This is a genomic window from Qipengyuania sp. NPDC077563, assembly GCF_044901345.1.
GTDB classification, from domain to species: domain Bacteria; phylum Pseudomonadota; class Alphaproteobacteria; order Sphingomonadales; family Sphingomonadaceae; genus Qipengyuania; species Qipengyuania aestuarii.
Genome location: NZ_JBJDPC010000002.1, coordinates 228,060 through 285,536 on the forward strand (window position 1 = coordinate 228,060; position 57,477 = coordinate 285,536).

Genomic DNA, 57,477 nt, shown 5'->3' on the forward strand with positions numbered 1-57,477 from the left:
GAAGCTGCTCACCGACGAACTCAACCACCGGGTGCGCAACATGCTCTCGGTGATCAAGTCGATCGTGCGCCTCTCTTCTCGCAAGGCCGCGGACCTGCCGAGCTTCGCTGCGGCTCTGGAAGGCCGCGTCAGCGCCCTGGCGCGCAGTCACCAGATATTGGTCGGCGATGGTTCGGCATCGCTCACTCCGAGCGCGATCTTGGACGCGGAACTGGCGGTGCTCCCCGATCTCGATGCCCGGATCGAAGTGACGGTTAAGGACGAAGTGCCACTGACCGGCTCGATAGGCCAGGGTCTGGCCCTGATCTTTCACGAACTCACTACGAATGCGCTCAAATATGGGGCGCTCTCCAACGATTGCGGGCGAATCTCCGTCGATATCGTGCGCGAAGAAGACACACTTTTCATCGAGTGGCGCGAGCGGGCCGGACCGCCGGTCAGGGCAAGCAGCGCCCATGGCTTCGGGACAATTCTCATCGCCGATGCCATCGGCTCGGCAGGCATGATCGACCTGCGTTATCCGCCCGAAGGCGTCGAGTGCGATATCAAGGTCAAAATCGCCTGAGGCCCCTTTCCCGCTGAACCGTCCGTGCTGGACGAATGCCGTTCGGCAGCATAGGGCAAGCCGCGATGGCCCTCCTTCCCCGCAGACCTCGCTTCCTTGATGGCAAGATGCCGCAGGAACTGGTCAGTGCGGACGATTGGAAACGGCGCATCGCGATGCTGGTTTCGGCCGTGCTCATCGGACTGGCAGCGCTGCTGTTTGCCGAACTGGGCGATCATGCCCAGGCGCTCTTTTCCTCCGTCCGTAGCGAGCATGTCTGGCTGCCGCTCGTTCTCACTCCGGCCACCTTCCTTATCGTCGCCGCGCTAACCCGCCGCTTCGCCAGCGAGGCGGGCGGTTCGGGCATTCCGCAGGTCATGGCAGCCAGCCGCGATCCGATGGGCCCGGCGGCGCGCGCCATTATGTCGCTGCGCGCGGCATGTGCCAAGATTGTGCTCACGGTGGTGGCGCTATGCGGCGGTGCATCCGTGGGCCGTGAAGGCCCGACCGTGCAGCTCGCCGGATCGATCATGGTCCAGGTCCACCGGCTCTTTCGCCTGCGCGTTACGCCGGGCGTGATCATTGCAGGCGGGGCCGCGGGTGTGGCTGCCGCCTTCAACACGCCGCTGGCAGGCATCGCCTTCGCCATTGAGGAACTGGCGACCGCGTATGAGCAGCGCGTCGCCGTCCTCGTCATGGGCGCGGTGATGATCGCCGGTCTCACTGCGCAGGGGCTTGCCGGAGATTACATCTACTTCGGTTTGCTACAGGGCAGCCTGCCGCTGACCACAGTCCTCATCGCCGCCCCGCTGGCCGGTCTGTTCGGCGGCGTTCTGGGCGGGCTGTTCTCGCGCCTGTTCCTCATGCTCCGGGGCCCCGAGGGGCGCTGGTCCGCGGTCCTCGGCAAACGACCTTTACTGACCGCCGCGCTCTGCGGCGCCGTCGTTGGCCTCCTCGTATTCCTGACCGATGGCGATGCAGCAGGTACGGGCTACGAACCGACCAGGGCGCTGCTCGAAGGCGAACAGGGCGATTACTGGTTTGGTCCCGCCAAATTCCTCGCCGCGTTGGCAACCAGCGTCAGCGGCATTCCTGGCGGCATCTTCGCCCCCTCGCTCGCCGCCGGGGCGGGGTTCGGTCAGATCCTGACGCCGCTCTTTCCGGCCGAACAGGCGGGTCTGATTGTCCTGCTCGGCATGGCGGGCTATTTCACCGGCGTCGTTCGCGCGCCGCTGACGGCTGTGATCATTCTGGGCGAAGCGACGGGCAGCAGCCATGTCATCCTGCCGCTGTTCGCAACGGCCCTGATCGGAGACTGGGCGGGGAGCTTGGTCTGCCGCGAGAAGCTCTATCTCGCACTGGCACGGGGCTTCATGCCGAAGGACCCCGCCGGGCCTGCCAGAGAGAGCTAGTGACGCGCCGCGGTGGGGCGCATTGCATTTTCTGGCCGGGACCATGTTCCATCCTGCCGGCAATCGGCTAGGACAGCCCGGCAATGACTGATCGCATCTACATCCGCCCCATCGGCCTCGTGCCCGGTCCGCAAAGCGAACACGGCAATGCCATCCGGCTGGCCGGCGGCATGGTCTATGCCAGCCGTTTCGCCGTGATCCTGCGCCGCGACGGGGCAGTGGCGGAACGCTGGCTCGCCGCGCCCGACACCATCGCCGATGTGATGGGCGCCTTGCCCGATAGCGTCGCGGATGATGCGGAACGCCAGTGGGCCAATCTCACCCTGGCGCATCCCCCGTTCAAACTGGGCAGCCGCACGATCCGGCTCGACCAGCCGCAGATCATGGGCATTCTCAATGTCACTCCCGACAGTTTCAGCGATGCCGGAGCTTTCATGAACAATCTCGATGCTCAGCGCGAGCAGGCCTCGTCGATGATCGAAGCCGGGGCCGCGATCATCGATGTGGGCGGTGAGAGCACCCGGCCGGGCGCGAAAGCGGTGTGGGAAGGCGACGAGATCAAGCGCGTGGTGCCCGCCATAGAAATGTGCGCAGGGATGGGCGCTGCGGTCAGCGTCGACACGCGCAAGGCCGCGGTCATGGAAGCGGCGCTGGCTGCCGGTGCCACATTGATCAACGATGTCTCCGGCCTCACCCATGATCCGCGAAGCGCCGAAGTGGTAGCGGGAGCGCAGTGCGCGGTGGTGCTGATGCACGCACCGGGTACGGGGCAGGACCTCCACGAAGGCGGCGACTATGCCAGCGTGGTGTTCGATGTTTTCGACGAATTACGCGCGCGCCGCGATGCCGCGCTGGAAGCCGGTGTGGCAGGAGAGCGCATCATGCTCGATCCCGGTATCGGGTTCGGCAAATCGCTGTCGGACAATCTCGCGCTGATGAACGCCTTGCCGCTGTTCCACGCCCTGGGGCACCCGGTCCTACTCGGCGCGAGCCGCAAGCGCATGATCGGGGCGCTGTCCAACGAAGCCGGCGCCGACCATCGCCTTGGCGGCAGCGTGGCGCTGGCGCTCAAAGGTATGGATGCGGGCGTGCAGCTGCACCGCGTCCACGATGTCGCGGAAACGGTGCAGGCGCGCAATGTCTGGCGCGGTCTGCGCGATGCGGCGCTAACCGATTTCGGCGATCTGCCGGGCTAACCTGGCGAGGCGGCGCTCCCTGCGAGCAGACCGCCATCCAGCGTCAGTTCGGTGCCGGTCATATAGGCGCTGTCCGCTGAGGCCAGATAGACGCAAAGCGCAGCGACCTCTTCAGGTCTGCCGAACCGCTTGAGCGGAGTGTCTGCTACAAGAGCGGCCATGGTGGCTTCGCGCTCTTCGCCCTGGCCCAGCATCGGCTCCCACATGGGGGTGAGCACGGCGGCGGGATGGACCGAATTGCAGCGGATGCGCCAGCTCTGCTGCGCGGCGTAAAGCGCCACCGATTTGGTGTGGTTGCGGATCGCCGCCTTGCTCGCGGCATAGGCTGCCGCGCCCGGGATGCCCACCATGCCGGATCGCGAGGAGATGTTGATGATCGAGCCATCGCCGCCTTCCTTCATCGCCCGCAAGGCGTAGCGGCAGCCGAGAAAACATCCGTCGGTATTGACCGCGTGAACGCGCCGCCAGTCGGCCAGACTGGCCGTTTCGGGATCGTGCGGCGCTGTGCCGGTTTCGAAGCCGGTGATGCCCGCATTGTTGACGAGCACATTGATGGCGGAATGCTCACTTTCTAGGGCAGCCCAGGCCGGTTCGCTGGCCACGTCCAGTTGGCGGAATTCGCAGTCGAGCCGCGCGGCCGTGGCCGATCCAGCCGTTTCGTCGATGTCGGTCAGGATAACGCGCGCGCCTTCGGCGATGAAGGCGGCGCAGACGGCCTCGCCGATCCCGCGCGCACCGCCGGTGACCACGCAGAGCATGTCGTTCAATTTTTGCATGAGGTTTCTTTCGAAAAGTAATCAGGTCTGGCGGTCCGGCCATCGCGGGCCGGAAATGTATGAGATCCGCCGTGGCGGTCGCCTTAGTTCACCTGACTTGCTCCTCTTTTCGAGCGGGCATCATGGCCGTTTCAGCCCGGATTGTCGATCCCCAGCTCCTGAAGCTTGCGGTAGAGTGTCGAGCGGCCGATACCCAAGCGGCGGGCGACTTCGCTCATCTTGCCGTCGTACTGCCCGATGGCGATGCGGATCACGTCCGCCTCGATCTCTGCCAGCGTGCGCAGATTGCCGTCTTCCTTGTAGAGCAGCACGCCGAGGCCCCGTGCGCGGCTTTCCCCGCGGTCGGTATCGCCCAGCAATGCACTGAGATGCGGGAAGCTGTGGTCGGTCAGCGCCTCGCGCTGCTCGTTGATGCAGGCGCGGAACAGCACGTTCTGCAGCTGCCGGACGTTGCCCGGCCAGTCGAAAGCCTCGAGCAGGGAGAGGCCGCTATCGGCGATGGAATGGTGCTTCATTCCCTCAACCTCGGCAAAGGCGGCAAGGAAGAAGCGGGTGAGGGCGGGAATGTCGCCGGACCGGTCACGCAGGGCCGGCATCACGATGCGGGTGAGCGACAATTTCTCGTAGAGCGAAGCGGAGAACAGGCCTTCCTCCACCATGTCTTCGAGCGGGACCCGCGACGAGGCAAGGATACGCACGTCGATTTTGAAGCCATGGGCGGCTCCAACCGGACGCACGATGCCGGTTTCCAGCGCAGCGTCCAGGCTATCCTGCAATTCGCGGGGCAGGGCATCGATCGAGCCGATCATCACGGTTCCCCCGTCGCAGCGGGCAAGCACGCCTTCCTGCCGTTCCAGATCGTGCGGCGTGCCGGCGCTCTCGCGACCGAAAATCAGCCCTTCCAGCATGTCGTGCCGCTGCACCGCGCATTCGAGCATTTCCGTCGGCCCCTTGGCGCGCGCCGAGGTATGCTGGATGGCCTTCATCAGCGTGGCCTTACCCGTGCCGCTTTCGCCTTCGACCAGCACATGCCCGTTGCCGCGCGACGCGGCGGCGGCCTTGGCAAGAGCGATCCTGAACTGCGCCTCGGAACCAACCATGCCGCCGAATTCGAGGATCGAGACCAGCTTTTCGGAAAGGGGAAGGAGCTCGTCGCGGGGTAGGGCGACGAGGCTGGAATTGCGGAGGGCCGTGGTCAGGCGTCCGGACCTGATCGGTTTCACCAGATAATCGTTGGCACCGCCCTTCATGGCATTGAAGACGATTTCCGGGGCGTTTCTGGTGCCGATCACCAGGATCGTGCAGTCGGGCTGGAGTTCGTGGACCTGCTGGATAAAGCGGCCAGCATTGTCCGCGGCAACTTCGCCGTCGAACAGCAGGATGTCGACCTCCGGCCCATCTTCCGCGCCCAGCATTTCCAGCGCTGCCGCATAGGTTTTCGCCGTGAGGATCTCGAACCCTTCATGGGCCGCGACAGGAGAGATGGCGCTGATCTGAGGAGCATCCTCGTCGATCAGCATGAGCAGTCTGGTGTCCGACCCTGCCATTGTGTGTGCTCCCCAATTCATTTTCTGCCCCGGGCGTCCCTCCCGCTCCGTCAACTAACCTAGACGCTAGAAGGGACCGGTAAAGAGCGTATTAACTCTCATGCCCGGCGAACGGCGCAGGACAGGGCGCGGTTGCCCAACGCCCTTGTCGAGCGGAGCACTCCATTCTAAACCTCTGCCGGAAACACCAACATCGAATAAGGGTACAAGACATGGAAACCGCCAACGACCGCAAGGCTCATGAGAAAACCTACGGTTCCTTCATTGGCATGCTCAAATGGGCAGTCCCGCTGATCGTGGCAATCGCTGCCTTCGTCGTCCTGATGATCGCCAGCTAAGCCCGCGAGGCGCATGCGGATCGCGGCACTGAAGGAGCGGGCGCCCGGTGAAAACCGGGTCGCCATCACGCCCGAAACGGTGAAGAAATTCATCGCCCTGGGTGCCACGATCGCGGTAGAGGAGGGGGCGGGGCTCGCCGCCTCCGTCACCGACGAAGCCTATCGCGAAGCCGGGGCCGAAGTCGTCCCGGCCGCCAAGGCTGTAGAGGGTGCGGACATCGTTCTGGGCGTTCAGGCGCCCGACGTGATGGCGCTGGCCGGCGCGAAGCCGGGGGCCTGGGTCGCGGCGACCTTCGATCCCTTCCGCAATGGCGAGACGGTCGAAGCCTATGCCAAGGGCGGTTTCGAGGCGCTGGCGATGGAATTCATGCCGCGCATCACGCGTGCGCAGAGCATGGACGTTTTGTCCAGCCAGTCCAATCTGGCAGGCTACAAGGCGGTGCTCACCGCCGCCAACACTTATGGCCGCGCCTTCCCGATGATGATGACCGCCGCCGGTACGGTGCAGGCGGCCAAGGTTTTCGTGATGGGCGTCGGCGTGGCTGGCCTGCAGGCGATCGCCACCGCCAAGCGGCTCGGCGCGCAGGTATCGGCCACCGATGTACGCTCCGCCACCAAGGAACAGATCCAGTCGCTCGGAGCGAAACCGGTGTTTGTCGAGGACGTCGCGGGCATCGAGGGCGAAGGCTCGGGCGGCTATGCCACCGAGATGAGCGAGGAATACCAGAAGGCGCAAGCCGAGCTGGTCAGCGCGCACATCGCCAAGCAGGACATCGTTATCACCACCGCGCTGATCCCCGGCAGGCCCGCGCCGAAACTGATTTCGGACGCGCAGATCGCCAGTATGAAGCCGGGCAGCGTGATCTTCGACCTCGCCGTGGCGCAGGGCGGAAATGTGGCAGGCTCGCAGCCCGATCAGACCGTCGAGAAACACGGCGTGAAAATCGTCGGCTATTCTAACACCGCCGGGCATCTGGCGGCGGATGCATCGGCTCTCTTCGCGCGCAATCTCTACAATTTCCTCTCGGCCTTCTGGGACACGGAGTCCGGCAGGCCCGTGCTGGACGAGGAAATCGGCGACGCCGTGCGGCTCACGCAGGGCGGCAAGGTGGTGAACGAAAGATTGGCCGGATAGGCTTTCGCGCGCTGGCTATCGGCGGCAATTCGCTCCCTTGAAAGCGCGCCGCGCGCAGATATCCGCGTGTCTCGGAACATTAGCTTTGGCTAAACCGTAGGGTGACCGGGAGATTGAAAAAGGGACCCTACAATATGAAGAAGGCTTTTTTGATGGGAGTGGGCGCAGCCGCGCTGTCACTCGCAGGATGCGCAACCACTATGGGCGGCTCGATGGATAATGACGTCGCCTATGTCGACGGCGCTGCCATGTACGCCAATCAGAACATCGTGGCGAATGCGGCCAATTCGCCGATCCACACCACGCTGGTGGCAGCGGTCAAGCAGGCACAGCTTGTCGACACGCTTTCGGGTCCGGGACCCTTCACCGTGTTCGCCCCGACCGATGCGGCCTTTGCCCGTGTGCCCGAGGCCACCCGCAACATGCTGATGATGGACGCCAACCGCCCGGCGCTGCAGAAGGTCCTGACCTATCACGTCGTCCCGGGCCGCATAACGGCAGCCGATCTGATGGATCGCATTCGTGCAGGGAATGGCACGGCAACGGTCACGACGGTTCAGGGCGAACCGCTGACCTTCCACATGCAGGGCGGCAATGTGATGATCATGGGCAAGAACGGCAGTTCAGCCTATGTGACGCAGGCCGACGTCATGCAGTCAAACGGCGTGATCCACGTGGTCAACGGCGTGCTGACTCCCAGCATGTAAGCCTGCTTCACCGCAAAAGATCGGGGCTGCGAGTGCATTGCGCATTCGCGGCCCCGTTCGTTTCGGCGCTCGACTTTGATCCGATCCTCTTGCACAAGGTTTGCAGGTTCTTTGGGAAGGGGCGGACAGTTGGACTTCATTTCGATCCTGTCGATCTTCGTGCTGGCGTGTTTCGTCGGCTATTACGTGGTCTGGTCGGTCACGCCCGCGCTGCACACGCCGCTGATGGCGGTGACCAATGCGATTTCCAGTGTGATCATAGTCGGCGCGCTGATCGCGGCGGCGGCTGCCGATGTGCCGGGGGCGAAGTGGCTGGGGCTGCTCGGCATCGTGCTAGCATCCGTGAACATGTTCGGCGGGTTCGCGGTGACAGCGCGGATGCTGGCGATGTACAAGAAGAAGGAGAAGAAGTGATGATGCGCTTCCTCTCCACCCCGTCATTGCGAGGCGACGCAGTCGCCGCGGCAATCCATCGCCCTCGCGCGAAGCTTGGCGGCCGGTCGATGGATCGCGTCGTCGCTTCGCTTCTCGCGATGACGATGCTTGGTTTTGCCACACCCGCCCGTGCCGCAACCGGCGAGGCGGTGAACCCGTGGGTCGCGCTTGCCTATCTCGTGTCGGGCGTATTCTTTATCCTCGCGCTGCGTGGCCTGTCCTCGCCAGCGACGAGCCGGACGGGCAACCGCTTCGGCATGGTGGGCATGCTGATCGCGGTGGTGACGACGCTGGTGACGCACTTTCCATGGATCACCGAGCAGCAGGCGGCCGATTTGTACGCAGTGCGCCCCGATTGGGCGTCGATGTATGAAATCCTCATCGCCATCGGTATCGGCGCGGTCATCGGCATCACCATAGCGCGCCGCATCGCCATGACCGCCATGCCGGAACTGGTAGCGGCCTTCCACAGTCTCGTCGGTCTCGCCGCAGTGCTCGTGGGCTGGGCGGCCTATCTCAACCCGGGTGCGTTCGGCTTGATGGTGCCGATGGAAACGATCGGCACGGACTACAGTCTGCCGATGCAGATCGGCGCAGTCAGCAAGGTCGAGATGGGCCTGGGCATCGCCATCGGCGCGATCACCTTCTCGGGCTCGGTCATCGCCTTCCTGAAGCTGTCGGGGCGGATGAGCGGATCGCCCATCCTCCTGCCCGCGCGCCACATCATCAATCTCGGTACGCTGGCGGCGATCATCGTGCTCACCGCGCTCTTCGCCATGGCGTCTCCTGCCGAGACCATGCCGCTGATCGTCGCGCTCACCGTGCTCGCCTTCCTTATCGGTTTCCTGCTCATCATCCCCATCGGCGGGGCGGATATGCCGGTCGTGGTGTCGATGCTGAACTCCTATTCGGGCTGGGCCGCGGCGGCGATGGGCTTCACGCTGGGCAATACGGCGATGATCATTACCGGCGCCCTGGTCGGCTCTTCGGGTGCGATCCTGAGCTACATCATGTGCCGCGCGATGAACCGCAGCTTCATCTCGGTGATCGCGGGCGGCTTCGGCGCGGACGACAGCGCAGGAACGGGGGGCGAGGCGAAAGAGCAGCGCCCCTACAAGCAAGGCAGCGCAGCCGATGCCGCCTTCATGCTCGAACAGGCGGAAAAGGTCATCATCATCCCCGGTTACGGCATGGCCGTAGCACAGGCGCAGCACGCCTTGCGCGAAATGGCCGACATCCTCGAAGAAAAGGGCGTGGAGGTGAAATATGCCATCCACCCCGTCGCCGGGCGCATGCCGGGGCATATGAACGTGCTGCTGGCCGAAGCGCAGGTGCCCTACGAAAACGTCTTCGAGCTGGAAGACATCAATTCTGAATTCGCGCAGGCCGACGTTGCCTTCATCATCGGCGCGAACGATGTGGTGAACCCGGCGGCCAAGACCGACAAATCATCGCCCATCTACGGCATGCCCGTGTTCGACGTGGACAAGGCGAAACAGGTCTTCTTCATCAAGCGCTCCATGGGCGGGGTGGGCTATGCAGGCGTGGACAATGACGTCTTCTACATGGACCAGACCATGATGCTGCTGTCCGATGCCAAGAAGATGGTCGAAGAAATCGTGAAGGCGCTCGACTGAATTCATGCGTAAAATCATTATCATCATCGCTCTGCTCGCGATCGGCGGCCTGTTTCTGTGGGGCGCGCTCGGCGGGGTGGAACAGGTCACCTCCGACAGGATCGAAACCACGCTGGTCGACAAGGGCATCCCCCAGCCGGTGGCCGCCTGCATGGGCCAGCGCCTGTCGGAACGCCTTTCGCTCAACCAGCTGCGCAAGCTGGAGAATTTGCAGGCCCGCGAGGGCGAGAGCGAAGTGCCGCTGACCATGGCCGAATTTCTCGAGCGGCTGCGCCGGGTAGACGATCCCGAAGCGATCGAGGTCGTCGGCACCTCTGCGGCGATCTGTTCCTTCGCGGCCCGCTAGACCGGCAACGGCCAAGGGATCGCGAGAACGGCATCGCGCGGGGGCAAAGGCCGTCTCGGCCCTTTCCTACTCGGGACCAATTCGCCTATCCTGGCGCCATGAGGATGACCGAGCCATGCCATGGGGGCGCCCGATGCGCAGTGGGGATTTTATCCCCTGGACTGTGCTCCAGGCGCTCCATCCTTCAGGAATGGATGGCTCAAGCTGAACGGGGAGGGGGTCTATGAAGTGGGTCTGGCGGGGGCTGCTGATTCTCCTCGGGGTGCTGGCGGTGGCCGTGCTGGCCTTCCGCGTACCCGATACCGACCCGGCGGCGATGCGCGCCAAATACGGCGCCGCCCCGTCGCAGTTCATCCCGGTGGGCGATGGCCGGGCGATCCATGTGCGCGATGAAGGCCCGCGCGATGCACCGGTGATCGTGCTGCTTCACGGATCGAACTCCGATCTGCATACGTGGCAGGAATGGGCCGACATGCTGAAGGCGGATTACCGCGTGATCCGGTTCGACCAGCGCGGCCACGGGCTGACCGGCCCCGCGCCCGACGATGACTATAGCCCCGAAGCCTTCGGCGCGGACATCGATGCGGTGACCGCCAAGCTGGGCGTCGATACCTTCACGCTGGCGGGCAATTCGATGGGCGGCGGCATCGCCATGGCCTATGCCATCGCCAAGCCTTGGCGGCTGGATGCACTGGTGCTGGTCGATGCCGCAGGCGCCCCGGTAGAGCGGGAAGGGGGCGGCAATATCGCCTTCACGCTGGCAGGCGTGCCGGTGGTGGGCGACGTGATGAGCCAGCTGCTGCCGCGCAGCTTGGTCGCCAAGAGCCTGCGCCAGAGCGTGTACAATCAGGCCGTCGTCACCGATGCCGCCATAGATCGCTATTGGGAATTGGCGCGATATCCGGGCAATCGCGGCGCGACCCGCAAACGGTTCGGGACGGCCCGCAGCAGCTTCGATCCGCAGGATGTGGCGCGGGTCCGCGTGCCCACGCTGATCATCTGGGGGAAGGAGGATGCGCTGATCCCTTACAAGGCCGCCCTGTGGTACGATGAGCATCTGCCGCGCTCCACGCTGGTGGCCTATGACGGCGTCGGGCACCTGCCGATGGAAGAGGCGGCGGAACGCAGCGCCACCGATCTTGCCATCTGGCTTCCCGAAGCGCTTGTTCCGCCCGATCTGCCAATCACGGAACCGGCAGGTGCCGAGCCCGTTCTAAGCCCTTGAACATGAGGGGCCGCACAGGGGGCGGCAAAACTTAATTGAAGGGAGCGCGGACTTTGCGCACATTGGGTCTCATCGGCGGGATGAGCTGGATTTCCACCCGCGCCTATTACGAACGCATCAACAAGCTGGTCCAGCAACGGGCACAGCCCATGGCCAGCGCGCCCTTGGTCATTGAAAGTCTGGACTATTCGCGGATCGCCGCGGCTAAGAACTCCGATGACTGGGACGGGGTCGCCTCGATCCTGGTCGAAAGCGCCCGCAAGCTGGAAGCGGCGGGTGCCGAAGGGCTCGTGATCGCGGCCAACACCATGCACAAGGTCTATGACCGCGTGGCCGAAGGCATCTCGATCCCGGTGATCCACATCGCCGATGCGGTGGGCGAAGCGATGGCCGAGGCGAATTGCGAAAGCGCCGCGCTGCTGGGCACGCGCTACGTGATGACCGAAAGCTGGTATCGCCAGCGGCTGGTCTCGCACGGCGTTGATCTGCTGCCGCCCGATCCGGGCGATGTCGAACTGGTCGATGGCATCATCTACAAGGAGCTGATGCTCGGCCGGGTGACGCGCGATGCCGAACGCGCGCTCAAGAGCGTGATTACCATGAAGGACAAGCAGGGGGCCGATGCCATCGTGCTGGCCTGCACCGAACTCGAACTGGTCGTCGATACCGATGCCAATGTGCTGCCGGTGTTCGATTCCACCGACATCCACTGCCGCGCCGCGACCGACTGGATCTTCGGCTAGGCCTACGCTTTTGCTCGATCGTGTGAACCTTCCTGCCGAAAAGCGGGAAGGTTCGCTTTTCGTTCACGTTGTCGCGGGGAATCGGGTGACCTAAGCCCCCTCGCACATGCACAAAGCCCCTTACGCCGCCGATCCCGCCTCATCGCGCGGACGCGAATTCGCCGAAGACCGCGATGGCGCGCGCGGACCGCGCAGCGAATTCCAGCGCGATCGCGACCGGATCATCCATTCGATCGCCTTCCGCAGGCTGCGCTCAAAGACCCAGGTGTTCGTCGCTCCGGACGGCGATCACTATCGCACCCGCCTCACCCACAGCATAGAGGTGGCGCAGATCGGGCGGGTCATCGCCCGCGAACTCGGGCTGGACGAGGATCTGACCGAGGCGCTTTGCCTGGCGCATGACATCGGCCATCCGCCATTCGGCCATGCCGGGGAGAAAGCGCTGGAAGAAGCCATGAGCCATGCTGGCGGCTATGATCATAACGCCCACGGCATTCGCACGCTCGCACGTCTGGAAAGCCCCTATCCCGACCGCGTCGGGCTGAACCTGACCTGGGAAATGCTGGAAGGCATGGCAAAGCACAATGGCCCGGTCGCAACGCAGAACTGGGCGCTGGCCGAAGTCGACCGGGCGTTCCCGCTGGAGCTGGGTAAATGGCCTTCGCTCGAGGCGCAGGTTGCAGCGGTTGCCGACGACATTGCCTATGACAACCACGATATCGACGATGGCCTGAGGGCAGGCTTTCTCGATCTCGACGACCTGATGGAGCTCGATTTCCTCGCCGACCAATTCCGCAAGGTCGAGCGGCGCTTCCCGCATGTGACGCGGGACATCCAGCTGCGCGAACTTATCCGAAGCCAGATCGGGCTGATGGTCAACGACGTCATCAACCATACCCGCGCGAATGTGTCGGGGATGGGCGAGATTGCGCAGATCCGTGGCGCGGATCGTCAGCTGGCCGGATTTTCGCCCGATCTGGCTGATGAAGAGCGTCGCCTTAAGAAATTCATGTATGATCGCCTCTATTACCACGCGGAACAGATCGCCACGGCGGAAAAGGCGCGCGACGTCGTCGCACGGCTATTCGTCGCCTATCAGCAGGATCCCAGCACCATGCCCGACGACTGGTTCGAAAGATTACCCACCCGCGAACCGGAGAAAAGTCGCCACATCGCCGATTTTATCGCGGGCATGACCGACCGTTTCGCGATCGACCAGTGCCGCAAGATCTATGGGCGCGCGCCGGAAGGTCTCTCGAATGTCTGACGCCCTGCGGATCTGTCTTGTTGGGGCGACCGGACTGGTTGGCGGCAAGGTTCTCGAAGCCTGTGTGGGCCGGGAAGACGTCCGTATTCAGGCAGTTGCCCGGCGGGAGGCCAATCTCCCGCATGGCATCAGGATCGAATATTTCGTCGCCGATCCGTGCAAGTGGTCTGAAATATTCGAAGCCCTCAGGCCCAAGGCGGTGATCTGCACGCTGGGAACCACGTGGAAAAAGGCGTGCGAAGATGAGGCGGCATTTCGCGCGGTGGATCAGGAACTCGTATTGAATACTGCGAAAGCGGCGCTGGATAACGGAGTGGAACGCTTCGTCCATGTAAGTTCGGTTGGCGCGGACCCTGCCTCGAAGACCTTCTATCTTCGGGTGAAAGGCGAAGTGGAGCGGGACCTCACCCGCCTGCGTTTCAACCGGCTCGATATTCTTCGCCCCGGACTTCTTCTCGGAAGGCGCGACAACGATCGCCGCACAGCTGAGAGGATGGGCATCGCCGTATCTCCGATCGCGAACCTTCTGATGCATGGCAAATATCGCCAGTATCGCGGCATCGATGCCGAATTGGTCGCAAAAGCCGCTGTGTCGCTGGCGAAGCGTGCGGCAAGGGGGCGGTTTGTCCATGACAACGATGCAATCATGCGGGCGGCACACTCGCTCCCCGCGTTGGTCGAGACCTGAGGGGGATCGCTATGTGGGACAGTCTTTTCTCAGCAGCTAATCTGCTCGCATTGATCATGTGGGCTGGCCTGATACTTCTGCCTCGTTGGCCCGCCCTTCTTTCGGCTGCACTTTATCTCGGCGCTGGCCTGCTTAGCTTCGCCTATACTGCCGCCTTGGCGGGCATTCTCAGCGGAGTGCTCCAGACATCCGGCGGAAGCGATTCAGGCATGGATTTCGGTTCGATCGAGGGAGTACGTTCCATCTTCGAAACAGACGCCGGGGTCACGATCGGATGGATACATTACCTGGCGTTCGACCTCTTTGTCGGCATCTGGATAGCCCGCGATGCCGATGCGAAGGCTTTTGGACGCTGGGTGCAGGCCCCCATCCTTCTCGCGACTTTCCTTGCTGGTCCATTCGGCCTTCTTTTGTGGCTGATCATACGTGAACGGCGAGCGAGAAAGGGTGGAGTGAGAAGCAATATTCGGATACCAAGGGGATGACCGCGTGAAGCGTGTTTCTCCCGCTGTCGCTCGTAATTCGCAACCCATTGCGGAAGTTCTGGACAAGGAACTGCCGAAAAGCGGCCTGGTACTCGAAATCGCCAGCGGCACCGGCGAACATGCTGTCTTCATGGCGCATCGTTTCGCTTCGATCCGCTGGCAGCCAACCGATCCCGATCTGGAAGCACTCGCATCTGCCGCGGCATGGGCAAAGGAGGCAGGGCTTCCCAACCTGCTCGAGCCACTGCAACTGGATGCCCGCATGTCCAACTAGCCGGTAAAAGGTGCTGATGCGCTTGTTTGCATCAAAATGCATTCTGACAGTTGTTACAACGGAAAATCAGTAGGTTATCGCAAATATGATGCCTGCGTTTGCATCAATATGATCCACATAAGCGATTGGAAAGCGACTGTCGGGCTGTTCAGAGGATGCTCGAAATACCTTACAGAGGCCGCTCCAATTATACTCTATGGCCCGTACTTGGAAGAAGGTGTGGAAACTGCTCCATCCAACTTGGCGTTCGACCGCTCCTTGAAAGAGCGAAATCCGGCTTGGGGCCTCCGTACATTAGCTCACGTGGACGAGGTGGCTGCTACGTTCGGATTTGAACGCACCATCCGCTACGAGATGCCCGCAAATAACCTCTCTGTGGTCTACCGAAGAGGTTCTGCAAGCGGCCTGTGAGCTAGATTTGTACGGAATTACGGCTTTGCTCATTTTCAACAGAGAAGCGGACAGGCAGCTAGCGACCCCATTGTGGACATTACGAACAAGGCTCAGCTAGGATCGGGCGCGGCCTGACCTGCCATAGAGCAGCCGTCTCTAAGTTGTAGGCCCCGCCCTCCTTTGGCTGCAGGACAATCAGGAAGTCACGGTCATCCCGTATCTGCGCGTGAGAGATCGCTGTTGCCGGAATAACCTGCCGCCGTTCTGACCCTCTCACTATTCGCTTGGCGCGGACTTGAAGGCGCCATTCGCTTCGCCAATTTGGCAAGACCTCATCACGATCATGAAGTGTCGTGCTGCCTACTGTGGCGATGCGACCTATTACGACAAGATCATCGCAGCCGTAAGGGAGCTCGCTGGCAGGTTCGTTAGTCTCAATAGTGGTGCAGCCAGCAACAAGGAGAGACAGAACTATTGAAATGCGAGAGGCCATGCTCCCCACACCTACTGGCCACGATGTCCGCTTTCCACCCCTAATCGGACATTCGATAACAGGAACGACCCGTCCAAAAGCGGACTGGCAGCTTTGCCACGGTTGGCACCGAAAGCTGCCTGTCAGCTAACGACCCATTGCGGACATAACTTGAGTAGCTAAAGTTACTCGGAAGGAGAAGGATTGGTGAGCTTGGCGCGGATCATCACATTTCGGAATTTCGCAGTAGCTGTCGGGCTTTGCTTGACTGCATCTGCTACCTTGGCGCTAGTTCCTCTTGTCAATCCGCGCGCGCCGCTCTTTCCGTTCATTGCTGCCAATTGGGTGCTCTGGATGATCGTAGCGGGTGTTTTTCGTCGCTCTAAAGCGGAATGGGTCACACCAGCGGAAAGCGTTTGGTGGGATAGACTTACATCGATCGCGCTAGTTTCCTTCACCTTAGCGGGCTTCTTTGCATTGTATCACGGTGAAGCCCTCATTCGTGCCGGAGATTTAGCTCAATTACGTTGAGCCAATCGCCTCGGGTGGCGCAACGACCGCTTCACACCGCAAATCGGACGCTCACACTTTCCCGTGCGAGGCCGTAGAGTGGACGTTACAAAGCACTCCTGCGAGACCTCCTGAGAGACACTAGTAAGCACGCGCCTAAACTTATTTTTCACCGGCCAATGGATTGATGTGGTCCATCTGCCTGGGAATTTCTAACCTATTGAAATGACTGGATCGAGGTGCACACCTGTAGTGATGCCTAGTATGAACATGATCCACATCTCTCCCTGGGAAGCAACGCTGGGCTTGTTTCGCGGTGCAGCCGACACCCTCCAGGATGGTGAGCCGCTCATCTTATACGGCCCATTTTTGGAAGAGTATGTGGAAACAGCCCTGTCCAACCTGGCATTTGATGCTGATCTCAAGCGCCGAAATGCGGCATGGGGCATTCGCCAACTTGGTGATGTGGATGTCGTCGCAAAAGCCACCGATTTCGAACGCACTGCGCGATATGAAATGCCGGCCAACAATCTGATGATCGTGTATCGCAAGAACTCAGATCACGAAAACAAAACGCCCGCCGGTTAGGGCGGGCGTTTCCTGACAACCGAAATGTAGCCCTCAGTTGATCGCTTCTTCTCCGGCGCGGCCGACAGACTGGATGTCTTCGCCCAGGCCCTTGACCGTGTTGCAGCCGGCCACCACCACCGACATGGTCAAAGCAGAGATAAGAAGGGTCAGTTTTCTGGTCATTCGGATCGATCCTTAGTCGATCGCGTTTTCACCGGCATTGCCGACCGATTCGATGTCCCTGCCTACGCCTTTTACGGTGTTGCAAGCGGCTGCCGTCAAAGCGATCGAGGTTACGCCAAACGCGAGTAAGAGTTTCTTGATCATCGGTGTTCCTTCCCGAAGAACCTGTTGGTGGCCTTCTGAGGCTTAACAACGCCTTGCCGTGAAACGCGTTCCACCTGGGAAAAAGGCGAAAAGCGGACTTGGCGCGGTATCTCCGCCACACCATATGGCGCGCCGATGCACCAGTTTCTAACCTTCGCCAGCGACGCAGATATTCTCGCCATGTGGGGGGTGGCTTTTCTGGGCCTTGCCGCTTTTACGTTGATCATGGATCGCCGCCGCAATCGGCGGGCGCGCATAGACCGCATTGGCTGGATGCCGTGGACCGGACTGTTCTTGACCTTCGCGGTGATTGGCGGAGGCCTTCTGGCAGTCGCGATCCCGGGAATCCTGCGTGGCTAGTGCTTTACAGGCAAGCTTCTAGATAGGCTTGGTCGAACCCGAACTGGCGTGCTTTTTCCAGAGTGTAGGGGCGCAGACCAGATGACCGGAACTCACCGATGATCTTCCCATCGTCGGTTTCATCGAGATATTCGAACTTGAACAGTTCCTGGGTGACGATGACGTCGCCCTCCATCCCGATGACTTCGGTGATGTTGGTCGTGCGGCGCGAACCGTCGCGAAGACGTTTGACCTGCACGATAAGATCGACCGATTCTGCGATCTGGCGGCTGATGGCTTCCTTGGGAATCTTGATGTCGCCCATCAGGATCATGTTTTCCATACGGCCCAGGCATTCGCGCGGACTGTTGGCGTGAAGCGTACACATCGAACCATCGTGGCCGGTGTTCATGGCGGCGAGGAGGTCGAAACACTCCGCACCGCGAATTTCGCCCAGGATGATGCGGTCGGGGCGCATACGCAGGGCGTTCTTCACGAGGTCGCCGATGGTGATGGCGCCTTGGCCTTCAAGGTTCGGCGGACGCGTTTCGAGGGGCAGCCAGTGGGGCTGTTGCAGACGAAGTTCGGCGGCGTCCTCAATCGTCAGCACGCGTTCGCCCGGGTCAATCATCTTCGATAGGGCGTTGAGCATGGTCGTCTTACCCGAACCCGTACCGCCCGAGATGACGATGTTCATGCGGCAGGCGCCGGCGATCTTGAGAGCCGTACACATCTTCTCGCTCATCGAACCGAAGCCCTGGAGCATGTCGAGCGTGATCGGCTTCTCGGAGAACTTACGGATCGAGATTGCCGTGCCCTTCAGCGAGAGCGGCGGCACGATCACGTTCACACGGCTACCGTCCTTGAGGCGGGCGTCGGCCAACGGCGTTGTCTGATCGACGCGGCGGCCAACCTGGTTCACTATTCGCTGGGCGATCTGGAAAAGATGGGTCTCGTCCCGGAAGCGAATTGGGGCGATGGTCAGCTTGCCCTTCTTTTCGATATAGGTCTGGTCCGGGCCATTGACCATGATATCAGTAACGTCGGGATCGTTCAGCAGTTCTTCCAGCGGACCGAAGCCCAGCAGTTCGTCGACCAGAACCTTTTCCAGCGCGAACTGTTCACGGCGATTGAGAGTGACCTTGAGATCGGCCAGCACTTCCATGATGATCGGCCGGAATTCCTCCGACAGTTCATCTTTTGTAAGAGTCGAGGCGGCTTCAGGATCCACACGTTCGAGGAGGCGGGGAAGAACCTGCTCCTTGATCTTGTGAACCGATGCTTCGAAGCCTCCTACCTCGGATTCGCCCGAATGAACCGTGTTCATCCGCTCGTCGAGGCGCGACATGGCATCGCTGTTCTGGGGTGCCTGCGCCGGAGCACTGGGAGGGGGCGCGTCCTGTGGGAGAGGGGGAAACTGTTCGCCGCCCTTTTCCCGTAGCGGCCCTTTTTCCGCGCTTGCACCGCCGGACATCGGGCGAGCGATGCCGAACTGCGGCCGCGCTGCCGCGCCCATCCCTGCAGGTCCGTTCTTCCGCCCGAATGCACTCATCGCTTAATCCTTAGCGTCGATATTTCCATGCGCCGCGCCCTAGGTCCCCAAGGGCAATAGCGCGTTTGCATCTTTGGTGAATAAATCGGAAACCTTGATTTTTCCCTAACCCTAGGACTTGAACGGAATGGCTTTTACCGCAATGCGGCGAAGTTCTCTTTCCTTCAGAAAAAAGACTTTCGAATTCATGCAGCCTTCCGAACGAAGCGGCATCATCATTGCTCTATGCGGCTTCGCTCTCTTGAGCGTCGGCGACGCCGTCATCAAAACGATGGCGGGTGAGTTTTCGCCGCTTGGTGTCGCGGCGCTGCGCTTCGCTTTGGGAGCGGCTGGGCTATCGGCGTTGTTGTCGATCAAGGAAGGCAGGCATGGTTTTCGTCCCCGCAATCCCCGTTTGCAGGCTGCCCGCGGGTTTTGCCTCGCAGCGGCAACTCTCTGCTTTTTCTCGGCGATCTTCGTTCTGCCGCTCGCCACTGCGATGGCGCTCGCATTCGTTTCTCCCGTCATTGTCGCCCTGCTCAGCGCGCCTCTGCTCGGTGAAAAAGTACGGCCGGCTGTCTGGATGGCTTCGTTTACGGCTTTGGTCGGAGTCGGTCTGATATTGCGGCCTAACCTTGCCGCATGGGGAATCGTTACGCTTCTGCCTTTGCTGTCTGCCACGTTCTTTGCGCTGATGATCATCGCCAATCGAGCCAGCGTAGGGCAGGGCAGCGCCCTGTCGATGCAAGCTTATGTACAGATCGTCGCCATGCCCTTGCTGCTGATCGCGGCCGCGGCCGGACACTTTTCCGGTGTGAACAGTCTAAGCCTCGCAATGCCGGACTGGACAATACTTGCACGCTGCGCGTTCGTGGCTGTCACCGCCAGCAGCGCACATTGGCTGGTCTATATCGGCACCCAGCGGGCAGGGGCGGCGACCATCGCCCCGACTACGTATATCCAGATGCTGGTGGCTACGGTATTGGGCTGGTGGTGGTTCGGCGATGTTCCGGATATTATCACGCTGTGCGGCGCAGCAGTCATCATCGGGGCCGGTCTGCTTCTTTGGTGGACCGCGCCGCAAAAGCGCATCACGCCGCGGACCGATTGATCGGCGAGCAGCAACAGCTATAGCGCGAATTAGAAGTTTGAAGGGTTAGAGAATATGTGCGGAATCATCGGTATCGTGGGCAACAGTTCGGTTGTCGATCGACTTGTCGACGGCCTGCGGCGCATGGAATACCGCGGTTACGACAGCGCCGGCATCTGTACGATCAATGACGGAAAGCTGATCCGCCGCCGCGCAGAGGGCAAGCTGAAAAATCTCGTCGAAGAGTTGGCGAATAACCCCGCGCTCGGCGAGATCGGCATCGCCCACACGCGTTGGGCAACCCATGGCGCACCCACCACCAGCAACGCCCATCCGCACGCAACAGATCACGTGGCACTGGTTCACAACGGGATCATCGAGAATTACAAGGATCTTCGGGCGGAGTTGCGCGACAAGGGTCGCACGCTTGAAAGCGATACTGACAGTGAAGTGGTCGCTCACCTTGTCTCGATCGAAGTCGAGAATGGTGCCTCTCCTGAGAATGCTGTTGCTCAGGTCCTGCCCCGGCTGCGGGGTGCTTTCGCACTGGCAATCGTCTTCAGGTCTCATCCCGACAAGATCATCGGGGCGCGTCGCGGTTCGCCACTCGTCGTGGGCTATGGTTCGGGTGAGATGTATCTTGGCTCAGATGCCCTTGCCCTGGCTCCGCTGACGCAAAAAATCACTTACCTAGAGGAAGGCGACTGGGTGGTCGTCGAGCGTGACGGTGTGATTATTCATGACGAAAGCGGAAATGTGGTCGAGCGGGAAATCCAGACCTCCGGAGCTTCCGCTGCAGCCGTGGAAAAGGGTAACTATCGGCATTTCATGCAGAAGGAGATATTCGAGCAGCCCACTGTCGTTGCACAAACGCTCTCCTCCTATCTGCGTCAGGCTGATAATTCGGTGGCGCTGCCGCAGTTCGATTTCGATATTTCGTCGGTCCGGCGTGTGACAATCGTGGCTTGCGGCACATCCTATTATGCCGGCATGGTCGCGAAGTACTGGTTCGAGCGATTCGCCCGAGTGCCGGTTGATATCGATGTTGCGTCGGAATTCCGCTATCGCGAACCGGTGCTGGAGGAAGGCGGTCTCGCGCTGTTTATCTCCCAGAGCGGTGAGACGGCGGATACGTTGGCAGCCTTGCGGCACTGCAAGGAAAACGGCCAGACCATCGGCGCCGTAGTCAATGTTCCCACCAGTTCCATGGCGCGCGAGGCCGACCTGCTTCTGCCTACACATGCAGGGCCGGAGATCGGAGTAGCGTCAACAAAGGCCTTCACCTGTCAGCTCGCTGTCCTCGCAGCCCTGGCAGCTCATATGGCAGTAAAGAAAGGTCTCATGAGCCGCGAGGAAGAGCAGCAGGTAGTTGCTCATCTGCTTGAAGCGCCCGCCTGCCTCAACAAGGCATTGGATCATGATGAGGACATCGCCAGCATGGCCCATCTCATCGCGCCCGCTCGTGACGTGCTTTACCTCGGGCGCGGACCAGACTTTCCCTTGGCGTTGGAAGGCGCGCTCAAACTGAAGGAAATCAGCTACATTCACGCCGAAGGCTATGCCAGCGGCGAAATGAAGCATGGTCCAATCGCTCTCATTGACGATGCCGTGCCGGTCATTGTTCTCGCTCCCTCCGGGCCGCTCTTCGAAAAAAGTATCTCCAATATGGAGGAGGTCCGTGCACGCGGTGGCCAGGTCGTTCTCATCTCCGATGCGAAGGGACTCGCTGAAGCGGGAGAAGGTTGCATAGCAACCATTGAAATGCCCGAAGTGCATCCACTGATTGCACCCTTGGTATATGCAATCCCCGTACAGCTTCTGGCCTATCACGTGGCATGCGTGAAGGGGACCGACGTCGACCAACCACGCAATTTGGCTAAATCAGTCACGGTCGAATAAGTCCGTCGGCGCAGGCGCGCTTGCGGGTATCTCTTCGCCGACCCTTTTACCGGGAAATAACCTTTCAAGTCTAAGTGGTAGCGCGTGAGCGAAGCGAAAAACTTGTCATCTGCAATCAGGCTGGACCCGACCGTCCGGCAATTGATTGGCTTGGACGATCCGGATCATGCCGATTTCGGGCGCTTTCATAGCAAGCGCTATCAGCTGGTCCCGCAACGATCCTACATGCGCATGCTTGTGCACGCTATCGCTATGGGCGCTGTGGCATGGCTCTGCTGGTCCAGCGTTCCACATCTGCTTTTGGGTGCATGGGTGGCCCTTTTGGGCGGAATACTCGTTGGCGGCTTCGTTTTTGATCGGAAGCTGAAGGATGCCGATGATCGCACGCTCTCCAAACGCGAATTGCGGCAACATGCTTATATCGGTGTTGTAAAGGGAGTGGTCTGGTCTGGCGGACTGGGCGCATTCGCTTTGGTCGGGGCCACCGGCATGGTCGCACATTTGTGGGCGTTTCTCGCGTTCGTAATGATGGTTGGTTCGATCAGCCGTTATTGCGCGCCCCTCACGACTATCGCCTTCACTCTGGCCGGATGCGCGGGAATGCTTATCGCTGCAATTGCGAGCGGAGCTTTCGGAATTGCCGCCATCATTTTGGCGACGGCCTTTTTCACTTGCCTTGGCGTTATCGAACGCGCCCGGGCCGCTTGGGAAATGCACACCACCGAGCTGGAGATGCACGAGAAGAGCGAAACCGTCTCGATGCTGCTGCGAGAGTTCGAGGATGGGCAGGCTGATTGGCTCTGGCAGATCGACACCAATCGCCGCTTACGATCGGTCAGCCCCAGATTGGCCTACGCCATCGGGAGCGATATTTCCGACATCGAGGGCAAATCTCTTCTGCAACTCATCTCGGGAGATGGGTGGAAGTCCGGCGAATTCCACGCCAGCCTGCATGAACTGGCAGAGAAGCTGAAGCGGAAAGAAAGCTTCTCCAATCTGATCGTGAAGGTCACCTCAGGCGAAAAGCTCCGTTGGTGGGAAATGTCGGGCACGCCCATGTTCGATGAGGATGGGCAGTGGACCGGCTTCCGGGGAGTGGGCTCCGACGTCACCATACAACGTGAAAGCAGCGAGAAGATCGAGTATCTCGCTCGCTACGATACGTTGACGCACCTGCCGAACCGTACCCAAGTCAATGAGTTTCTGGCGCAGGCACTCCTGTATGCCGAGAAATGGCGCTCGCGCTGCGCCGTTCTCATGATCGACCTCGATCGGTTTAAGGCGATCAACGACTCTCTCGGCCATCTTGTGGGCGACCGCATGCTGGCGCAGGTGGCCTCGCGCCTCCTTCCGCTGATGCGCGAGGGTGAACTATGCGGCAGGCTCGGAGGGGACGAATTCGCCGTCGTGATCCGTGATGCAAGCGACCGTCATCGTATCGACGCTCTGGCTCACGAGATAATCGCGACTTTGTCGGCGCCGTATCATCTCGACAATCAGGTACTTTATGTTGGTGCGAGCGTGGGTTCATGCATCGGCCCGCGCGACGGCCAAAAGGTGGAAGAACTTCTCCGCAACGCTGATCTTGCCCTCTATCGCGCCAAAGACGAGGGCGGAGGAACGCATTTCGAATTTGAACCGTCCTTGCATCTCGATGCCGAAGAGCGGCGGGTTCTCGAGTTCTCGCTACGCAGCGCGCTGGAGAAAAACGAATTCGTCCTGCATTACCAACCCGTCGTTGATGCGGGTTCGGAAGAGGTGGTCAGTTTCGAAGCCCTCATTCGCTGGAACAGCGCCGATCATGGCTTCGTCAGCCCGGCAAAGTTCATTCCCTTGGCAGAAGATACGCGCCTGATCGTGCCAATCGGTACGTGGGTCATGCGCGAGGCATGCCGCGAAGCCGCATTGAATTGGCCCGAGCACGTCAAGGTCAACATAAATGTTTCGCCCGAGCAGCTGATAGAACCGGATTTCGCTGGCACCGTACTACAGGCACTCTCGCATAGTGGCCTAAATCCCCAGCGCCTCGAAATAGAGGTGACCGAGAGCATTTTCATGCGCGATGCCAATGTCGCACGCAAAGCGCTCGAACAATGCATGGCTCTCGGGTGCTCGGTTGCGCTCGATGACTTCGGGACCGGCTATTCTTCGCTCGGCTATTTGCGGAAATTGCGCTTCACGACGATCAAAGTCGATCGCAGCTTCGTACAGGGAGCAGCGCAGAACAGCCCTGAAAGCCTGGCCATCATCCGCGCCGTCGTGGCTATGGCAGACAGTCTTGGCATGACGACGACGGCGGAAGGCGTTGAAAACGAGGAAGAGGCGGAAATGATCCGCCAGCTCGGCTGCAACAAGATCCAAGGGTACCACTTCGGTCGGCCGATGCCGTCCGAAGACGTTCACAGGATTTTCGATCGCCGGTTGAACGATGCCCGCAAGATAGCCTGACGGTGGACCGTTAGGCTTTGGCGAGAGCCTTCACGACACCTTCGAAAAGGACTGTCCCGTCTGACCCGCCATGCGCGCTATCCACGGCGCGTTCCGGATGAGGCATCATTCCCAGAACATTGCCGGCCTTGTTGAGGACCCCGGCGATGTCCCGCCGCGAGCCGTTACAGTTCTGAACGTAGCGGAAGGCCACCCGGCTTTCAGCTTCCAGTTCGTCCAGAGTAGCTTCGTCCGCGAAATAATTCCCATCGTGATGCGCAACCGGTATCTGAATTTCCTCTCCGGCGGCATACCCTTGGGTGAAGAGCGATTGCGCGTTCTCTACCTTCAGTGACACGGTGCGGCAGATGAAATGCTGGCTTGCATTGCGCATAAGTGCGCCTGGAAGCAGGCGCGCCTCGGTGAGCACCTGGAATCCGTTACAAACGCCCAAGACAGGGACGCCGCGATCCGCCGCCCGGATGATTTCGCGCATGATCGGGCTGTTAGCCGCCATTGCGCCTGAGCGCAGGTAATCGCCGTAGGAAAACCCGCCCGGAAGGGCGATGAAGTCGAGACCATCCGGCAATTGGGCATCGCCATGCCAGATGCGCACCGGAGCAGTTCCCGAAATCCGCTCGAGCGCCACCGCCATATCGCGGTCGCAGTTCGATCCGGGGAAGGTGATGACAGCCGAACGGAACGCCATCAGCCCAGCTTCTCGATCTTGTAGTTTTCAATGACGGTATTCGCGAGCAGCTTCTCGCACATGTCATTCAGCGCCTGATCGCTCGTATCGTCCGCCACATCCAATTCCACCGTACGACCGATGCGGACATCGTCGACACCTTTGAAGCCAAGCCCTTCAAGCGCATGATGCACTGCCCGTCCCTGAGGGTCGAGTACGCCAGGCTTGAGGCTTACGAGAACGCGAATCTTCATGGGCGGCCTTTCGGTTTTACCGTGTGGGCAGGTTGCGCGCGCCTATGCCGTTTACGAGCCGAGAGAGCAAGCTCGGCGACACAATGCGCGGCGAAGACACTCCTTGGGGGGTGTGGGGCAATGACCGATGTTGCTGCAATGCAACAAACACCGAAAACCGCGCACTTCCGCGCTTTCCGGACTGCTTTTTCATGACGTTATCGTTACAGGCGGCAGCGTCAATTCACATTTCCGTCCACCACCCCCGCGCAAACTATCGCCGCCTAGCGGGTCCAAAGGATTACTCCCCCATGATTGACCGCTCCCTTACTCTCCGTTTCCTTTCGGCAAGCACGCTGGCTATCGCCTGTGCGCAGCCGGCCTTGGCACAGGAAAGCATCGACAGCTCCGACATCGAAGCTACCGGCGCAGAACAGGCTGACAATTCGATGCTCGACGTCATTGTCGTGACAGCCAACCGTCGTGAAGAAAATCTGCAGGACGTAGCCGTCTCGGCAGCCACTATTTCGGCGGACACGGTCAAGACCATTTTTGATTCGGGTGCCGATGTCACCGCGCTTGCCGGACGAGTGCCTGGACTGTTCGTGGAGAGCTCAAACGGGCGCGCAGCTCCGCGATTCTATATCCGCGGCCTCGGCAACACCGATTTCGACCTTGCCGCCTCGCAGCCGGTATCTGTGGTGATGGACGATGTGGTCCTCGAAAACGTCTCTCTGAAGAGCTTTCCGATTTTCGACGTCGAGCGCATCGAAGTCCTGCGCGGTCCGCAGGGAACGCTCTTCGGTCGAAACACTCCAGCTGGCATCGTCAAGATCGACACGACCAAGCCGGGCGACGAATTCGCGGTGCAGGGTTCGCTCAGCTACGGTAGCTTCGATACGGTATCGATCGATGGCGGGGTGACCATTCCGCTGGTCCCGGGGCTGGCGTCCGTGCGGCTTTCCGGCCTGTGGCAGCAACGCGACGATTGGGTCGACAATGGCTTCACCGGCGAGAAAAACGCCTATGGTGCCTACAGCGATATCGCCGGGCGCGCGCAGCTGTTGCTGACGCCGACCGACCGCCTCTCCATCCTCGGCAGCTATTCGGTCCGCGATCTCGATGGCACGTCAACGCTGTTTCGCGCGAACATTCTCGGGCCGAACTCCAACGAGCTGAACGAGAATTACGATCGCGACACCGTCTATTACGACGCCGGCGGCGGCAACGAAGCCAAATACAAGGCTGAGATCGCGACCGTCAAAGCTGAATATGAGGCCGATTTCGCCACTCTGACCAGTATCACCAGCTGGGCGGACAGCGAGGGTTCGAGCCGCGGCGATATCGATGGCGGCAATGCAGTGAGCGGGCCGGGCTTCATCCCGTTTCAGTCGGACACCAAGGACGCTCTTTCGCTCGATCAGTTCACGCAGGAAATACGTCTCGCCTCGAATTCCGGCGGTGTCTTCGAATGGCAGGTCGGCGGTTTCTATTTTGACAGCGATTTCGACGTGACCACGGTCGGTTTTGATTTCCCGCCGCCGGTTACGGTAAACCACACCAATGAAAGCTGGGCCGTGTTCGGCCAGGTAACCGGCGAAGTGACGCCGGAACTCAAGCTGACGGGCGGATTGCGCTATACCGAAGACGACAAGGATTTCTTCGTGCGCGATGCGGCCGATCCGCAAGCTCGGTCCGTTTCCGACGAACGCATAAGCTGGGACCTTGCCGCATTCCACGAACTGAGTGGGGACGCGAGCCTTTTTGCCCGCGTGGCGAGTGGCTTCCGTGCACCGACGATCCAGGGGCGCGACGTTGCGTTTTTCAATCCGCCGTCCGTCGCGACCAGCGAGAAGATCATGAGCTACGAAGCCGGCCTCAAGTCGGAATTGCTCAATCGTCGCATTCGCTTCAATCTAGCGGGCTATTATTACACGATCGACGATCCGCAGTTCTCGGCTATCGGTGGCGCTGACAATCTCGTCCAGCTTGTCAATGCGAACAAGGGCCGCGGCTACGGCTTCGAGGTGGATAGCGCGTTTCAGGTCACCCCCGACTTCCTGATCACCGCTGGCACAAGCTGGAACAAGACGGAAATTCAGGACAATCAGTTAGCTGTGGGGACGTGCCTGCAGTGCACGGTCCGCGATCCGCTCGTGAATATCGGTGGTACCGATCGTGCGCTGGTCGACGGCAATCCTTTCCCCAATGCGCCTGAATGGATCGCCGATTTCACCGCGCGTTATGCGGTCCCGATCTCTGCGCAGGGCGAACTCTTCGCCTATACCGACTGGACCTATCAGGGGGCGACCAACTTCTTCCTCTACGAAAGTGCGGAGTTCAATTCGGACGACCAGTTCGAAGGAGGCTTGCGCATTGGTTACGCCAAATTCGACGGTAGTCTCGAAGTGGCTCTGTTTGCCCGCAACATCACTGATGAGGACAACGTCAAGGGCGGGATCGACTTTAACAACAACACCGCTTTCGTGAACGATCCGCGCGTAATCGGCGTCTCCGTTCGCTTCCAGCACTAAGCTTTGCTGACTTACAACAAAGGGCCGCGAGGGATTTCCTCGTGGCCCTTTTCATTTCTGTAAGCCTTTACTCGCCTTCTACCAGCGAGTCATGCACGATACGGATTCGCAAGGCCTGCGCCGGATCGAGATAACGCTGGGCTGCCTGCTGCAGCATCTGCGGCGTCACCGCATTATAACGCTCTTCCTGCGTCCGAATTCGATCGAGCCGCCCAGAATCCAACTGCGCATCGTCCGCTACGCCGAGCCACCACCCATTGTTCTTTCTCGCCTGGGCGATCTGCTCGAGCAGCGGTTTGCGCGCCCGGTCGAGAGTATCGGCATCGACCGGCGCAGAACGAAGCTTGTCAGCCAACTGATCTACGACACCGAAGACCTCATCCGCTTGTGAGGGTTCGACGATCACCGAGGTCGAGAAGGTGCCGTACCCATCGTAGATGTCGGACATCGATGATCCCGCGCTGGGAGAATAGGATGCGCCAAGCTGTTCGCGGATGGTGTCGGTCATTTCCAGGCGCATGACGCGGGCTAGCAGTTCCAGCGTCGCTTCTTCCTGAGCATCGCCGTCATCGGTGGTGGGCCAATAGGTCTGGGCTAGAGCCTGGTCCGTTGCACCGGCGTGAGTCAGTACCCGCTCGCTACGGTCGCTCGTGAAGGCAGCTTTCCGGCGTTCTGCGTGCACTTCGACTTGTGTCGCACGTGGGGGCAAGCTGCCGAAGGTGGAAGCGACGGCGGCGATGGCCTGGTCTACATCGAATTCACCAACCACTGCGATTTCGATGGGCGCAGTCGCGAACTCGTCGGCGATGAGCGCGCGGGCGCGATTTGCGCTGACCGCTTCCAGTTCGGCCTCACTAGGAAAAGCAAAACGTGGATTGTTGCCGCTTACGACCTCGCCTGCCTTGAATTGAGCTACGGCCTGCGGGGTTGAATCGATTTGCGCCATGAAGGGCGGGATCAGGCCGCGCCATTGGCTGACCATTTCCGGACGAAGGCCGGGATCGGTGAGGTAAGCCATGCTCAGCTTCATCTGCGCGGGCAGGTCAGCCATGGTCCCGGCGCCCGTGACGACGAATTTATCTTCGGCGACGTTGAACCCGTAGGTCAAGCTCTGGCCTGCAAATATCTGGCGCAGCTCGTCGAAGCTGTGCTGGCCAAGTCCGCCCTGGGCGCTGAGATTGGACAGCAGAATAGCTTCGGATAGATCCTCGTCCGGGAACGCGAGCTGGCCCGAGCCCACGCGGATCGAATAGCGCAATTTGTCGTCTTCGAAACTGGTCTGTTTGAGGTTCAACAGGACATTGTTCGCAAAACGAATGGTGCGGATGCCCAGATCTTCGACGATCGTATCGGAAACTATTGCCGCACTTTCTCCTGAAGGCGCGTAGGCGAATTCCACGAGCCCGCTGTCTTCAGGCGCTGCGACGGGCACCTCACTCGACCGGTCGTAAGCGGCAAGAATGGTGGCTTCGGCATCCGCGATCGGCTCCTTCGTGGAGACGTGGATCAACGGGTCGCTCAGCCTGTAATGCTGCGCCAGCGCTGCACTGACGGCTTCTGCGGTGAGCCCGGGTTTCAACTGCTCGAACAGGGAATAATACGTGCTCGGCTTGACGAAGAGTTCCTCGGCGCGGGACGTTGCCAGAATGGTGTCCGCGAACTGCTGGTTCGATCGGGTGCCTTCCTGCGCGGCTCCATCGCGAAGTGCCTTTTCCAGATTGGCCAGCTGCTCGGTCAATTCGGCGGAGGTAACTCCATATTGTACCGCCCGCCGCCATTCCTGTTCGGCAGTCCCGAGTGCCTGCTCCCATTCGCCATCCTTCGCCTGTACTTGCATGGAAGCTTGGCGATTGATGTCGAAAAAGTCGCTGGCACTTGTGTTGCCGCTGACGATAGGGGCGTCCTCGCTCGTGGCGATTTTCTGAAGGCGACGGTTGAGGATCATTGTGCCGAGATTTACGAGCAGCTGCTGGCGCAGTTCGGCGACGGTGTCTTCGCGTTTCTGATAAGGCGCGAAGCGATCGATCGTTACGATGTATGGAACATCCGGGTCGACGAAATTTCCTGCCGCTCTGCCGCGACGGATATCGACCAATCCTTTGTCCACCTGGCTGATTGCGGCCGAAGGTGCCTGCCAGCTGGAAAATTTCTCTACGATCTTGGCTTCGATTGTCGCTGGGTCGACATCTCCCACCACGACGAGAGTGGCATTGTCGGGCCGATAATAGCGGCGATAGAGGTCCCGTACGACCGAGCCGGGAGCTGCATCTATATTCTGGACCGTCCCGTCTGCCCGGAACCGCTTTGCATACAGCGTATCCGGCGAGACGAAGTTGAAATAGTCCTTGAACCTGCGGATCTGGAAATTGTTACGGGTGCGTGTTTCCGACTGAATGATACCTCGCTCGCGATCGACCGCTTCATCCGTGATCGTCAGCTCTGACGCGGTTTCGCGCATCAGCATCAGGGCCGTATCGACGAGCTCGTCATCCACGCGGGGCAGATCGAGCTTGTAGATCGTGTCCTCGAAGTTGGTCGTAGCATTGGTATCTGCCCCGAAGGCGAGCCCAAGCCGCTCAAGCAGCTTGATCATTTCGCCCTCGGGCACGTTGGTCGAACCGTTGAAGGCCATATGCTCTACTACATGGGCGAGGCCCAATTCCGCTTCACGCTCGTCAATCCAGCCCACATCGAAACCGAACCGAACGACGGCAGTGTCTTCCGGCGTTTCATTGTGGGCGATCGCATATTTCATGCCGTTGGGCAGCATGCCGAAGCGGACGTCGGCGTCGGCGGTGATGTCGTAAACGGGTATGCCCCAGGCCGTTTGACCCGAAGGTGCGGAGACCACCCTGGTCGCGACCTCTGTCTCTTGGGCAAATAAAGCTGCCGGGACAGCCAGTGCAAGAAGCGGCAGCACTGCCAATGTACGGGTAACATTCTTATGTTTCATGAAAAGATCCCCATCTCTACTGCCAGGTGGCAGCCTCATCCAGAGACCTTGGTAGTACAGTTGGCGATGGGATTGAAAGGGCAAATATCTCCTTTGTTTCCGTACTTTTTCTGCTGCGGAGACCCATTATGTTGGTTGCTCAGGCTGCAATGGCGGCTAGGAGCATTCGGTGACCAAACTGGATCTCGTCTTTAACCCCGTATCCGGCAGCTTCAGCCAATCCATTTGCGACAAGCTGCAGGTCGCGCTCCAGCAGGCAGGGTTTGAAGTTTGTGCCTTGCCCACCACCGCCGATGGCGCGGTCCTGTCTGGAACGGCCGACCTCGTGTGCGTTCACGGCGGAGACGGAACACTGCGCGACACCGTCCAGGCATTGGGTTCAGGCGCGGGGCAGATCCCTCTCGCCATCGCACCGTCCGGCACCATCAATTTGGTGGCACGCGAATTGTCCTATCCGCGCGATCCGCTAGCGTTTGCGAAAAAGTTGGCTGAAGCTTGGGCGCGGGGACCGGAAAGCTGGATCGAAGCTCCGCTCTATCGGCTTGGCGACATGCCGATTGTCTCATGCCTCTCCATCGGTCCCGACAGCCACGCGGTTGCGCGGGTGTCGGGCGCGCTGAAAAAGCGGATCGGGCGCTACGCCTATGTTGCCGCGATGATGCAGCAATTACGCGAATGGCCACGGGCGCCGATGCGCATCCGCGGCACGACGACGAAAGGCGAGCAATTCGAGGACGAGGCGGAAGCGGTTATCGTCTCGAATGCAGCCCTGTACGCGGGTCCATTCCGCCTCAGCCCCGAAGCGGCGCTTCACGCAGATTCGGTTGAACTCATCACCGTTGGCAAAGGCACCCGCCTGCGCATTATGGCCCTCAGCCTTGCAGCCATGATGGGCCTGCCGGTGGAGCGGTTCGCCAAGGCACGCGTCCGCTCCTGCCACCGGATCGAATTCGACCGCTGTGTTGCCCCGGTGCAGGTCGATGGCGACCACATGCCCGACTGCGCCTATGCAATCGCGCCGAGCGGCCTGACCTTGCGATACGTGGTTTAGTTACTTCTTCGCTGGCTTGGCGGGGCTGCGCAGCCGGCCGCGGTGGGCGTTCATGTCGAGAACTTCGCCGGGGCCGTTATCCTCGTTCTGCAGCAGGCCGAGACGCCGGGCGACTTCCTGATAGGCTTCGCTTTCGCCGCCCATGTCCCGGCGGAAACGGTCCTTGTCGAGCTTCTCGCCGGTGTTGATATCCCACAAGCGGCAGCCATCCGGGCTGATCTCGTCGGCCAGAATGGTGCGGCTGTAATCGCCGTCCCAGATCCGCCCGAATTCCAGTTTGAAGTCCACCAGTCTGATGTCGATGGCAGCGAACATGCCACACAGGAAATCGTTGATACGGATGGCCATGGAGGACATGTCCTGCATCTCTTCATGGCTGCACCAGTTGAAGCAGGCAATTTCCTCTTCCGAGACCTTGGGATCGCCCAGAGCATCGTCCTTGAGGCAATATTCGATCAGCGTATGGGGAAGAAGCTCGCCTTCCTCGACGCCGAGCCGCTTGCTGAGCGAACCGGCGGCGACATTGCGGACCACCACTTCAAGCGGGATGATCTCCACCTGGCGGACCAATTGTTCGCGCATGTTGAGGCGGCGAATGAAGTGGGTCGGGATGCCGATGTGCGAAAGGCGGGTGAAGACATATTCGCTGATGCGATTGTTGATCACGCCCTTGCCATTGATCGTGCCTTTCTTTTCGGCATTGAAGGCGGTGGCATCATCCTTGAAATACTGGATGATCGTGCCCGGCTCAGGACCTTCGTAAAGAATCTTGGCCTTGCCTTCGTAGATCTGGCGGCGACGTGCCATGCGTGTGTTCCCTCGCTGGAAAAGCCTTCTCGCAGCTACAGAATCGCCCCTCGCAATCCTGAGCCGTAACGTGGGCGCGGCCATACAGAGCGTGAGCGGCGAAAGCAATTGCAGGCGCGGCATGACAGCGTTAGCGGGACCGCACATGGAAAAGGCAGAAACACTGCGCGATCCCTTTGCACATTTGGCGGGAGATCTGGACGGGTTGCGGGAAAATTCCCGCCTGCGATCGCTTGCTCCGCAAACCGGCATCGATTTCTCTTCGAACGACTATCTGGGGTTGGCGGATAGCGCGCGGTTGAAGGCAGCGGCGGAGAGCGCCATCGCGCGCGGCGTTCCCGTTGGATCCGGCGGGTCACGGCTGTTGCGGGGCAATCATCTGGAGCATGAAAAGCTCGAAGCGGAAGCAGCTGCGTTTTTCGGCTGTGAAAGCACGCTTTTCATGGCCAGCGGATATGCCGCGAATAGTGCGCTTCTTTCGACCCTGCCTCAGCGCGGGGACATCATTTTTTTCGACGAATTGATCCACGCCAGCGCTCATGAAGGCATGCGTTTCGCCAGGGCAGAAACCCGCGCCATCGCGCATAACGACGTCGACGCCTTCGCTGACGCGCTCGCCGGGTGGAGAGGTGACCATGCGCAAGGCACCCCGTGGATCGCGGTCGAGACGCTCTACAGCATGGACGGCGACCGTGCGCCGCTCGAGCATTTGCTGGCGCTCGCCGATCGCTACGACGCGGTCCTTTATGCCGATGATGCGCACGCCACCGGTGTTTGGGGCGACGGGGGCAGGGGACTGGCCTCGATTCTTGATGGCCGCGAAAACACGATCGTGCTGCGGACCTGCGGCAAGGCGCTGGGATGCGAGGGCGCGCTTCTTTCCGGGCCTCGCATCATGCGGGATCATCTGGTCAACCGCGCCCGCAATTTCATTTTTTCAACTGCGCCGTCCCCGCTGATGGCTGCCTGCGTGAGAGAAGCCTTGTCGTCGGTTGCCGACGGGCCGCACCGGCGGGAGGAACTGGCCCGCCTGGTGGACTATGCGGGAAAGCGCCTTGCTCCTTTCGGTGTAGCGTTGACCGGATCGCAGATCATGCCGCTGGTGCTGGGCGGGGAAGCGCGCACGATGACCGTGGCAAAAACCCTACAAGCGCGCGGTTTCGATATTCGTGGCATTCGCCCGCCGACGGTGCCGCACGGTAGCAGCCGCCTGCGCATTTCGCTTACCCTGAATGTCGAGCGGGAAGAGGTCGACGCGCTGGCAGGCGCACTTGAAGAGATAATTTCATGAGCGCTTATGTCGTCACCGGTACCGATACAGAAATCGGCAAGACGGTGTTTTCTGCCGCGCTGACACAGGCGCTGGGCGCGCACTACTGGAAGCCGGTGCAGGCGGGGCTCGATGAGGGCGGTGATCTGTCGCGCGTCGCGGAGCTTGCATCGCTTGAGCCGGAGCGGATCATCGCGGAGGCCTATCGGCTGAAAACACCTTGTTCGCCGCATCTCGCAGCCGAGATTGACGGCGTGACCATAGCGCCAGACCGGCTGACCCTTCCGCCCCAACGCCCCCTCGTCGTGGAAGGGGCGGGGGGCCCACTTGTCCCGCTGGGGGGGGATGTATTGTACGCCGATATCTTCGCTCAGTGGGATCTTCCGGTGATCGTGGTCGCTCGCACGGCTCTTGGAACGATAAACCATTCGCTGCTGACGTTGGAGGCACTGCGAGCCCGCGGTGTGAAAGTGCACGGCATCGCTTTTGTCGGCGACCCGGTGGAGGATAGCGAGGCCACCATTTGCCGCTTGGGCAATGTTCGCCGACTTGGGCGCTTGCCGCTTATCCCGCAACTGGACGCAGCATCTCTCGCAGCCGCTTTCGCCGCTAATTTCGACCTCTCGGATTTCATATGACCCAGTCATCTGTCTGGCATCCCTTCACGCAGCACGGTCTTGGCGACCCTATTCCGCTGATCGAGCGTGCCGACGGTGCCGTGCTCTATACTGCCGACAACCGCCGCATCGTGGATGCCATCTCGAGCTGGTGGGTGACGACGCACGGCCACTGCCATCCCCGTATTGCCGCGGCGATCGCGGAGCAGGCCGGAAAGCTCGATCAGATGATCTTCGCCGGCTGGACGCATGAACCGGCGGAACAGCTGGCGCGCGAATTGCGTAGGATCCTGCCGGACCAAGTCAGCCGCGTGTTCTTCTCCGACAGCGGCTCCACCGCGGTGGAAGTCGCCCTGAAGATGGCGCTGGGCTTCTGGAAGCATCAGGGGGAAGAGCGTAGCCGTATCGTCGTGATGGAGCATTCCTATCATGGCGACACGATCGGCGCGATGTCGGTCGGCGCGCGAGGCGTGTTCAATGCCGCCTATGCCCCCATGCTGTTCGACGTGGGCCGCGTGCCCTTCCCCGGGGACGACCCGCAGCCGACTTACGATGCACTGGAACGGGAATGTGCCGGCGGAGCGGCGGCTTTCATCGTCGAGCCTCTGGTTCTGGGGGCGGGCGGCATGCTTATGTATTCTCCATCCGTCCTCGCCGAGATGCGCCGCATCTGCGCACGGTACGACACTCTCTTCATCGCCGATGAAGTCATGACGGCATGGGGCCGGACGGGTACGCTGACCGCGTGCGAGCAAGCAGATGTCGTGCCCGACATGATGTGTCTTTCAAAGGGTCTGACTGGCGGTTCGATGCCGCTGGCCGTGACCATGGCGAGCGAGCCGATCTGGGCGGCGCATTATTCGACCGACAGGACACGCACTTTCTATCATTCCTCCAGTTATACGGCGAATCCGATCGCCTGCGCCGCCGCGAATGCCAATCTGGCAATCTGGCGCGAAGAGCCGGTTATGAAACGCATTGACGGCCTCTGCGCGCGGCAGGAAGCGCACCTCTCCGCGCTGTCGGGGCATCCGGCGGTTCGCAATGGGCGCCGCTGCGGAACGATCGCTGCACTTGAGCTGGGCGATGCGGCGGGCAGCTATCTTTCCGATCTAGGGCCGCGCCTGCTGCGCCGCTTTCGCGAGGCCGATCTGCTGCTGCGCCCGCTTGGCAACACGGTCTACGTCATGCCCCCCTATTGCATCGACGATGCCGATCTCGACCGGGTGTGGTCGGAAATCGGTGCAGCTGCCGACGATCTTGTGGCAGCCTAATGGATGGACGGGGCGGTGGAGCTTCCATCGCCCTCGACCGCCGGAGCCTTGCCGTCCTTGAGTTTGTCGATGAGCATGCCCAGCGTGGCGCGCTGCACGAGGACGCTGAACAGCACGGCTGCAAAAGTCCCGGCCAGGATGAAGTCGCGCGTCTCCCCGGGAGGTAGCGACAGGGCGAGGGCGACGGAAATGCCCCCGCGCAGTCCGCCCCACCACAGCACGCGGCCAGCGCCCTTGTCCTGCAGCCGGGCGGCAGGAATTGTCTTTGTCGACACGAAGATTCCGATGGCGCGGGCAATCAGCGTCAGCGGGATAGCAATCAGGCCGAACAGCAGGACTTCTCCGGTGATCGTCAGCACGATCATCTCCAGTCCGATAAGCAGGAACAGGACCGAGTTGAGCAATTCGTCCACCAGTTCCCAGAACTTGATCACGTAATCGCGCGTCACATCGCTCATCGCATAGGTCACGCCCTGGTTGCCGATCAGCAAGCCGGCAACCGCCATGGCCAGCGGGCCCGAGATGTGGAGCTGGCTGCACAGGGCATACCCGCCCATGACAATGGCGAGAGTGATCAGCACTTCCAGCGTGTATTCATCCATTCCAGCGAGCGCGCGGTAGCCGAAATAGCCTGCGACGAGGCCGACGAGGATGCCCCCGCCCGCTTCGATCGCGAACAGACGCGCGCCTTCCGAGAGGGAGAATTCGTTGCCGCTGACTGCGGCGCCGAGAAGGATGATGAACACGACGATGCCCACACCGTCGTTGAACAGGCTTTCTCCTGCCACGGCGCTTTGCAGGGACTGCGGGACGTTCTCTTCCCTCAGGACGCCAAGCACCGATACCGGGTCCGTCGGTGCGATGAGCGCGCCGAACACGAAATACCAGATCGGGGCGAAGGAAAGGCCGAGCATGGAGCCAACGCCCCATGTCGCCGCACCGACGAGCACGGTGGAGATCATTACGCCGACCGTGGAAAGCAGCAGCACCGGCAGCCAGGCCGTCTTCAAGCGGTCCAGATCGACGTGCAGCGCCCCGGCGAAGAGCAGGAAGCTGAGCATGCCCTGCAGCAGCGTCTCGGTGAAATTCATCTGCTGAAGAACTTCGGTCACCTGATCGTAGAGCGTTACTCCGGGGATCAGGGCGTCGGCCACCATGAGCCCGATCGCCGCCAGCGCGCCCATCACCGTCAATCCGATGACATGCGGCAGCTTGATGAAATGGTGGTTGAACCATCCCAGCAGCGCGGAAGCCACCACCAGCAAAGCTGCGATATCGAAGGCGGAGAGCATGGTTGCGGTTTCTTCGTGCATCCCTACGGGATAGCGCGGACATCGCGTTACGGGAAGCGCGCCGGTGGACTCTGGCTCGTGCGGTGCTCGATACGATCGCAAAGCAAGGTCCGCATCAAGCGGCGGCGATCAGAATCGACGGTATCGATAATGGCGGGGAAGTGGTGCCCGGGGACGGATTCGAACCGCCGACACTGCGATTTTCAGTCGCATGCTCTACCAACTGAGCTACCCGGGCTTGCCGTCGCTGAGAGCTCTCGAAAGGCTCACCAGCGGTTGGAGTGGGCGCCTATGGCGAAGGCGCGCGTGCTTGGCAAGGGCCTAATTCAATCGTCTTGTGGCTTCACCACTTCCGCAGCGATTTCTTCGGGCAGGGCCGCGCGTCCGGGAAGCGCATAACCGTCGCCGAACCACTGGGCGAGATCGCGGTCGCGGCAGCGGGTGGAGCAGAAGGGCTTGTGCTCTTCCACGCGGGGTTTCTTGCAGATCGGGCAGACTTTATTCATGGCCCACGATCTGGGCAGCCGCCGCTTCGATGGCAAGGCCGGGATCGGTTTCTATCCGCAGCGGCCTGCCGGTGCGCCGTTCCACTTCGCTGAGCCATTCCGGGCGGAGCTTTGCCTTCAGCGCCGGGTGCACGGTGAGCAGGGTCACGCCAGCACCGTCCACCATTTCCGCGCGGCGCAGCGCCATGCGGGCGGCCATGCCCACGCGCGAGGTGGCGAAGCGGTGAAGCAGCGATGGCCCTTCCAGCCGTGCGACCAATTGCACGAAGCCGAAACCGTTCATGGCGGTGCGTTCGTGCGACCAGTCGCCGAGCGCTTCTCCCATTGCGGTGTCCACGGCCTTGCGGTCGGCCTTCGCCTCCAGAGTCGGAAAATCGATCCCGATTGATCCCCCAAGGTCGAATTCGCCCAGCGAGCGCGCCAGCGGTCCGGTTGCAGCAAGGGCCAGCACGCGCGAATCGAGAGCCCCGTCTATGTCGATCAGCGTCATCGCAGGCGTCACGGCAAACAGCAGCGATCCGCCATCGAATGCCACCTCGCCCGAACTCGCGGCCTGCCACACCTCTTCCCACATGCCGGGCGGGAAGCGGTGCACGCGTTTGCCGGTCTCGATCGGATCGGCGACGGGCGTTTGCTGAGAGGCCATGCGGGCCGAGGGCAGTTTGTAGCGTCCGCGTTCGGCGAGCGCGGCGCGGGTCACCACCAGAGCCAGCTCGCTGCCCTCAGACACCTCGCGGGGCAGCCGGTCGACGAGCAGTTCGCGGCCCTCGGCTGTCATGGCAGTCCCGCGGGCACCGCGTTTGCTGACAAGTTTCGCAGTCAGCTCCTGACCCCGATAGAGCTCGCCCGGCCAGCGCAGTTTCGCGGCTAACACCGTGTCCCTGTCGATCAGCAGCGCGCGGGTCTCTCCCACGCCGTCTTCGACGACCCATTCGGGCCTTGTCTCAGGCAATTTCGAATCCGGCCGCCTTCAGCAGCAGGCGCGTTTCGTAAAGCGGCAGGCCCACGACGCCCGAGTGGCTGCCTTGGATGCGGCTGATGAGCCCTTCGGCAATTCCCTGAATGGCATAGCCGCCGGCTTTCCCGTCCCACTCGCCGCTTTCCATATAGGCGTCGATCTCGTCGGTGGAGAGCCGCTTGAACATCACGATGGTTTCGCTCAGCCGTTCGCGCAGCGTGCCATCCGGAGCGCGCAGGGCTATGGCGGAAAGCACCCGGTGCCTGCGCCCTGAAAGAAGCGCCAGACATTCGCGCGCCGTCGCCTCGTCCTCGGCCTTGGGCAGGATACGGCGTCCGGCGCACACGACCGTATCGCCGGCGAGAACGAAGCCATCGCTACTGGCGGCGGCTTCAGCCTTTTCGCGCGCCATGCGTCTGGCATAGACGCGCGGAAGCTCGCCCTTGGCGGGCGTTTCGTCGATATCGGCAGGATTGATGGCATCCGGCACGATGCCGAGCCGCGCGATCAATTCGCGGCGGCGCGGGCTGGCGGATGCAAGAATGAGAGTGGGCTGGCCCAATCTGACTTACTGCAGAATGTTACTGGGGGCCGGGTCCGCCGCGTCCCGGCATGAAGCGGTAGGTGATGCGCGCCTTGGTCAGATCGTAAGGCGTCAGTTCACACAGCACTTCGTCACCCACCAGCACGCGGATGCGGTTCTTGCGCATCTTGCCGGCAGTGTGGCCGAGAACTTCGTGGCCGTTCTCGAGCTCGACGCGGAACATGGCGTTGGGCAACAGTTCCACAACGCGCCCGCGCATTTCGAGAAGTTCTTCTTTGGCCATTCGTGTCCTTAAGTCATGCAGTTGGTCGAGGTGTGTCGCGCGCCCATAGCGGGAGGCGGGATAAAAGGAAAGAGTGTGGCATTCAGCCGCGTGCAAGCCTGCTGCGACGAAATGTTACGCTAACCCATCTTGTGCCGACCCCGACGTTCGTCAATCAGGCGAGGCGAGGGGGCAACGACAAGAAATCGGAAGATCCTGATGATCGAACAATCCCGGAAATCCGCGCTTCTGGCGCTCACTGCCATATGGGTATGGCAGGTGCCTTCTGCAATGGCGCAGGAGGAACAGCCCGCCGAAGAACAGCTTCCGGCTCCTGCTACCGATGAACCGACGGTCGAAGACGGCGATATCGTCGTCTATGGTACGCGCCTGAAGGGACAGCTGATTGTCGATCAGCCCCCGATCGCCGAATATGACGAAGCCGACATCGCGGCTTTTGGCGCCAATTCCATTGCCGATCTGATTGCGGCCATAGAACCGGCGACCGGCAGCGGTGCCCGCGGTGGGCGCGGCGAGGGCCGACCGGTCTTCCTCATCAACGGAATACGCGTATCGAGCTGGCGCGAGTTTCGCAGCTATCCCCCCGAGGCAGTCGCCAAGGTCGAAGTGTTCCCTGAGGAAGTGGCCCAGCGCTTCGGCTATTCTGCCGACCAGCGCGTGGTGAACATCGTGCTCAAGCCCGATTTCCAGAGCCTGACCGCCGAGGTCGAATACGAACAGCCCGGCATCGGCGGATATTCGCGCAACGAACAGGAAGCGACCTGGCTGAGGATCGGTGAGAAGGGCCGGCTCAATGTCAGTCTGGAGGCGGAAGACCGCAGCCTGCTGACCGAAAGCGAACGCGATGTCACACCCGCCCGCTCCGCAGAAGAAGCACCCTTCCGCAGCCTGGTCTCCGATACGTTCGGCTTTCAGGCCGAGGCCAACTATGCCCGCGCCTTTATGGAAAGCGGCACGTCCTTCAATCTCAACGGCACCTTAGGCCATGATGAGACCCTCAGCCTTTCGGGGCTCGCGGTCGATGGCACCACGCCGCTCGAACGACGCGGCAATACCGACAGCTTGTCGGCAGGACTGAGCGTCAACAAGCCGCTGGGCGACTGGACGGCGACCTTCACCAGCGACAACAATTACACGCGCGGACTGACCGAGATCGACCGCAACGATGCCAGCGGTTTCGATGTCGCTCGCAGTCGCACCTACACCACCAGCAACAAGGCCACATTCACCGGCTTTCCGCTCGAATTGCCCGCTGGCGAAGTCAGCACCACGCTCGACCTTGGGGTCGATTGGAAGCGCGTCGAAAGTGAAGACACGCGCGGCGAGGACGATCTTGGCCTCACGCGGCGCAGGTTCAACGCGGGCCTCAATATCTCTGTCCCGATTGCCCGCCGCGGAGAGGGGCTGGCGGCCATCGGCGACATCGGCCTCAACCTCGCCAGCGGGATCGAGGATCTTTCCGATTTCGGCACGCTCGCGAACTGGTCGCTGGGCGTCAATTGGTCGCCGTTCGAGAATTTGAGCCTGAGCGGCACGCGCATCTGGCGTAAAGTCGCACCTTCGCTGACCAATCTCGGCAGTCCGCGCATCGACGAACTCAATTCCACAGTCTTCGATTACCGCACCGGGCAGACGGTGCTGGCGACGGTAATCACGGGGGGCAATCCCGACTTGCAGGCAGAAACCCAGTCAGACTGGAAATTCGGCGCAAATTGGGAATTGCCGTTCTGGGATGGCGCGCGGCTCAATGTCGATTACGGCATCAACCGTTCGCGCGACGTGACCTCTTCGCCGGGCTTCAGCTCCGCTTTCGAGCAGGCTTTCCCAGACCGCGTCAGCCGGAATGCCGCCGGTGAATTGCTGGCCATCGATCGGCGGCCGCTGACGCTTTACCAGACCCGCAGCAGGATCCTGTCCTTCGGCCTGAACACCAATGGACAGATCGGCAAGAAGCCCGAAGCGCCGCCGCGCGGTGACCGCGCAGAGGGCCGACAGGGCGGCGTGACCACGCTCAGCCTCGATCCGGCGCGCATGGAAGCGATACGCAAGGTCTTCTGCGACACTCCCGAAGGCGAAACGCCCGATCTCTCGCAAATTCCCGAGATGTTCCGCGAGCGCCTGCTCGACGAAAACGGCAATCCCGATCCGCAGAAGATCGCTTCTGCCCGTGCAAGCTTTTGCGGTGCAGATGCCGAACAGCGCGGCGAGCGTTTCGCAGCCATTCGCGCGGCGGTCTGCGCCGATCCGCCCAAGCTCGACGATCTGCCTGAACAGATGCTCGCCCAGCTGAAGAATGAAGACGGCGAAATCGATGCCGAAAAGCTCAAGGCCCTGCGCGAACGCATGTGCAGCGCCGAAGGTGGGCAGAACGCGCAAGGTGGCGGACGCCGCGGCGGTGGCGGCGCCATGATGTTCGGCGGGGATCGCGAAGACAAGCGGCCCCGGTATTTCCTCAGCCTCAACCACGATATCACGCTGGAAAACGAAGTCCTGCTGTCCGAGAACGGGCCACTGTTCGACCAGCTCGACGGCTTCGTTTTGGGTGGCGGCGCCTTGCCGCGTCACACTTCACGACTGGAAGGCGGTATTTTCTGGCAGGGCTACGGTTTGCGCCTGTCGGGCCAATATGTCGGCGATGCCGTCCTGCGCGGCGGCGATTTCCCGGGATCGAGCGATCTCTTTTTCTCCGATCTTGCCACTTTCGACCTGCGCCTGTTCGCCAATCTCGGGGAAGTGTTCGAGAAGGAAGACGGCTGGCTCGACGGCCTGCGTGTATCGCTGGTGGCGGACAATGTCTTCGATGCGCGGCGCCGGGTGACCGACGAGAATGGCGATGTGCCTACCGCCTATGAACCCTTCCGGATCGACCCGACCGGGCGTTACCTGGGTATCGATATCCGCAAGGCGTTCTAGGGCAGGATCAGGCCGTGGCGGCGATGGCTTCGCCCGCCGCCACGCCGCTGGCCCAGGCCCATTGGAAATTGTAGCCGCCGAGCCAGCCGGTCACGTCCACCGCCTCGCCAATGGCATAGAGGCCGGGCACGGACTTGGCTTCGAGGGTTTTCGAGGACAGCGCCGAGGTTGAAATGCCGCCGACGGTCACCTCGGCCTTGGCAAAGCCTTCGGTGCCGGACGGACGGAAGCTCCAGCGCGAAAGCCGCTCCTGCGCCGCCCGCAGCGCCCTGTCGCTCGCATTGCCGAGTTCGGTTTCGACCCCCAGCTTTTCGGCAAGGATATCGGCCAGCCGGTCGGGCAGGGCCTCGCGCAGGATCGAGCGCAGCGTGCCGCGGGGCGTTTCCCGTTTCCGGTCGAGCAGCCAGTCGCCGCTGTTATCGGGCAGGAAATCAACCGCCACTTCCTCGCCCGGCTTCCAGTAGGATGAGACCTGCAGGATGGACGGCCCCGACAGTCCGCGATGGGTGAATAGCGCCGCTTCCGGGAAGCGCGCTTTGCCCGCACTGGCCACGACCGGGGCGGAGACGCCCGATATCTCGCGGAACAGCAATTCCTCTCCGCCGAGGGTCAATGGAACGAGGGCGGGGCGCGGCTCGACGACCTTGAGGCCGAACTGCCGCGCCAGATCATACGCAAAGCCAGTCGCGCCCATTTTGGGGATCGAAGGGCCGCCGGTGGCGATGACCAATGCCGGGGCGCGGTAGCTGGCATTCGCGGTCTCTACCGTGAAGTCTTCGTCATGGGAGACCTGCGTTACCTCTTCGCCGCAGCGGATCTCGACCTCGCCTTTCGCGCATTCGTCGAGCAGCATTTCCACGATCTGCTTCGACGATCCATCACAGAACAGCTGGCCCAGCGTCTTCTCGTGCCAGGCGATGCCATAGCTTTCGACGAGGCTAAGGAAATCGCGCGGGGTGTAGCGTGCCAGCGCCGATTTGGCGAAATGCGGATTGGCGGAAAGGTAATTCGCCGGGCCCGCACCCAGATTGGTGAAATTGCACCTGCCGCCGCCAGAGATCAGGATCTTCTTGCCCGGTTTTTCGCCCTTTTCCAGCACCAGCACGCGTTTGCCCAGCTGGCCTGCGCGCCCGGCACACATCAGCCCCGCCGCACCGGCGCCAAGGATTATCGCGTCGTAATCGGCCATTACTGGACGGAAAGCGGTTCGACCGGGCGTTCCTGCCGGGCAATGAAATAGAGCAGCGTCCCGGCGACGACGAGCCCGCCGAAAACGAGCCAGCTCTGTTCATCCGCATGGGTGCCGACCCAGATCGTGCTGATCACGGTCAGTATCGAAACGAAGGCATGAAGCGGATTGATGCCGCCGTCGCGCTTTTCGATCACCGGCAGCGCGAAAGCCGCGACGAGATAGGTCAGCAGCCGCGTCAGCGTCCCTGCCAGCGCCAGCACCATGAAGCCTTCCCACAGGCCGAAGGCGATGCTCGCCGCGCCGTAGAACAGGATCGAATTGACCGGGGTTTCCAGCTTGGGCGAAACCTGCATGAACCACCGCGGCAGCATGCCCCTTTCGGCCATGCCATAGGTCATGCGCGGCAGGCTGATGCCGCCGGCAAAATTGTTCGCCCCGATGCTGAACGCTGCCGCGATCACGATGGCGATCGCACCGACCGATCCCATGGCATCCTGCGCCGCGATCGCCAGCGGGTTCTCCGCATCCGCGCTCGCCGCAGGGGCGATGCCGATATAGGCCCAGATCACCAGCATGTAGAGCAGCGTCACCGCCGCCAGCATCGCGATCAGCGCCAGCGGCACGTCGCGCTTCGGGTTCTTCATCTCACCGGCTGGCAACACGACATATTCGAAGCCGATAAAGGCGTAATAGGTCAGCAGCACCACGCTTTCGGCGTCGGAAAATTCGGGCAGCACGAGGCCCAGCTCGGGCTGGCCGCCGAACAGCCCGGCGGCGATCAGCGCGAACAGCGGCAGGATCTTCACCGCCGTCAGCGCGCTCAGCGTGGTGACCGAACTGCGCAGGCTGAACAGGTTCACGATGGTGATGAAGCCGATGAAACCGGCCACCAGCAGCGGGCGCAGCACCGGCCCGTCGAGCACGGGATAGAGCGTGGCGAGATAGGACACCATAACATGCGTGTTCGCCGCCACGGTCACGATCGCGCTGGCATAGCGGGCCCAGCCTGCCTGAAAGCCAACGAACCGCCCGAAGGCCGCCTCGCCATACAGGATCGGCCCGCCCGAATGATCGAACCGCGCCGCCAGCCAGGCGAAGGTCAGCGTCAGCGGCAGGAACAGCAATCCGCCCAGCAGCATCATCCAGGGCGCGAAGCTGCCCACGGCCAGAAACAGCGTGGCGGGCAGGGCGAAGATCCCGGCGCCGATCATCCCGTTCACCGGGAGCAGGGAAGCGCCGAACAGGCCCATGGTGCGCGGCGGAGCAAGAGTTTTTGCGGTCATTCGCGGCGAGATGGCGGCAATTGCCGATTTGCACAAGCGCCCCTTTGCGCAAGCGGGCATTGCGCACTATCTCCACCGCCATGTCGCGCACGAAAGCCGGTTCTCCCAACGATCCCCGAGGCAAGGAGCGTTTCCACGAGGAACGCGCCACCAAGACCGTGGCCAGCGCGCAGCCAGATCTGGAAACCGGCATCAACGCCATCCGTGAAACGGTGAAGACGCTGAAGCCCCGGCCCGGCGTCTACCGCATGCTCGATACGCGCGGCGATGTGCTCTATGTCGGCAAGGCGCGCAGCCTGAAGGCCCGGGTGGCGAATTACACGCAGGTCAAGGCGCTGACCAACCGGCTCCAGCGCATGGTCAGCCAGTGCCGCGCGATGGAAATCGTGGTCACCAATTCCGAAGCCGAGGCGCTGCTTCTCGAAGCGCAGCTGATCAAGCGCTACCGCCCGCCGTTCAACGTGCTGCTGCGCGACGACAAGAGCTTTCCTTTCATCCTGCTGCGCGCCGACCACGCCTTCCCCCGGATCCAGAAACATCGCGGCGCGCGGCGGGCCAAGGGCAATTATTACGGCCCCTTCGCCAGCGCCGGATCGGTCAACAAGACGCTGAACGCGCTGCAGAAACTGTTCCTGCTGCGGTCCTGCACCGACAGTTTCTTCAACAATCGTGACCGGCCCTGCCTACTCTACCAGATCAAGCGCTGCTCGGCCCCCTGTGTCGGCCGGATCGACGAGGCGGGCTATGACAGCCTCGTGCAGGAAGCGAAGGATTTCCTCTCGGGCAAATCCAGCGCGGTGCAGGCCAATATGGAAAAGCAGATGGCCAAGGCTGCCGAGGACCTCGATTTCGAGACGGCGGCCATCCTGCGCGACCGGCTGCGCGCGGCGACCTTCATCCAGGGCAGCCAGGCCATCAACGCCAGCGGCGTGGGCGATGCCGACGTCTTCGCGCTGGCGGCCAAGGGCGGTCAGATCGGCGTGCAGGCCTTCTTCATCCGCGGCGGGCAGAACTGGGGGCACAAGGCCTTCTTCCCCAAGAACACCGGCGATCTGGAGCATGACGAGGTGCTGTCCGACGTGCTCCTGCAATTCTACGAGGAAGTCCCGCCGCCGCGCACCATCCTGGTCGACCGGGACCTCGCCGAACAGGAGCTGATCGCCGAAGCGCTGGCGGAAAAGGCGGGCCATGCCGTCGCCATCTCGATCCCCCAGCGGGGCGACCGGCGCAAGCTGATGCAGCAGGCGCAGCGCAATGCGGTGGAATCGCTCGAACGGCGGCTGGCCGAAACCGGCACCAAGGCCCAGCGCCTGCGCGAATTGGCGGATTTCCTCGAGCTGGAGGAAGTCCCCCAGCGCATCGAGATCTACGACAACAGCCATATCCAGGGCGACAAGGCGCTGGGCGCCATGGTCGTCGCCAGCCCCGAAGGCTTCGAGAAGGGCCAGTACCGCAAGTTCAACATCAAGTCCGCGCAGACCAACGACGATTTCGGCATGATGCGCGAAGTCATGGAACGCCGCTTCCGCAAGCTGGCCGAAACAGAACGCGCCGACGAGGGCGCGCAAGGCGGCAAGGGCCACGAAGCGATCTGGCCCGACCTCCTGCTGATCGATGGCGGCAAGGGGCAGGTCTCATCGGTCATGCGCGTGCTGCAGGATCTGGGAATTGCCGAAGATGTGCCGGTCATCGGCATCGCCAAGGGCCCGCATCACGGCCGCGAAGGGCGCGAGGTGTTCCACTTCCCTGACGGGCGGGAGAAGACCTTGCCGGTGAATTCCCAGCTCCTGTTCTATCTCCAGACCCTGCGCGACGAAGTGCACCGCTATGCCATCGGCGCGCACCGCGCCAAGCGCAGCCGCGCCATCACCGCCTCGCCGCTCGACGAGATCCCCGGCATCGGCCCCTCACGCAAGCGCGCCCTGCTGCTGCATTTCGGAACGGCAGGAAAAGTGCGGGCGGCCGCGCTGGACGACCTCAAACGCGCCCCCGGCATCAGTGCAGGGGTGGCGCAGCAGATCTACGATTTCTACCACGCCGGGGGATGAATTTCCTCAATCGCGATTCAGTCGGATAACAGGGACCTGATTGCTGCTCCGGCTATTCGCGCGGTTGCAAGTAGTTGGTCGAGGGTGTGCCCGTTTCGGGCCTTGGCAGACAGACCGAACATCGTCGTCGCCACAAAATCCGTCAATTGATCCGCTTCGCTAGGATGACGCTCCGAGATGTAATTGCGGATCACATCTTCTGCAGCAAGATTGTACGTACGCGCGGCTTCTCGCGCCCCGCCGTCAATACATCGGGTCCCTTCAACCACGAGGCATCCGGCAGCGTTCTGCTTAGCCGCGTAGAATCGGGCCGCTTCCGCAAGAACGTCCTCAAGACATTCCGCGACGGAGCGATCTGCTCGCAGCAAGCTATGGAGCGGAATGGCCGCCGTATCTTGATAGCGCTCCAGGACGCGGGCGTAGAGCCCCGCCTTGCTACCGAAAGCGGCATAGAAGCTGGGCGGGCTGATACTCAGCGCTTCGGTGATGTCGCCTACGCTCACCGCATCATATCCACGTGCATGGAATAGCCTCTGGGCCGTCTCGATTGCCTGATCGATTTGGAAGGTACGAGGACGGCCTCGTGCGCGAGATATTTTTGTAGTCAAAGCTATATAAATCCTTGAAGCGGCCGTTCTGGAATTTATGTAGGGCCCCCTACATAATATCTCAAGGACAACATCGTGGGTATATCCAAAGGAAAAACGGTACTGGTGCTCGGCGGAAGTCGGGGCATCGGGGCGGCGATTGTGCGGCGCTTTGCCGCGGAGGGTGCGCAGGTAACCTTTACCTATGTCGGTTCGCAGGAAGCGGCAGAGGCATTAGCGGCAGAAACGGGGAGCACGGCAGTCAAGACCGATAGCGCCGATCGCGATGCACTCATCGCCCGCGTTCGCGAAAGTGGTCCGCTCGACATATTGATTGTGAATTCTGGTTTTGCGATTTTCGGTGATGCATTGGAGCAGGACCCGGACGAAATAGACCGGCTGTTTCGAGTCAATGTGCACGCACCTTATCACGCTTCGGTCGAGGCGGCGCGTAACATGCCTGAAGGCGGAAGAATTATCGTCATCGGATCGGTCAATGGCGACCGCATGCCACTCCCTGGCATGGCGTCTTACGCATTGAGCAAATCGGCGCTGCAGGGAATGGCGCGTGGACTTTCACGCGATTTCGGCCCGCGCGGCATCACGATCAATGTCGTTCAGCCCGGACCGATCGATACCGATGCCAACCCGGCCGATGGACCCATGAAGGATCTGATGCACAGCTTCATGGCTCTCAAGCGCCACGGTCGCCCCGAAGAAGTCGCCAGCATGGTTTCCTGGTTGGCCGGACCGGAAGCGGGCTTTGTCACCGGTTCCATGCACACCATCGATGGTGCGTTCGGCGCATAGTTTCGTTGGCGGGCCGATGGTCCGCCAGCAATTTTCATCGGCCGTTCCCGACGACAATCGATGCTGGCTCAGCGACGCTGAAACCTGGAAAGCAGGGTGCTCCCCCGGCAATTACTCCCCGCGCGCCGCCGCGCTTTCCTCGCGCACGGCCTTGAACTCCGAACCGTCCTTCCATTCCGGCCAGCGTGTGCTGTTCGCCAGTTCGGCGCCCATGTCGCGGAACAGGGCGATGTCCTGCACCGCACCCGCCAGGTTCCATTCGGGGCTCCAAGCGTCGCAGGCGGCGTGGTAGCAGCGGCCGGTATAGTCATCGACCCAGGCCTGGCCCGCTTCCTTGCCGCCCTCGATCAGGTCGGATGCGCCCGCGATGCCCATCATCAGCATCACCGGCACGCCGCGCTTGGCCATGCTGAAATGGTCGGCGCGGAAGAACAGGCCGCGTTCGGGCAGGCTTTCCTCGCTCACCGTGCGGCCTTGCGCCGCGGCAAAGCGGGCGAGGTCGTCTTCCAGCGTGCTCTGCCCCTTGCCGACGAGGATCACGTCCTTCGCAAGGCCCGCCGTCTGCAGGATGTCGAGATCGAAATTCGCGACCGTCTTCTCGATCGGGTAGAGCGGATTGGCGGCGTAAAATTCCGATCCCAGCAAACCGCGTTCCTCTGCCGTCCAGAAGGCGAAGACCACGCTGCGATCGGGTGCGGGAGCGGCCTTGAACGCGCGGGCGATCTCCATCAGCCCGGCCACGCCCAGCGCATCGTCATTCGCTCCGGCGCGGTAGATGCGGCCCAGCTCGTCGGGCTGGCCTTCACCATAGGCATCCCAGTGCGCGCCGTAGACGATGCTCTCCTCGGGCCGCTTGGTGCCGGAAATCTTCGCCAGCACGTTCTGGCTCTCGACCACTTCGCTGGTGACGGGGAAAGATGCGGAAAAGCTGGTGCCGAGATCGATGGGGCGGAAATCGTCCTTGCGCGCGGCCACGCTCAGCTGGGCCAGGTTCAGCCCCGCATCGGCGAAGAGGCTCTTTGCGGTCCCGCCCGAAATCCAGCCCTGCAGCGCGAGGCTGGTCAGGTCTTCGGGCTTGCGGACCACGTCGTAATTCTCGCCGCCGGGGCTTTCGATGACGTTCCAGCCATAGCCCGCACCGGCGGTTTCGTGAACGATCAGCGCGCCCACTGCGCCTTGCCGCGCGGCTTCCTCGAATTTGTAGGTCCAGCGCCCGTAATAGGTCATGGTGCGCCCGCCGAAGGTTCCGGCGACCTCTTCATCCGCCCCGGCGTGGAAATCGGGATCGTTGACGAGGAAGACGGCGACCTTGCCCTTGAGGTCCACACCCTTGAAATCGTCCCACCCGCGCTCGGGCGCGTGGACGCCGTAGCCCACGAAGACCAGCGGCGCGCCGTCGATCTTGGCCGCGGCGTTCGGCTGGAGGGTGGAGAGGTAGATATCCTTGGGGAAGCTCAGCTCGGTCGTGTTGCCATCATGCTGGAAGGCGAGGCGTTCAGGCGTGCCGAGGCGGGTGTGCAGCAGCGGGACCTTCTGCGTCCATGTGCCGTTCTCGCCGCCCGGTTCGAGGCCGAGCGCCTGCAACCGGCCGATGAGATAGCCGATCGTGCGGTCTTCGCCCGCAGTGCCGGGCGCGCGGCCTTCGAACTGGTCGGAGGCCAGCGTGCGCACGGTCTGCACGAGGCGGTCTGCTTCGATCTCGGTGCCTGCCATCTCTTCCGGCTGCGCGGCGGCGGGAAGGGCAAGGATCAGGGCCGTGCTTGCGGCGAGGCTGCGAAGGATCATCGAAATCTCCAGCTAGGGTAGGGGCTTGGCCTAGCTGGTTGGATTATCGTTGAAAACCCCGCACCGTGGGCAGGTCGTCAGGCGGCGGCGAGGCTGCCGTCCTGCTTCAGGCGGCGGGCCTGGAAGGCGAAGCGGGCGGCCTTGCCGACATCGTCCTGGAACGAGGAATTGACCAGCCCGCCGACGACCGAGCCGACCACCGGCACGATCATGCCCGCGCGGCTGCGGAAGCTGGTGAAGGCGATCGCGCGGCTGACGCGTTCGACCGCCTGGTCGACGACCGGGGTGATGTGTTCGTGATCGGCATGGATGAGCTGGCCATTGTCGCCGATCGCGCTTTCCAGCGCGGCGATGCGGGCTTCGCGCTGTTCGGGATCGTCCAGCGCGGAGAGTTCGAGGATCTGCAGGCGGAAGAGCTTTTCCGCCGGACCTTCGCCGTCGAAGCCATAGGCGCGGCCGGTGTCGCGGATGGTGCGCAGCGCGATGGCGATGGTGGCGGGAATGTCGAGGCCCATGGAGATGGCGCCGCCGAGCCCGGCTGCCGCGCCGGTGCTGGCGCTGATCGAGCGGGCTGCGCGGGTGACCTTCTTGGCGGCGCGATTGGCCGCTTCCAGATCGTTCACGTCATGGTCGAAACGCACCAGCTGCGGCATGCCGACAGCCGTATCGAGGCCCTTCAGCACCGCTTCCACAACCGCGTTGGGCACGACGCTGGCGATGGCCTTGCCGAAAGGATGGGTAAGGCGTTCGATCCCCCGGCCGAGGCGGGAGGGTTTCTGGCGGCGAAAGCGCTGCTGCTCTTGTGCGATGTCCATGACAACGCAATGGTCGAGGGGCAGACGCGTTCCGGGGCATGGCGCGTTTCTGCGGAGGAGCAGCTACCTGCGCCTCCGCATCGCTTTGCCGCCCGCGGACGAAAGGCTCAGTCGGCCTTCTTGCCGCCGGGCTTGCCCTTGCCGGCGAACTTCTTGCCGGTCGGCTTGGGGCCCTTCTTGAACGGCTTGCCGCCCGGTTTCCCGCCGGGCTTGCCGCCGCCGAAGCTCTTGCCGCCCTCGCTCTTGCGGGGGCCGCCGGGGCCGCGGTTCGGACCCTTGCCGAAGGGCTTGGGCCGCACGCGCGATCCACCGCCGCCGCCACCTTCGCGGCGGTTTTCGCGGGCCTGGATGCGCGGACCTTCGGGCGCTTCCTCGATCAGGATGGCGTCCTGCTCGTCTTCGGAAGAGGCTGTACGCGCCACCGCTTCGGCGAATTTGGGTGCAACCGCGGTGGGCACCTGGAACCAGCTTTCGAACTGGCCGATGCGGATCGCGCCGATTTCGTTGCGCGTGATATGCCCGCGGCGGCACAGCAGCGGCAGGATCCAGCGCGCCTCGGCGTTCTGGCGGCGGCCGACGCCGATCTTGAACCACGCCACGTCCTCGAAGCCGGGGCGCTGGCGGTCGGCCTTGGCCTTGTCGCGCGCTTCGGGCGTGTTCGCGGCCAGTTCCTCGGGGCTGGGCAGCTTGGCGCGGTGCGCCTGCACCAGCGCGGCGGCAATATCCTCGGGCGAGCGCTTTTCCATCAGCTCCTTGGCCATGGCACGGTCGTGCTCGTCATATTCGGCCTCGGCGGTCAGCGCTTCCATCAGGCGGCTGCGATCCTGCTTATGGATCATCTCGGGCGTGGGCGCATCCATCCACTCCGCCTCGATCTTCGCACCGCGCAGCATGCCTTCGACGCGGCGGCGGCGGTTGTAGGGCACGATGATCGCCGCCGTGCCCTTCTTGCCCGCGCGGCCCGTCCGGCCCGAACGGTGCTGCAGCGTCTCCGCATCGCGCGGAATCTCGACATGGATGACGAGGGTGAGCGTGGGCAGATCGATCCCGCGCGAAGCAACATCGGTGGCCACGCAAACGCGCGCGCGCCGGTCACGCAGCGCCTGCAGCGCCTGGTTGCGCTCGCTCTGCGAATGTTCGCCCGACAGCGCCACCACGCCGAAACCGCGTTCCTGCAGCGTCGCGTGGAAACGGCGCACATTGTCGCGCGTGGCGCAGAACAGGATCGCCGTCTCCGCCTCGTGATAGCGCAGCAGGTTCACCACCGCATTCTCCACCTCGGCGGGGGAGACGGTGATCGCCTGATAGCTGATGTCGCCATGCCCGCGGTCCTGGCCGACGAGGCTGAGGCGCAGCGAATTGCTCTGATAGCGTTCGGCCAGCCGTTCGATCTGGCGCGGCATGGTGGCCGAAAACAGCAGCGTGCGGCGCGTCTCGGGCGTCGCATCGAGGATCTCTTCCAGGTCCTCGCGGAAACCCATGTCCAGCATCTCGTCCGCCTCGTCGAGCACCACGCCCAGCAGGTCCGACAGGTCCAGCGCCCCGCGTTCGAGGTGATCGCGCAGGCGCCCCGGCGTGCCGACCACGATGGCCGGACCCGCCCGCAGCGCGCGGCGTTCCTTGCTCGCATCCATGCCGCCGACACAGGTCGCCATGCGCAGGCCCGCCTGGGCATAGAGCCAGCCCAGTTCGCGGCTGACCTGCAGCGCCAGTTCGCGCGTTGGCGCGATGACCAGCAGCAGCGGCTTTTCGACCAGCGCCAGATTGGCGGTCTCGGCCAGCAGCGCTTCGGCCATGGCGAGGCCGAAGGCGACCGTCTTGCCCGAACCGGTCTGCGCCGAGACGACGAGATCGCGGCCGCGCGCCTCGTCTTCGATCACGGCGGACTGCACGGGGGTAAGGGCGGTATAACCGCGCGCGGCAAGGGCTTCGCCGATCATGGGCGGGAGATTTTCGAAGGACATAAGGCTCACAGGGCTGGCGCCGCGGCGAAAGTGCCGCAGGGCGAAAACGGGGTAGGGTTGAAGCCGCTCATTCCGGCGGCGAGGGGATCGCGGACCGGCAAAACGGCTCCCACGCGACCACGCTTGCCGTGGCCCCTACACGAATACGCGTGCTTTGGCTTGCGTTATTTTCGCCGGCCGGGGTCACCGCTTTGCAGGAGAGTTGCGCGTTGCCGTGGAGTTAGCCGTCAGACACCTTTCGCGAATCGTTTGTTCATGTAATGTTCTTGTCATGAGTTCCAAACGCCTCGAAACTTTGCGCGACTTTGCGCGGCATGGTTACAAGATCAGGATAGATTGCGCCTGCGGCAGGGTGGTCCTGGTGGATCCGCACCAGATGTTGCTCGCTCTGCAGGAGAAAGGCGAAGACCGCATCAGTCTGGAGCGGCTCGCAACCAAGCTGAAATGCTATCGCTGCGGCAGCCGCCCGCGCCGCATAGGGCCGTGATTAGGTTAAGTTTTGGAGAAGCCTAAGCAGGTTGGCTGACCATACCTATCCCAAGGGCGTGTCTAACCGGCTAAAGCCTTGGCTTTCTATGGAGCGGAAAGACCGCGCATTCGGGCACCGCATTATCCTCGTGTGGGGGCGGATAGTAGACCATCAACAGTGTGCACAAGCGACCCCACTATTTTAAGGTATCAGCCGAATAACAGGTTGAAAAAACAGAAGACGTTAATCTTGGTTATCGATCGTGACCTTGCCGCGCGGATCACATGCAGAAGAATCTCCAGCTATTCCGAAGAAGGGTGCCTCCGCTGAAGGCTCACCTTGAGCGAGAAATTGTGAACGCGAGCGCACAATACCCACAATGCAAGAACCTGAAAGTGTACCTGTGTGCCAATCAACCGCCGCATCAAGGGCTTGCTCGGAAAATTCATGAATCGCGCCTTGGTACAGCAGCATGAACGCCCCCATACAACGCGCAAAGGCCGGGTCGGCAAAGCCGATTTGATCATCGGCCATTACAATGAAAAGCGTCCTTAATTCGTGCCCTGATCGCGGGCTAGAGCCGCTGACGAAAATGCAATCCCTCTCATTTGGATCGAGCGCCACAGTTGTAACAGTTTGATCGGTTGCCAACGCGTCCAACGTGCGATCGAGATCTAAACGATTTGAAAACAGGAATATTGGCGCTCCGTAACCCACTCGCCACGTTTCGTCTGCCCCGTTCAGATCGGATCGATATTCGGAAAGCATCTCGACGACAGGCTTGCCGGGCGAAAGGACATGACGACTTTCCCCAGCTTGCAACTCCCTCTCACGAAATGAAGCTGCCTCTTTCATTTTCTCTGTCGGAGGTCGAACGATTCCTTCGATGAAGGTCGACTCCCGGCTAGGGAGATCAAGTCGCCAAGCAGAAAAGAAGTATCGGTCCGAGTCACCAGAGACCAAAAAATAGTCTATCGCCTTCAGATAGCGGGAAGTGATCGAACTATCCGAATTTAGGATGCCGTCGCGCTCTGTATTTTCCTCGGGCACCGCACACGCCGCCGAAGCCATGAAAACCAGACAAATGAAGAAGAGCTTAGTTTTCATTGAATGAGTAACCCGATCTCGCAATACAGTGTTTGAAGGCTTTCTTCGACAAAAGCCCATCGGCAACCATATTCCCGATGGACGCGCCAACCGCGCCCGCTGCAGTCGTAGCAGGAAGGCTGGCCGCTTGCGCGTTCGAGACTGATCTCTTGGATTTTAACGAACATCGCTCTCGCACCGAAATCGGGACGTCGGAATAGTCCGCCGTCGCACACCCCGTCACGCAAATGGACATGCCTAAAAGCAAAGCGAAAATGCGACCCATACACCCCCAAATCCCTCTTGCTGTCTACGCAGCGAAGAAGTTTTGCGTCAACCGAAGAAATTACTCAATTTCAGGGAAATATTCACCATCTTCCGAACTTCCCTGGGCGCACTAAAGAAACCTGTAGGTTTGCAGATTGCTTTTTGCAGATCGCTACTCATCGCTCCCTTCTCACCCTATCCAGCCCTTGGTGAATGGGGGCAAAAGATACTGAATGATCCGCCGCTGTCCGGTCATTATCTCGGCCTTCGCCGCTTTTCATACTGAATCCTAGCGCAGATCGAATGATGTGCGGGAGTTGGTCGCTGCACCCAAAGCGGCTTTTGCGCTCGGTATGTTCGACGCTCTAAGAACTGAACTCAACACTCGCCATTTTCCTACACGCCGCCGATCCGCTAAGGCCGCGTCACCGCTCTTTCCATCGTTCATCTTCCCAGCCTCGCCCAGGGTGACAGATCCGCCCCGCAAAGGGTGACATGTGGCGCGCCGCAAGGTGACATGTCGCGCTTCGCAGGGTGACACTTTCGCTGCGCAAGGTGACATCTGCCCCGCGCCGGGTGACAGTTTTCGCGGCAAGGGTGACACTCGCGCGGCCAGAGTGACGCTTTTGCATCACAGGGTGACACAAATGGGGTTTTTGCTCCTGGACCGTGCTCCATGTGCTCCATCCTGAGGGTCGCGGCACCGGCGGAAACGCGCGCCTTGCGGGCCGCCTTGTGGCGGAATCGCCGATGCGAGTCATGCGGTTGTCACACTGTCACAGCGGCTTCATCCAACGGACACGTTCGAGTCAAATACCGGACCTATGTGCCCCCTCGACAGGAGGACACATGTCTCATACCACACGCAAATCGCTGCATCTTGCAGCCAGTTTCACCGCTCTCGCCGCCGCCGCCACTCTCGCTTCTCCCGCGCTGGCGGGCGAAGTCGTCGGCTCCGTTACCGATGCCAGCCAGACCGTTGCGCTGCGTTCGGCCGAAGTGACCATCGTCGAACTCGGCCGCACCGTGGCGAGCGACCGGGACGGCACCTTCCGCTTCGCCGATGTGCCCGCCGGCAGCTACACGCTGCAGGTCCGCTATGTCGGCGCCGATCCGGTCACCCAGGCGATCGAAGTGCCCGCCACCGGCGCGGTGACCGCCAATCTGCGCCTGTCGGGCATGGGTAGCGATTCCGAGATCCTGGTGATCGGCCAGGCCGCGAACCTCGCCAGCGCGCTGTCGCGCAAGCGCGAGAACGACGTCGTCTCCGACGTGCTCAGCCGCGATGCGATCGGCCAGTTCCCCGACCAGAACGTGGCCGAAAGCCTGCGCCGCCTGCCGGGCATCAACGTGCTCAACGACCAGGGCGAGGGGCGCTTCGTCTCGGTCCGCGGGCTCGACCCGAGCCTCAATGCGACCTCGCTCAACGGCGTGCGCATGCCGTCGCCCGAGAACGACATCCGCGCCGTGGCGCTCGACGTGATCTCCTCGGACATCATCGAATCGATCGAGGTGAAGAAGTCGCTCACGCCCGATATGGATGCCGACACCATCGGCGCCTCGGTCGAGATCGAGACCACCAGCGCCTTCGACCGCAAGAAGGACCTGCTGACGGTCAAGCTGGAGGGCAGCTATAACGAGCTGGCCGACGAGCTTAGCCCCAAGGGCAGCGTCGACTTCTCCTACCGGGCGAGCGACAACTTCGGCGTGACCGGCGGCCTGTCCTACTACAAGCGCGCCTTCGAGACCGACAACATCGAGGCCGACGACTGGGAAGAGGACGATGGCCTGGTCTATGCCGAGGAGTTCCAGTTCCGCGACTATGACGTGGAACGCGAACGCATCAGCGCGACGCTGGGCTTCGACTTCCGGGCCGGGGACTCGACGAGCCTCTACCTGCGCGGCATCTACAGCCAGTTCGACGACCAGGAATACCGCCGCCGCCTGACCTTCGACCTCGGCGATGCGAGCGTTTCGGGCACGAGCGATGCGCTGGTGTTCGAGGACGACGAGGAGATCACTGTCGAGCGCGACGTGAAGGACCGCTTCGAAAGCCAGAAGATCCGCAGCATCGTAGCGGGCGGCGAAAGCGACTGGGGCGATTGGTTCGCCGATTACTCGGCCAGCTGGGCCAAGTCGAGCGAGCGCGAGGACGGCAGCGTCGACCCCGCCGAGTTCCGCCGCAAGTTCGAGGGCGAGGGGCTGCAGATCGGCATCGACCTGTCCGACCCGCGCATACCCGGCTACTCCGTGATCGCCGGCCCGGCGGACTTCGCCAATCCCGAAAGCTATGAGCTGAAGGACATCGAATACGTCGCCCTGTCGGACAGCCAGGACGAAGAGTATTCGGCCAAGTTCGACATCGGCCGCCGCTTCGTATCGGGCATGGGCGAATTCACCGTTCAGGCCGGTGCCAAGGGCCGCTGGCGCGAAAAGAGCTTCAACGGCGATGTCGAGTTCTACGAGCTGGAGGGCTATAATCTGGCCGATGCGCTGGGCGACGGACAGACCTATCGCCTGGGCGACATCGGCCCGCTGCCGGGCTTCACCGAGGCGAGCGACTACTTCCTCGCCAATCGCGACCTGTTCGCGCTCCAGGAACTCGACAGCGCCTTCGACAGCGCAGTGTCGGATTACTCGGTCGACGAAGACATCCTCGCGGGTTACCTGCTCGGCCGCTGGGACAGCTCCACGCTGACCGTGATCGGCGGTGTGCGCTATGAGAACACGTCGAACGTGCTCAGGGGCAACGATGTCCTGCTGGTCGAGGAAGGGGGAACGCTTCCCGACGGCACCGAGGCCGCCGATGATACGCTTCTTGTCGACCAAGTCTCGATCGACAAGGATTACGATCACTGGCTGCCAAGCCTGAACCTGCGCTACGAAGCCTCGCCCAATCTGGTGCTGCGCGCCGCAGGCTATCGCTCGATCGTGC

General features: G+C 61.8%; 51 protein-coding genes, 1 tRNA gene and 1 pseudogene (2 of these 53 running past the window's edge). 31 read left to right on the forward strand and 22 right to left on the reverse strand.

Going from position 1 to position 57,477, the window contains the following annotated elements:
• The 3 genes from ACI2I1_RS06900 to folP form a co-directional block, all read left to right on the forward strand.
• On the forward strand, positions 1-565 hold the 3' portion of the coding sequence (locus tag ACI2I1_RS06900; RefSeq protein WP_404678517.1) for a sensor histidine kinase. It extends 407 nt beyond the left edge of the window; the window shows 565 of its 972 coding nt (coding positions 408-972); its start codon lies beyond the left edge, outside the window; its stop codon occupies positions 563-565.
• A 65-nt stretch (positions 566-630) separates the two neighbouring features.
• Positions 631-1,956, forward strand: coding sequence for a chloride channel protein (locus ACI2I1_RS06905; RefSeq protein WP_404678518.1), 1,326 nt, complete (start codon positions 631-633; stop codon positions 1,954-1,956).
• A gap of 83 nt (positions 1,957-2,039) precedes the next feature.
• Positions 2,040-3,152 (forward strand): dihydropteroate synthase, encoded by a 1,113-nt coding sequence (gene folP / locus ACI2I1_RS06910; RefSeq protein WP_404678519.1) that lies wholly within the window; start codon positions 2,040-2,042, stop codon positions 3,150-3,152.
• Here folP and ACI2I1_RS06915 read toward each other — a convergent pair.
• On the reverse strand, positions 3,149-3,928 hold the full coding sequence (locus ACI2I1_RS06915) for an SDR family oxidoreductase (RefSeq protein WP_404678520.1): 780 nt from the start codon (positions 3,926-3,928) through the stop codon (positions 3,149-3,151). The genes folP and ACI2I1_RS06915 overlap by 4 nt on opposite strands.
• A gap of 131 nt (positions 3,929-4,059) precedes the next feature.
• Positions 4,060-5,475: a sigma-54-dependent transcriptional regulator gene (locus ACI2I1_RS06920; protein WP_404678521.1), complete on the reverse strand. Its 1,416-nt coding sequence runs from the start codon at positions 5,473-5,475 to the stop codon at positions 4,060-4,062.
• 212 nt (positions 5,476-5,687) lie between these two features.
• Here ACI2I1_RS06920 and ACI2I1_RS06925 point away from each other — a divergent pair, with 212 nt between their 5' ends.
• The 14 genes and pseudogenes from ACI2I1_RS06925 (at position 5,688) to ACI2I1_RS06990 (ending at position 16,718) form a co-directional block, all read left to right on the forward strand.
• Entirely contained in the window at positions 5,688-5,813 is a 126-nt protein-coding gene (locus ACI2I1_RS06925) for an aa3-type cytochrome c oxidase subunit IV (protein WP_221542058.1), read from the forward strand.
• Positions 5,814-5,826: 13 nt separating this feature from the next.
• Complete coding sequence (locus tag ACI2I1_RS06930) at positions 5,827-6,948, forward strand: NAD(P) transhydrogenase subunit alpha (protein WP_404678522.1); 1,122 nt, start codon at positions 5,827-5,829, stop codon at positions 6,946-6,948.
• Between the two features lie 134 nt (positions 6,949-7,082).
• On the forward strand, positions 7,083-7,655 hold the full coding sequence (locus ACI2I1_RS06935; protein ID WP_404678523.1) for a fasciclin domain-containing protein: 573 nt from the start codon (positions 7,083-7,085) through the stop codon (positions 7,653-7,655).
• 129 nt (positions 7,656-7,784) lie between these two features.
• Positions 7,785-8,069: an NAD(P) transhydrogenase subunit alpha gene (locus tag ACI2I1_RS06940; protein WP_404678524.1), complete on the forward strand. Its 285-nt coding sequence runs from the start codon at positions 7,785-7,787 to the stop codon at positions 8,067-8,069.
• A 125-nt stretch (positions 8,070-8,194) separates the two neighbouring features.
• Positions 8,195-9,727: an NAD(P)(+) transhydrogenase (Re/Si-specific) subunit beta gene (locus ACI2I1_RS06945; protein WP_404679147.1), complete on the forward strand. Its 1,533-nt coding sequence runs from the start codon at positions 8,195-8,197 to the stop codon at positions 9,725-9,727.
• A 4-nt stretch (positions 9,728-9,731) separates the two neighbouring features.
• Positions 9,732-10,073 (forward strand): hypothetical protein, encoded by a 342-nt coding sequence (locus ACI2I1_RS06950; protein ID WP_404678525.1) that lies wholly within the window; start codon positions 9,732-9,734, stop codon positions 10,071-10,073.
• A gap of 223 nt (positions 10,074-10,296) precedes the next feature.
• Positions 10,297-11,298 (forward strand): alpha/beta fold hydrolase, encoded by a 1,002-nt coding sequence (locus ACI2I1_RS06955; RefSeq protein ID WP_404678526.1) that lies wholly within the window; start codon positions 10,297-10,299, stop codon positions 11,296-11,298.
• Positions 11,299-11,351: 53 nt separating this feature from the next.
• Positions 11,352-12,041 (forward strand): aspartate/glutamate racemase family protein, encoded by a 690-nt coding sequence (locus ACI2I1_RS06960; RefSeq protein WP_221542053.1) that lies wholly within the window; start codon positions 11,352-11,354, stop codon positions 12,039-12,041.
• 106 nt (positions 12,042-12,147) lie between these two features.
• Positions 12,148-13,308, forward strand: coding sequence for a deoxyguanosinetriphosphate triphosphohydrolase (locus ACI2I1_RS06965; protein ID WP_404678527.1), 1,161 nt, complete (start codon positions 12,148-12,150; stop codon positions 13,306-13,308).
• Positions 13,301-13,996 carry an NAD(P)H-binding protein gene (locus ACI2I1_RS06970; protein ID WP_404678528.1) on the forward strand — a complete coding sequence of 232 codons (696 nt, stop codon included), beginning with the start codon at positions 13,301-13,303 and terminating at the stop codon, positions 13,994-13,996. The genes ACI2I1_RS06965 and ACI2I1_RS06970 overlap by 8 nt, the downstream gene beginning before the upstream one ends.
• A gap of 11 nt (positions 13,997-14,007) precedes the next feature.
• The gene (locus ACI2I1_RS06975; RefSeq protein ID WP_404678529.1) at positions 14,008-14,481 is read left to right on the forward strand and encodes an ABA4-like family protein; all 474 of its coding nucleotides are present in this window, start codon (positions 14,008-14,010) and stop codon (positions 14,479-14,481) included.
• 4 nt (positions 14,482-14,485) lie between these two features.
• Positions 14,486-15,166, forward strand: a pseudogene (locus ACI2I1_RS06980) (DUF938 domain-containing protein).
• A 667-nt stretch (positions 15,167-15,833) separates the two neighbouring features.
• Positions 15,834-16,151, forward strand: a complete 318-nt coding sequence (locus ACI2I1_RS06985; protein WP_397490182.1) for a hypothetical protein — start codon at positions 15,834-15,836, stop codon at positions 16,149-16,151.
• Positions 16,152-16,385: 234 nt separating this feature from the next.
• Positions 16,386-16,718: a DUF938 domain-containing protein gene (locus ACI2I1_RS06990; protein ID WP_404678530.1), complete on the forward strand. Its 333-nt coding sequence runs from the start codon at positions 16,386-16,388 to the stop codon at positions 16,716-16,718.
• A gap of 33 nt (positions 16,719-16,751) precedes the next feature.
• Here the strand turns inward: ACI2I1_RS06990 and ACI2I1_RS06995 are convergent, their stop codons facing one another.
• Positions 16,752-16,883, reverse strand: a complete 132-nt coding sequence (locus ACI2I1_RS06995) for an entericidin A/B family lipoprotein (RefSeq protein ID WP_221542048.1) — start codon at positions 16,881-16,883, stop codon at positions 16,752-16,754.
• A gap of 12 nt (positions 16,884-16,895) precedes the next feature.
• Positions 16,896-17,027 (reverse strand): entericidin A/B family lipoprotein, encoded by a 132-nt coding sequence (locus tag ACI2I1_RS07000; RefSeq protein ID WP_224811152.1) that lies wholly within the window; start codon positions 17,025-17,027, stop codon positions 16,896-16,898.
• 135 nt (positions 17,028-17,162) lie between these two features.
• On the opposite strand from ACI2I1_RS07000, the gene ACI2I1_RS07005 reads away from it, so the two are divergent.
• Complete coding sequence (locus ACI2I1_RS07005; protein ID WP_404678531.1) at positions 17,163-17,387, forward strand: hypothetical protein; 225 nt, start codon at positions 17,163-17,165, stop codon at positions 17,385-17,387.
• Between the two features lie 4 nt (positions 17,388-17,391).
• Here ACI2I1_RS07005 and ACI2I1_RS07010 read toward each other — a convergent pair whose 3' ends face one another.
• Positions 17,392-18,918, reverse strand: a complete 1,527-nt coding sequence (locus tag ACI2I1_RS07010; RefSeq protein ID WP_404678532.1) for a CpaF family protein — start codon at positions 18,916-18,918, stop codon at positions 17,392-17,394.
• A gap of 127 nt (positions 18,919-19,045) precedes the next feature.
• Here ACI2I1_RS07010 and ACI2I1_RS07015 point away from each other — a divergent pair, with 127 nt between their 5' ends.
• From ACI2I1_RS07015 to ACI2I1_RS07025, 3 genes are all read left to right on the forward strand, one after another.
• Positions 19,046-20,008, forward strand: a complete 963-nt coding sequence (locus ACI2I1_RS07015; protein WP_404679148.1) for a DMT family transporter — start codon at positions 19,046-19,048, stop codon at positions 20,006-20,008.
• 54 nt (positions 20,009-20,062) lie between these two features.
• Positions 20,063-21,886 carry a glutamine--fructose-6-phosphate transaminase (isomerizing) gene (glmS, locus tag ACI2I1_RS07020; protein ID WP_404678533.1) on the forward strand — a complete coding sequence of 608 codons (1,824 nt, stop codon included), beginning with the start codon at positions 20,063-20,065 and terminating at the stop codon, positions 21,884-21,886.
• An 84-nt stretch (positions 21,887-21,970) separates the two neighbouring features.
• Positions 21,971-24,334 (forward strand): putative bifunctional diguanylate cyclase/phosphodiesterase, encoded by a 2,364-nt coding sequence (locus ACI2I1_RS07025; protein WP_404678534.1) that lies wholly within the window; start codon positions 21,971-21,973, stop codon positions 24,332-24,334.
• Between the two features lie 10 nt (positions 24,335-24,344).
• On the opposite strand, the gene purQ is transcribed toward ACI2I1_RS07025, so the two are convergent.
• Both purQ and purS read right to left on the reverse strand, forming a co-directional pair.
• Positions 24,345-25,022 carry a phosphoribosylformylglycinamidine synthase subunit PurQ gene (purQ, locus tag ACI2I1_RS07030; protein WP_404678535.1) on the reverse strand — a complete coding sequence of 226 codons (678 nt, stop codon included), beginning with the start codon at positions 25,020-25,022 and terminating at the stop codon, positions 24,345-24,347.
• On the reverse strand, positions 25,022-25,255 hold the full coding sequence (gene purS, locus ACI2I1_RS07035; protein ID WP_221542040.1) for a phosphoribosylformylglycinamidine synthase subunit PurS: 234 nt from the start codon (positions 25,253-25,255) through the stop codon (positions 25,022-25,024). Before purS ends, purQ begins: the two co-directional genes overlap by 1 nt.
• Before the next feature lie 290 nt (positions 25,256-25,545).
• On the opposite strand from purS, the gene ACI2I1_RS07040 reads away from it, so the two are divergent.
• Positions 25,546-27,768, forward strand: a complete 2,223-nt coding sequence (locus ACI2I1_RS07040) for a TonB-dependent receptor (protein ID WP_404678536.1) — start codon at positions 25,546-25,548, stop codon at positions 27,766-27,768.
• Positions 27,769-27,835: 67 nt separating this feature from the next.
• Here ACI2I1_RS07040 and ACI2I1_RS07045 read toward each other — a convergent pair whose 3' ends face one another.
• Positions 27,836-30,721, reverse strand: a complete 2,886-nt coding sequence (locus tag ACI2I1_RS07045; protein ID WP_404678537.1) for a M16 family metallopeptidase — start codon at positions 30,719-30,721, stop codon at positions 27,836-27,838.
• Positions 30,722-30,890: 169 nt separating this feature from the next.
• On the opposite strand from ACI2I1_RS07045, the gene ACI2I1_RS07050 reads away from it, so the two are divergent.
• Positions 30,891-31,772, forward strand: a complete 882-nt coding sequence (locus ACI2I1_RS07050) for a diacylglycerol/lipid kinase family protein (RefSeq protein WP_404678538.1) — start codon at positions 30,891-30,893, stop codon at positions 31,770-31,772.
• On the opposite strand, the gene purC is transcribed toward ACI2I1_RS07050, so the two are convergent.
• Entirely contained in the window at positions 31,773-32,579 is an 807-nt protein-coding gene (purC, locus tag ACI2I1_RS07055; protein ID WP_221542036.1) for a phosphoribosylaminoimidazolesuccinocarboxamide synthase, read from the reverse strand. It abuts the gene before it with no gap.
• 145 nt (positions 32,580-32,724) lie between these two features.
• On the opposite strand from purC, the gene ACI2I1_RS07060 reads away from it, so the two are divergent.
• From ACI2I1_RS07060 to ACI2I1_RS07070, 3 genes are read left to right on the forward strand one after another with little or no spacing between them, the layout of a single operon-like run.
• Entirely contained in the window at positions 32,725-33,870 is a 1,146-nt protein-coding gene (locus ACI2I1_RS07060) for an 8-amino-7-oxononanoate synthase (protein WP_404678539.1), read from the forward strand.
• On the forward strand, positions 33,867-34,487 hold the full coding sequence (bioD, locus tag ACI2I1_RS07065; RefSeq protein ID WP_404678540.1) for a dethiobiotin synthase: 621 nt from the start codon (positions 33,867-33,869) through the stop codon (positions 34,485-34,487). The genes ACI2I1_RS07060 and bioD overlap by 4 nt, the downstream gene beginning before the upstream one ends.
• Positions 34,484-35,740: an adenosylmethionine--8-amino-7-oxononanoate transaminase gene (locus tag ACI2I1_RS07070; RefSeq protein ID WP_404678541.1), complete on the forward strand. Its 1,257-nt coding sequence runs from the start codon at positions 34,484-34,486 to the stop codon at positions 35,738-35,740. The genes bioD and ACI2I1_RS07070 overlap by 4 nt, the downstream gene beginning before the upstream one ends.
• Here ACI2I1_RS07070 and ACI2I1_RS07075 read toward each other — a convergent pair.
• From ACI2I1_RS07075 to infA, 6 genes are all read right to left on the reverse strand, one after another.
• Positions 35,737-37,053, reverse strand: coding sequence for a cation:proton antiporter (locus ACI2I1_RS07075; RefSeq protein WP_404678542.1), 1,317 nt, complete (start codon positions 37,051-37,053; stop codon positions 35,737-35,739). The genes ACI2I1_RS07070 and ACI2I1_RS07075 overlap by 4 nt on opposite strands.
• A 141-nt stretch (positions 37,054-37,194) precedes the next feature.
• Positions 37,195-37,270: transfer RNA gene (locus tag ACI2I1_RS07080), tRNA-Phe, on the reverse strand.
• An 88-nt stretch (positions 37,271-37,358) separates the two neighbouring features.
• Entirely contained in the window at positions 37,359-37,538 is a 180-nt protein-coding gene (locus ACI2I1_RS07085) for a DNA gyrase inhibitor YacG (protein WP_221542032.1), read from the reverse strand.
• Positions 37,531-38,490, reverse strand: coding sequence for a ribonuclease (locus ACI2I1_RS07090; protein WP_404678543.1), 960 nt, complete (start codon positions 38,488-38,490; stop codon positions 37,531-37,533). Before ACI2I1_RS07090 ends, ACI2I1_RS07085 begins: the two co-directional genes overlap by 8 nt.
• Positions 38,483-39,058 (reverse strand): Maf family protein, encoded by a 576-nt coding sequence (locus ACI2I1_RS07095; RefSeq protein ID WP_404678544.1) that lies wholly within the window; start codon positions 39,056-39,058, stop codon positions 38,483-38,485. Before ACI2I1_RS07095 ends, ACI2I1_RS07090 begins: the two co-directional genes overlap by 8 nt.
• 19 nt (positions 39,059-39,077) lie before the next feature.
• Entirely contained in the window at positions 39,078-39,323 is a 246-nt protein-coding gene (gene infA, locus ACI2I1_RS07100; RefSeq protein WP_007163491.1) for a translation initiation factor IF-1, read from the reverse strand.
• Between the two features lie 198 nt (positions 39,324-39,521).
• Between infA and ACI2I1_RS07105 the strand changes: the two genes are divergently transcribed.
• Entirely contained in the window at positions 39,522-42,236 is a 2,715-nt protein-coding gene (locus tag ACI2I1_RS07105; RefSeq protein ID WP_404678545.1) for a hypothetical protein, read from the forward strand.
• Positions 42,237-42,243: 7 nt separating this feature from the next.
• Here the strand turns inward: ACI2I1_RS07105 and ACI2I1_RS07110 are convergent, their stop codons facing one another.
• Positions 42,244-43,425, reverse strand: coding sequence for an NAD(P)/FAD-dependent oxidoreductase (locus ACI2I1_RS07110; RefSeq protein ID WP_404678546.1), 1,182 nt, complete (start codon positions 43,423-43,425; stop codon positions 42,244-42,246).
• Complete coding sequence (locus tag ACI2I1_RS07115) at positions 43,425-44,711, reverse strand: APC family permease (RefSeq protein ID WP_404678547.1); 1,287 nt, start codon at positions 44,709-44,711, stop codon at positions 43,425-43,427. Before ACI2I1_RS07115 ends, ACI2I1_RS07110 begins: the two co-directional genes overlap by 1 nt.
• An 80-nt stretch (positions 44,712-44,791) precedes the next feature.
• On the opposite strand from ACI2I1_RS07115, the gene uvrC reads away from it, so the two are divergent.
• Positions 44,792-46,759 carry an excinuclease ABC subunit UvrC gene (gene uvrC, locus ACI2I1_RS07120; protein ID WP_404678548.1) on the forward strand — a complete coding sequence of 656 codons (1,968 nt, stop codon included), beginning with the start codon at positions 44,792-44,794 and terminating at the stop codon, positions 46,757-46,759.
• Between the two features lie 17 nt (positions 46,760-46,776).
• Here the strand turns inward: uvrC and ACI2I1_RS07125 are convergent, their stop codons facing one another.
• Positions 46,777-47,367: a TetR/AcrR family transcriptional regulator gene (locus ACI2I1_RS07125; protein ID WP_404678549.1), complete on the reverse strand. Its 591-nt coding sequence runs from the start codon at positions 47,365-47,367 to the stop codon at positions 46,777-46,779.
• Between the two features lie 75 nt (positions 47,368-47,442).
• Between ACI2I1_RS07125 and bdcA the strand changes: the two genes are divergently transcribed.
• A complete protein-coding gene (gene bdcA / locus ACI2I1_RS07130) occupies positions 47,443-48,156 on the forward strand; it encodes an SDR family oxidoreductase (RefSeq protein ID WP_404678550.1) in 714 nt (237 codons plus the stop codon).
• Between the two features lie 111 nt (positions 48,157-48,267).
• Here the strand turns inward: bdcA and ACI2I1_RS07135 are convergent, their stop codons facing one another.
• From ACI2I1_RS07135 to ACI2I1_RS07145, 3 genes are all read right to left on the reverse strand, one after another.
• On the reverse strand, positions 48,268-49,941 hold the full coding sequence (locus tag ACI2I1_RS07135) for a M28 family metallopeptidase (protein WP_404678551.1): 1,674 nt from the start codon (positions 49,939-49,941) through the stop codon (positions 48,268-48,270).
• 77 nt (positions 49,942-50,018) lie between these two features.
• Entirely contained in the window at positions 50,019-50,756 is a 738-nt protein-coding gene (locus tag ACI2I1_RS07140) for an EcsC family protein (protein ID WP_221542022.1), read from the reverse strand.
• Positions 50,757-50,863: 107 nt separating this feature from the next.
• A complete protein-coding gene (locus ACI2I1_RS07145; RefSeq protein ID WP_404679149.1) occupies positions 50,864-52,720 on the reverse strand; it encodes a DEAD/DEAH box helicase in 1,857 nt (618 codons plus the stop codon).
• A gap of 271 nt (positions 52,721-52,991) precedes the next feature.
• On the opposite strand from ACI2I1_RS07145, the gene ACI2I1_RS07150 reads away from it, so the two are divergent.
• Positions 52,992-53,207 (forward strand): hypothetical protein, encoded by a 216-nt coding sequence (locus ACI2I1_RS07150; protein ID WP_404678552.1) that lies wholly within the window; start codon positions 52,992-52,994, stop codon positions 53,205-53,207.
• Positions 53,208-53,432: 225 nt separating this feature from the next.
• Here the strand turns inward: ACI2I1_RS07150 and ACI2I1_RS07155 are convergent, their stop codons facing one another.
• Positions 53,433-54,296, reverse strand: coding sequence for a hypothetical protein (locus ACI2I1_RS07155; protein WP_404678553.1), 864 nt, complete (start codon positions 54,294-54,296; stop codon positions 53,433-53,435).
• A gap of 1,095 nt (positions 54,297-55,391) precedes the next feature.
• On the opposite strand from ACI2I1_RS07155, the gene ACI2I1_RS07160 reads away from it, so the two are divergent.
• A protein-coding gene (locus tag ACI2I1_RS07160; protein WP_404678554.1) for a TonB-dependent receptor crosses the window boundary here: on the forward strand, positions 55,392-57,477 show its 5' portion. It continues 761 nt past the right edge of the window; only the first 2,086 of its 2,847 coding nucleotides appear in the window; its start codon is at positions 55,392-55,394; its stop codon lies beyond the right edge, outside the window.

Coding starts and splice junctions, on each gene's coding strand:
- ACI2I1_RS07085 (WP_221542032.1), bottom strand. CDS start 37,538: ATGAATAAAGTCTGCCCGATCTGCAAGAAACCCCGCGTGGAAGAGCAC.
- ACI2I1_RS06955 (WP_404678526.1), top strand. CDS start 10,297: ATGAAGTGGGTCTGGCGGGGGCTGCTGATTCTCCTCGGGGTGCTGGCG.
- ACI2I1_RS06965 (WP_404678527.1), top strand. CDS start 12,148: ATGCACAAAGCCCCTTACGCCGCCGATCCCGCCTCATCGCGCGGACGC.
- uvrC (WP_404678548.1), top strand. CDS start 44,792: ATGTCGCGCACGAAAGCCGGTTCTCCCAACGATCCCCGAGGCAAGGAG.
- ACI2I1_RS06920 (WP_404678521.1), bottom strand. CDS start 5,475: ATGGCAGGGTCGGACACCAGACTGCTCATGCTGATCGACGAGGATGCT.
- ACI2I1_RS06905 (WP_404678518.1), top strand. CDS start 631: ATGGCCCTCCTTCCCCGCAGACCTCGCTTCCTTGATGGCAAGATGCCG.
- infA (WP_007163491.1), bottom strand. CDS start 39,323: ATGGCCAAAGAAGAACTTCTCGAAATGCGCGGGCGCGTTGTGGAACTG.
- ACI2I1_RS07010 (WP_404678532.1), bottom strand. CDS start 18,918: ATGAGTGCATTCGGGCGGAAGAACGGACCTGCAGGGATGGGCGCGGCA.
- ACI2I1_RS07145 (WP_404679149.1), bottom strand. CDS start 52,720: ATGTCCTTCGAAAATCTCCCGCCCATGATCGGCGAAGCCCTTGCCGCG.
- ACI2I1_RS07000 (WP_224811152.1), bottom strand. CDS start 17,027: ATGATCAAGAAACTCTTACTCGCGTTTGGCGTAACCTCGATCGCTTTG.
- ACI2I1_RS07150 (WP_404678552.1), top strand. CDS start 52,992: ATGAGTTCCAAACGCCTCGAAACTTTGCGCGACTTTGCGCGGCATGGT.
- ACI2I1_RS06915 (WP_404678520.1), bottom strand. CDS start 3,928: ATGCAAAAATTGAACGACATGCTCTGCGTGGTCACCGGCGGTGCGCGC.
- purS (WP_221542040.1), bottom strand. CDS start 25,255: ATGAAGATTCGCGTTCTCGTAAGCCTCAAGCCTGGCGTACTCGACCCT.
- ACI2I1_RS07070 (WP_404678541.1), top strand. CDS start 34,484: ATGACCCAGTCATCTGTCTGGCATCCCTTCACGCAGCACGGTCTTGGC.
- ACI2I1_RS07060 (WP_404678539.1), top strand. CDS start 32,725: ATGGAAAAGGCAGAAACACTGCGCGATCCCTTTGCACATTTGGCGGGA.
- ACI2I1_RS07105 (WP_404678545.1), top strand. CDS start 39,522: ATGATCGAACAATCCCGGAAATCCGCGCTTCTGGCGCTCACTGCCATA.
- ACI2I1_RS07015 (WP_404679148.1), top strand. CDS start 19,046: ATGGCTTTTACCGCAATGCGGCGAAGTTCTCTTTCCTTCAGAAAAAAG.
- ACI2I1_RS06925 (WP_221542058.1), top strand. CDS start 5,688: ATGGAAACCGCCAACGACCGCAAGGCTCATGAGAAAACCTACGGTTCC.
- ACI2I1_RS06945 (WP_404679147.1), top strand. CDS start 8,195: ATGCTTGGTTTTGCCACACCCGCCCGTGCCGCAACCGGCGAGGCGGTG.
- ACI2I1_RS06935 (WP_404678523.1), top strand. CDS start 7,083: ATGAAGAAGGCTTTTTTGATGGGAGTGGGCGCAGCCGCGCTGTCACTC.
- ACI2I1_RS07115 (WP_404678547.1), bottom strand. CDS start 44,711: ATGACCGCAAAAACTCTTGCTCCGCCGCGCACCATGGGCCTGTTCGGC.
- ACI2I1_RS06995 (WP_221542048.1), bottom strand. CDS start 16,883: ATGACCAGAAAACTGACCCTTCTTATCTCTGCTTTGACCATGTCGGTG.
- ACI2I1_RS07155 (WP_404678553.1), bottom strand. CDS start 54,296: ATGAAAACTAAGCTCTTCTTCATTTGTCTGGTTTTCATGGCTTCGGCG.
- ACI2I1_RS07140 (WP_221542022.1), bottom strand. CDS start 50,756: ATGGACATCGCACAAGAGCAGCAGCGCTTTCGCCGCCAGAAACCCTCC.
- glmS (WP_404678533.1), top strand. CDS start 20,063: ATGTGCGGAATCATCGGTATCGTGGGCAACAGTTCGGTTGTCGATCGA.
- ACI2I1_RS07040 (WP_404678536.1), top strand. CDS start 25,546: ATGATTGACCGCTCCCTTACTCTCCGTTTCCTTTCGGCAAGCACGCTG.
- purQ (WP_404678535.1), bottom strand. CDS start 25,022: ATGGCGTTCCGTTCGGCTGTCATCACCTTCCCCGGATCGAACTGCGAC.
- ACI2I1_RS06950 (WP_404678525.1), top strand. CDS start 9,732: ATGCGTAAAATCATTATCATCATCGCTCTGCTCGCGATCGGCGGCCTG.
- folP (WP_404678519.1), top strand. CDS start 2,040: ATGACTGATCGCATCTACATCCGCCCCATCGGCCTCGTGCCCGGTCCG.
- ACI2I1_RS06930 (WP_404678522.1), top strand. CDS start 5,827: ATGCGGATCGCGGCACTGAAGGAGCGGGCGCCCGGTGAAAACCGGGTC.
- ACI2I1_RS07075 (WP_404678542.1), bottom strand. CDS start 37,053: ATGCACGAAGAAACCGCAACCATGCTCTCCGCCTTCGATATCGCAGCT.
- ACI2I1_RS07005 (WP_404678531.1), top strand. CDS start 17,163: ATGCACCAGTTTCTAACCTTCGCCAGCGACGCAGATATTCTCGCCATG.
- purC (WP_221542036.1), bottom strand. CDS start 32,579: ATGGCACGTCGCCGCCAGATCTACGAAGGCAAGGCCAAGATTCTTTAC.
- bioD (WP_404678540.1), top strand. CDS start 33,867: ATGAGCGCTTATGTCGTCACCGGTACCGATACAGAAATCGGCAAGACG.
- ACI2I1_RS07045 (WP_404678537.1), bottom strand. CDS start 30,721: ATGAAACATAAGAATGTTACCCGTACATTGGCAGTGCTGCCGCTTCTT.
- ACI2I1_RS06970 (WP_404678528.1), top strand. CDS start 13,301: ATGTCTGACGCCCTGCGGATCTGTCTTGTTGGGGCGACCGGACTGGTT.
- ACI2I1_RS07110 (WP_404678546.1), bottom strand. CDS start 43,425: ATGGCCGATTACGACGCGATAATCCTTGGCGCCGGTGCGGCGGGGCTG.
- ACI2I1_RS06990 (WP_404678530.1), top strand. CDS start 16,386: ATGCCTAGTATGAACATGATCCACATCTCTCCCTGGGAAGCAACGCTG.
- ACI2I1_RS07135 (WP_404678551.1), bottom strand. CDS start 49,941: ATGATCCTTCGCAGCCTCGCCGCAAGCACGGCCCTGATCCTTGCCCTT.
- ACI2I1_RS06975 (WP_404678529.1), top strand. CDS start 14,008: ATGTGGGACAGTCTTTTCTCAGCAGCTAATCTGCTCGCATTGATCATG.